The sequence below is a fragment of the Paraburkholderia silviterrae genome (assembly GCF_004353915.1).
Taxonomy (GTDB): domain Bacteria; phylum Pseudomonadota; class Gammaproteobacteria; order Burkholderiales; family Burkholderiaceae; genus Paraburkholderia; species Paraburkholderia silviterrae.
In genome coordinates, this window is record NZ_SMRP01000018.1 from 1 (window position 1) to 55909 (window position 55909).

Below are 55909 nucleotides of genomic sequence, written 5' to 3' on the forward strand. Positions count from 1 at the left end.
AACCGCCAGTGTGACGCAGTGGACCACTAACCTTATATCGGAGCGGCTCCGGGGCGTCTGCCATCACGCGTCGTCACACGGAGTGACTAAGGGCTCATCCATCCGGCGGCGCTGCGCGCGCCGTGGGGCATAACTAAAACCGGTGGGACGCATGTATTTTCGTAGGAGTCCAGCATATTTGTTTGGCAGCACTTCCGCGCATTCGCCGGGCAGCATGCCCGGTTTTCCTTGCAGACTCTTCCGCCCGCGCGTAGCGCGTGGCGGGAAGGATGAGTCCCTTGTCACTAACGCGGAGTGTGCGAGGTGACGGATGCCCCGGAGCCGCTCCGATTGAAAGGGCAGTGGTGGACGGCGTCACACTAGCGGTTTGAGCCGCTTTCTTTTGCCTACTTTTCTTTGCGGCTGCAAAGAAAAGTAGGTGCCGCCCCGCACAGGGGCAACGCTCGCGGACCGCCGCGAAAACAAGGAAAGGCCAACAAATCAACACCAAACAAATCAACACCCAACAACCCACAACAAATGAAGCTTGAAGCGCGACCCATTGCCATTAAAATTTTACAAGTGTATAGTTAAGCAGAAATCCACCGACCGTCGAGCGCCGATCGCGCCCCCATACGGGTTGCTTTCCTGGCGATCGGTCGAAACGCGGCTCGCGGCACGCGACATCTGCAAATGCATAGCCTAATAAAGAGGTTCAATATGGCAACCTTGAATACCGATTCGAGAAATCTCGCCAACGTGAAGGAGTATTTCGTTCGCCTGGACGCAGGACGGGCGGATATGCTCGATCTGTTCGCCGACGATTTCCAGTTTTATTTTCCGAAGTTCGGTGTGGGCAAAGGCAAGGCCGAGCTTGCGGAACTCGCGAACGGTCTAGGGGCCACAGTAAATTCGGTTTCACACGACCTCAACGCGATGAAGTTCTTTGAGGGGCCCAACTTTGTCGTGGCCGAGGGCCTCACCCAGGGCGTGCACAACGATGGCACGGCGTGGCAGGGCGGCAAGACGCCCGGCGGCCGCTTCTGCAATGTCTTTGAGTTCGGCGACAACGGACTCATCCAGCGTCTGCACATCTATCTCGACCCAGACTACGCAGGGCACGACGCTGACCGGTTCCTCTGGGGGAAAACCCGCTCGGGAGAGACCCGTTCCTGGTAATAACAGGGGCAGCTTGCTCGCGCTCGAGGGCGCGAACCCGCTTCGCTCAAAGCCGGCTGTGCGATCGACACGACATCAAATGCCGTGCCGGCGCCGGCCATTTCTGCAATGCGGATGAAATCTTCAGTCGCGTCTTGCGACTTCATTGTTCCGCTATCTAATTCCTTTATCCCTGTCTTTTTCCGGTGCGCCCAGGCTTGAGGCGCACCGGATCTTGCCTTTTCCCCGCCTGGCAAGGGGTTTCGGCGCTTCTGCCCGGCCGCTGACCCGCCAGGACAGGCCAGAATCGGCACTTTTTCTCGATCGAATCTCGCTAACCCCTACTTCCAGCGCAGGGGCCGCCCACATAACCTCCGTGCAACGATCCGCACACGGAGTACGACTGACATGGCGAAGATTATCGGAGGCATCGCGGCCTCGCATACGCCCACCATTGGATTTGCGCTGGACAAAAACAAGCAGGACGACCCGGTCTGGGCGCCGATCTTCGAAAACTTTGCACCCGTAGCGTCCTGGCTGGCCGAAAAGCGGCCGGATGTCTTGCTGCTCATTTACAACGATCACGTCACCTCGTTTTTCTTCGACCACTATTCGGCATTCACGCTGGGCGTTGGCGAGCAATGGCAGGTGGCCGACGAGGGCGGCGGCGCGCGCGATCTGCCGCCCATCAAGGGACATCCGGGGCTGGCCGCGCACATCGGCAACTCGCTGATGACCGATGAATTCGACATGGCCTTCTTTCAGAACCGGCCGCTCGATCACGGCTGCTTTTCTCCGCTCTCGATGCTCTGTCCGCACGAGCCTGAATGGCCAGTCAAGCTGATTCCGCTTCAGATGGGTGTGCTGCAGATGCCCATCCCCAGCGCGCGGCGGTTTTATAAGCTGGGGCAGGCGCTGCGGCGAGCGATTGAAAGCTATCCGGAAGATCTGCGTGTGGCGATCGTCGCGACGGGTGGCTTGTCCCATCAGGTCCACGGCGAACGCGCGGGCTTCAACAATCCCGAATGGGACCAGCGGTTTCTCGATCTGTTCGAGCGCGACCCCGAACAACTGGCCGATATCACCCTTGCCGAATACGCCGAGCGTGGCGGCTTCGAGGGCGCCGAGGTCGTCATGTGGCTCGCCATGCGCGGCGCGCTGCCGGCCGGTGTCGTTTGCAAGCATCGCAGCTATTACTTGCCATCCATGACCGGGATAGCGACGGCCATCTACGAGGGTCTGGATGACGAAGCAGCGCCCGCCAACCTCGAGCGGCACCGCAATCGCATGGCGAGTCAATTGGCCGGCATCGAAAAGTTGCAGGGCACCCGGCCTTTCACGCTGGAGGTCGCGGTGAGGGCGTTCCGGATCAACGACTACTTGCATCGCATGATCGAGCCGGCCCATCGCGAGCAATTCCTCAGCAACCCGGAGGCGAGCTTCGACGCCGCGCGCCTCACCGAAGAAGAGCGCGACTTGATCCGCCGGCGCGACTGGCGCGGTCTGCTCCATTACGGGGCCATCTTTTTCATGCTCGAGAAGCTCGGTGCGGTCACGGGCGTTTCGAACCTCCACATTTACGCCGCGATGCGCGGGGAAACGCTGGAAGCGTTCCAGCGCACCCGCAACGCCCCTGGCGCTTTGTATTCCGTGGCGGGCAACGCCGCTGGGAATCTGAGCTGGGATCAGGCGGCCACGCCGGACCAGCACTGAAAAGCGCGGAAGGGCGCTGAAAAACGCAAGGGCGCCTGGGTCAGGACCCCTGGGCGGCCGCGCCGCGTGCTCGCAAGTGGCCGGATCGCAAAGACAGCCCGGGCGGTCAGCCGGTGCGTCGCTATAGACCAAGGAGACAGGTGATGACAAGCGGGAAAACAATCGATATCAAATCCTTCATTGATGAGAGGCCGATCTCGGCCTACCAGTGGTTGCTGGTGGCGCTGTGTTGCCTCGTGGTCGTCGCCGATGGCATGGACGTGGCCATCATGGGCTTCGTCGCCCCCTCGATCATTCATGATTGGGCCATTTCGCGGCCCGCGTTCGGCCTCGTGATGAGCGCCGCACCCATTGGTCTCGTGATCGGCGCATTGGCGGCGGGCCCGAGTGCCGACCGGTTCGGGCGCAAGCCGGTTCTGATCATGTCCGTATTCCTGTTCGGCCTCCTCACCATCGCGACCGCCCACGCCGCCTCGCCAGCGCAAATGGCCGTGCTGCGGCTATTGACGGGTATCGGTCTTGGCGCGGCCATGCCCAATACCACGACGCTGTTGTCGGAGTACGCACCCCAGCGCAAGCGCGCCCTGATGATCACCCTCATGTTTACGGGCTTCAACCTTGGCTCGGCGCTGATCGGCTTCGTGGCCGGCTGGCTCGTTCCGGTCCATGGCTGGCGAGCGGTGCTGGTGTTCGGCGGCGCCTTGCCGCTCGTCTTGATCCCGCTGCAGGTGTGGCTGCTGCCCGAATCCGCACGCTTGCTGGCGGTGCGCGGAGCGCAACCGGCGCGCATTGGCAAGGTGCTCGGCCGCGTGTGTGGCGTGCGATTTTCGGGCGATGAAGTGTTCGTCTCGAACGAACCTCCGTTGCCGACGCGCAAGCCGATCGGCGTGCTCTTTTCGCAGGGTTATGGCTTCATGACCGTCATGCTCTGGGTGACCTATTTTATGGGCCTGCTCGTCATTTATCTCCTGACCGGCTGGCTCCCGACGCTGATCAAGGACGCAGGCCTCTCCGTCACCACGGCCGCGAACGTGACGGCGATGTTCCAGATCGGCGGAACGATCGGCGCCATTGCGGTGGGCTGGCTCATGGACAAAGTGCGGCCGGCGCCCGTCATCGGCGCGGCTTACCTGGGGGGCGCCGTGTGCGTGCTCGGCCTCGCGTGGATCGGGGCATTGTCCTCGTCGCTCGCGTTGCTGGTCTTCGCCACGGGCTTTTGCATGAGCGGCGCGCAGACGGGGCTGAATGCCTACGCACCGGGGCGCTATCCAACGGTTGCGCGCGCAACTGGTGTCAGCTGGATGCTGGGGATGGGGCGCTTCGGCAGCATCTTTGGATCTGCGGTCGGTGGCGCGCTGCTCGGGCTCGGCTGGGAGTTCGGCGCCATCCTCGCGATGCTCGCAGTGCCCGCGGCCCTCGCGGCGATCGCCATCGTGTTGACACAGCGCGCGCGTGCCGTCGAGCCGAGTGTGCAGGCGAACACAGCACATTGAAAGTGAGTGCAAATGAATCCGGTTTTTGGGAGCAAAGATGATCATTGATGTTCATGGCCATTACACCACGGCGCCGAAGGCGCTGGAAACGTGGCGCAATCGCCAGATTGAGGGCATAGCGAATCCGTCCGGGATGCCCGCGGCGTCCGAGCTGCGAATCAGCGACGACGAGCTGCGCGAATCGATCGAATCCAATCAGCTCAGGCTGATGCGCGAGCGCGGCATCGATCTCACGGTGTTCAGCCCGCGCGCGAGCTTCATGGCGCATCACATCGGCGACTTCGAGGTGTCGAGCAGCTGGGCGGCAATCTGCAACGAGTTGTGCTTCCGCGTGAGCCAACTGTTTCCCGATCATTTCGTCCCAGCCGCGATGTTGCCGCAGAGTCCTGGCGTCGATATCGCCACGTGCATCCCCGAGCTCGTCAAGTGCGTGGAGCAGTACGGCAACGTGGCGATCAATCTCAACCCCGATCCATCGGGCGGCCACTGGAGCGGGCCACCGCTGTCGGACCGCAGCTGGTACCCGATCTACGAGAAGATGGTCGAGTACGACATCCCGGCAATGATCCATGTGAGCACGAGCTGCAATGGCTGCTTCCATACGACGGGCGCGCACTACCTGAACGCGGATACGACCGCATTCATGCAGTGCCTCACGTCCGATCTGTTCCGCGATTTCCCGACCCTGCGCTTCGTCATTCCGCATGGCGGCGGCGCGGTGCCGTATCACTGGGGCCGGTTTCGCGGACTCGCGCAGGAGCTCAAGCGGCCACCGCTCAAAGAACATCTGCTCAACAATATCTTCTTCGACACGTGTGTCTACCATCAGCCGGGCATCGACCTGCTCACGTGTGTGATTCCCGTGGACAACATCCTGTTCGCCAGCGAAATGATAGGCGCGGTGCGCGGCGTCGATCCCGAGACGGGCCACTATTTCGACGACACGAAGCGCTATATCGAAGACGCACCGCTCGACGCGGGCGAACGGCACAAGATTTACGAGGGCAATGCGCGACGTGTGTTTCCGCGTCTCGATGCCATGCTAAAAAGCAAGGAGCACTGATCATGTATGAGCTGGGAGTCGTCTACCGCAACATCCGGCGCGCGGATAAGGATGTGGCCGGGAAGCTCGGCGCGTTCGGCGCGGCGACGGTGCACGAAGCCATGGGGCGCACGGGCTTGCTCAAACCCTGGATGCGCCCGATCTATCGTCACGCACAGGCCTGCGGAACGGCCGTCACCGTGCTGCTGCAGCCGGGTGACAACTGGATGATGCATGTCGCCGCGGAACAGATTCGGCCGGGCGATATCGTGGTCGCGGCGGTCACGGCCGATTGCACCGACGGCTACTTCGGCGACCTGCTCGCGACGAGCTTCCAGGCGCGCGGCGCGCGGGCCCTCATCATCGACGCGGGCGTGCGCGACGTCCGCGTGCTGGAAGACATGAGGTTTCCGGTCTGGAGCAAGGCGATATCGGCCAAAGGCACGATCAAGGCGACACTCGGCTCCGTCAATATCCCGGTAGTCTGTGCGGGCGCACTCGTCAATCCCGGCGACGTGGTCGTCGCGGATGACGACGGCGTGGTCGTCGTTCCCGCGGCGCGCGCCGCCGAGGTTCTGGAGAAGGCGCAAGCGCGCGAAGCCAATGAGACGGCCAAGCGCGCGAAACTGGCCTCCGGCGTGCTGGGCCTCGACATGTACGACATGCGCGAGCCCTTGAAGCAGGCGGGACTGCGGTACATCGATTGAAGCAGGGCTGGCAATGGACGTCCAACACATTGACGGTGACGCGATCACCGGTATCTCGTCGATGGCGACTCGCCACGTACTGACCGCGCTTGCCGGCGCGTACGAGCGGCAGTCGGGGCGGCGGGTGCGCATCGAGTCCACCGGCGGCGTCGACGCGGCGCGGCGTGTCCTCGCGGGCGAGTCGTTCGATTTCGTCGTGCTGGCGTCGCAAGCGATAGAGGATCTTGCTGCCGCCGGCCGCATCGATCCCGGCAGCCGCGTCGACATCGCCCGTTCGCGGATGGCGATCGCGGTGAGGGCCGGCGAGCCGCTTCCCGAAGCCGGGACCGAGACGGCGCTGCGCGATGCCTTGCTGGCCGCTCGCAGCATCGGCTATTCGACGGGGCCGAGCGGTTCACATCTGCTAAGCCTGTTCGAGCGGTGGGGCGTTGCCGAACGCGTCGCGCCACGTATCGTGCAGGCGCCGCCCGGTGTTCCGGTTGGGACGCTCGTGGCGCGGGGGGAGGTCGAGCTGGGCGTTCAGCAGATGAGCGAATTGATTGACTTACCGGGTATCGATGTCACCGATGCGCTGCCGCCCGAAATCGAGGCCACAACGCTTTTTTCGGCTGCGGTGTGCATGCCGTGCCGGCGGCATGAGGCCACCAGGGCGCTGCTCGCGTTTCTCGTCTCGCCGGAAGCCGGCCCCGCAAAGCTTCGCCACGGCATGGAACCGGCTTGAGGCGCATGAGGTGTATGAGGCGCTTGCCTCGCGCGACCGAAGCCGCACGCGCACACACGAACTTCTGCAGCCCTAACGACGAATGATGCGTGTCGTCCGGGCGACCTCGCCCACCACGACCCGAATGGCGTCGATCAACGCACGTGCCGCGGGCGATGGCGTCCCGCCGGCGCGCAGCGTCAAGCCGATGTCGCGGCTGGTGTCGCGTGTCGGCGCATCGAGCACCACGAGCTGGCCGGACTGGCATTCGTAGTGCAACTGCTGGGCCGACAGTACCGCGAGCATGTCCGTGCGCAACAGCAAGCCGCGTATCACCGCGAGATCGGCGGTTTCGACGGACGGCATCGGCGGCTTGACTTTCACACGCTTGAACATCGCTTCGAACAGGCCACGCGTGGGCGACTGACGACGCGAGAGTATCCATTGCGCCTCTGCGAGCTGCCGGATCGACACGTTGCGCTCGCGGGCCAGCGGGTGGTCGTGACGGGCCAGCACGACGAGATCCTCCGTCATCAATTTTTCGTTCTCGAGGCCACTCGCCGCATCGTTTGCGCGCAGCGCACCGAGGATGAAGTCGACATCCCCCGCCCGCAGGCCGCCCACCAGCATTTCGTACGCGCTTTCGTCCGTCACCACCCGTACCCCCGGATACTGTCCGACCACGCGTGCGATGGCCTCGGGCAAGATCAGCGTGCGTCCAAGCGGCAGCGCACCCACCGTCACGATGCCCTGAATGCTGCCTTTCAGGGCCGCGACGTCGTCCGATACGTGGCGCAACTCGTTCAGCGCCCGGCGCACGTGTAGCAGAAACGTTTCGCCGTCGCTCGTCAGCAGGAGTCCGCGCGGGTTTCGCGTAAACAGCGGCATGCCAGCGCCGCTTTCGAGAATGCGAATGGCACTGCTGACGGCAGGCTGCGTGATCCCGAATGCTCGCGCCGCGCCGGGCATGTGCTTGTGCCGCGCCAGCGCGACAAGCAATTGAAGACGGCGCGTGTTGAGCAGGTAGGGCGGCAAGTTGCCTGGCACGAGCGCTTGCCGCGGCGACTGCCGGGCCCGGCTCCATCGCGCCAGTTCCTCGAGCTCTCCAAAAACACGCTCTGCGCGTGTGAGTACCGTGCGACAGACGGGCGTCGGCAACATGCCTGAGGGCTTGCGGTCGAAAAGCCGCTCACCAAGTGCCGACTCGGTTTCCTGAACCGCTCGCGTGACGGCGGACTGAGCGCGATAGAGCGCAACGGCGGCCCGGCTCACGCTGCCCATTTCAGCAATGAGGCGCACCGCGTAGAGATGGGCAAGGTTCAGCAGGTCGCTATCGTTCATAAATCCGGGTTGCCACGGTCATGACGCCGGTCTCGGCTGGCAGGAAGTATAGCCGCAAGCGCCGTGGACAGACACGCTCACGCACCGGCTTGCGAGTTCGTTCTCGCGCCATCTCTTCTCTTTATCGGAGGTCTTGCGAAAGGGGGCGCCGCGCAAACGCGCGAGGGGAGCTCAGGAAGCTTCCGGACCCTTGCTGCACGGGGCTTTCAGCGCGCCGTGCCAGGGCTGGCAGCGACTCGGCGGCGCATTCCAAAGACGCGATCGCTTGCCCGTTCACGTTTACCCTCGCTGTCGATGGACACCGCCCCCTTCGTATCGTTGCATTCCATGCGGGGCGCGTTCTGCCGGCGGAAAAACAGCACCTACTGCGGCAGCGCACAAGCCACGTCACCCGGAAACGGGGCCATCGAGCCAACATGATAAGGAGAGCGAAAGTGAACGGACATTACAGCATGAGCAACAGCGACGTGGGTGGTGAGCGCAATAGCGTCGTGCCGGACCAGCCGGGCGTGAGGCGCACCCTTCGCGCAGGCCTGGCGGGCGGACTGACCGGGGCCGCGCTGATCTGGGTTTACGAGGCGCTTGTCTGGGTGGGGGTGCAGCACATGATGCCGCTTGCCGGGATTCCCCGCAACGCGACGGGCCTCGTATTCGGCAAGGCCGTGCAGGACGAGCTCGGCATCTGGGCGTACTTGCTCGGCACGGCGATTCATTTCGTTTTCGCGCTTTCGTGGGGTGTCCTGTTCGCCGCGATCTGGCCATACTTTCGCCGCCGCGGGTACGAAGCAACCTTTATCGCGCTGTTCTACGCAATGTTCGCGTGGATCGTGATGCACACCCTCATCATGATCGCTTCCGCCAATCACCCGAACTACTTCGACCCGAATGTGGTCATTGGCGGTTTCATGTCGCATTTTGTCTTTACGGTTCCGCTCGCGCTGGTCGTCAAGCGAATGCTCGCACCGCATCAGGGCGCTCAAATCTGACAACACGAATTTCGGTGCGGTTCCTCGCGAGACCTGGAGACAAAATGCATAACAAGACCACGGCGGTAGTATTCGGCGCCTTGATTGCGAGCTTTTGCGCAACGCAGGCTCATGCACAATCATCGATCACGTTGTATGGCATTCTCGACGAGTTCGTCGGTTACCAGTCGGCGAAAAGCGGCGGCAAGAGCACGTCTTTGACCACCCTGGGCAACAACGGCGAACTCACCAGCCGCTGGGGGATACGCGGCTCGGAGGATCTCGGCGGCGGCTACCGCACGACCTTCGATCTGGAGAACGGTTTCGATCCCGGAACCGGCAAGCAGCAGAACGCGTATCGATTCTTTGACCGGCAAGCATGGGTTGGCGTCGCTGCGCCTTATGGCGAATTCAGGTTCGGCCGCCAGAATACGCCGATGTTCGCGTGGAGCGGCAACATGGACGCGTTCGGCGCGGCGACGTACGGCTCCGGCTTCAATGATTTCGCCAACTGGCTCGCGCGTGTCGATAACGACATCAGCTACCTTTCGCCGAAACTGGGCGCGACCCAGGTCGAGCTCCACTATTCGGTCGGAGGGCAGCCGGGAACGCTCGCGGGCAATGCGGTTTATCAGGCCGGTGTGCAGACCACCCTCGGGCCGGTCTATGTCGCGGTGGCCTACCTGAATGCGGCGAACAGCACGGCCAGCAATCGCGTTCAGGAAATCATGGCGGGCGGCAACTACGACTATGGCTGGGGCAAGATTTACTTCGGCTATTTCAGGGCGAACGACGTGATCTCCGCGACAAGCGGCAATGCGTTGAGCAATCCCGCCGGTAAATACGATCCGGCCGTGGGGCCGGTAGGCAACACGCCCGGCAACTGGCACAGCACGTATTCCGTTTCAGCGGACTACCGGTTCAGTCCGTTCCTTTCCGTGGGCGCTGGCTATGCCTACATCAAGGACAGTTCGCCGTTGGGCAACGACGCCAGCCAGATGAGCGCAATCGTCAACTACGACCTGTCGAAACGCACGCGCTTGTATGGCGTGGTCTCGCGCCTGAACAACTACAAGGGCGCCCAGTTCAAGATGGCGGGTGCCAGCATCACGACGGGTTCATTCCTCACGCCGGATGCGGGGCAGAACGAAACGGGTGTGCAAATAGGCATTCGGCACCTGTTCTGAGCGGTGTTCCAAACCGGCACGACAATGGCGAACGGCACTACTCAGCGGGTTTTGCGCGACGACCGCGTGGAGCGCGGCCATGCAGCATTCGCGAATGACGCCCCCGATTCGACCGGCGCTGTTTCTGCACGTGAACCAACGCATCTGCGCATGTAGCGGCGAGCGCCGGGTCAACGTTGCGCCAGGTGCGCACAGGACACGCGCGCCTGACCCCGGCGAAAGCGGTAACGCTAGCGATTCAACAGGGAAACGAGGGTTTCCATCGCGAGGCGCGCCGCTTCCACCGGCAGTGCGGTGTGGGGCCGCTTGACGGGCGTGATCATCGAAAGCGTCACCTCGATCTCGGGCGCGATGATCCGTTGCCAGTGCAAGGTGGGATGACCGCTTGCTCGTATCGAGTTGATCGGCATGACGGTGTAGCCTATGCCGCGCTCGACCAGTTCGATGATGGAGCGTACCGCGTCGATCTCGAGTTCCATGTTCAACATGATGCCAAGACGCGCTGCCTCGAACTGGAGCAGCGGCTTGATCGCATGCGAAGCGTGGGGCATGATCAACGGGATTCGCGCGAGCTCGCTCAACGCGACTTCTTCGGCCGAAGGGCCGATCGGATGCAAGCCGATCAGATAGAGTCCCTGCGTTGCAATGGGTTCGATGACGAGGCTCGGCGACGTGGCGGGGTTTAGAACGATTGCAAAATCCAGCTGCCCGAGCAGCATCTGTTCGTGTAGCGGAAGCGAATAGCCTTCGACCAGACTGAGCGAGGCTTTCGGAAAACGCTCGACGAAGCGTTCGACGAAGGTCGGGATCAAGGTTCGCCCGACACTCGGCGTAAGGCCCGCCACCACGCGTCCTTCATAGACCGCTGTGCCGTCCTTCAATGCAATCAGCGCCGAGTCGGCGGCGTGAAGCACACCGCGTGCATGTTCGAGAAACCGGCGGCCCGCCGGCGTCAAGATTACGCCGCGGCCATTGCGCGAGAAAAGCGACGTCTTGAGCTCGACCTCGAGGGCGCGAACCTGCCTGCTCAAAGTGGGCTGGGCGATCGACAAGACATCGGATGCCTTGCCGACGCTGCCCAATTCAGCGATGCGGACGAAATAGCGAAGCTGCTTGATGTCCATGGTTGGAAAAGACCGCTCCAGTACGGCTCCATGCCTGTCGTCGTGATCATTCTAGCGTGATCCACGCAGGCCCTACGCGGATTTCTCGCTTTCGGCGCCGGGCCGGGAGGCAGGCATTGCCGGGGCAGATTCATCGGCAGATTCGCGGGGAACTTGCGGGGTAGTCCTCACTACAAAGAGGATCACGCATGCGCCGAGTGCGAGCAGGAGCGCCATGAAGTACAGGCCGAAATCGAAGCTCCCGGTATACGTTTTGACCCAGCCCACGACAAACGGGCTCAGGAAGCCACCGGTCTGGCCGATCGAATTGATCAACGCGATGCCGCCGGGAGCCGAAGAGCGTGGCAGCAGGGTCATGGGCACCGAGAACAGAATCGGCATGGCGCCGAAGACCGAGATCGTGGCCACGCTCAACGAAGCGAGCGCGAGAGGAAAACTGGACCAGACGAAAGGCAGCGATCCGAGCGCGGCGGCGCCCGCCAATGCGCAGCCCGCGGCATGCCACCGGCGCTCCAGCGTGCGATCCGAATGAAGGGACAGCATTAGCATTCCGATTGCGCCGAGACCATAGGGAATGGTGGACCACAGGCCGATTTGCGATGCCGTGCGCAGCCCCGCATGACGCAGCATCAACGGAAGCCAGAACGAGATCACATAGGTGCCGCAAATGACGGTGAACCACGCAAGCGCGATCGCATAGACGTTGAAATCGCGCAGCGCACCGGAAAAACCAGAGCGCTGCCCGTGACTTTCCCGCGACGCCCCCTCCAGGACGGACTGCCGTTCATCGTCCGAAAGCCAGCGGGCCTCGTGCGGGCCATTCGGCAACCACAGCAGGCATGCGAGGCCAAGCAGCACGGACGGCACGCCTTCGAGCAGGAAAAGCCATTGCCAGCCGCGCATGCCGTGAAATCCCGCCATCGAATCGACGATCAAGCCGGAGAGCGGCGAGCCCATCAGACCGGCAAGCACGCCGCCGCTCAGGAACAGCGCCGTGACCCTCGCGAGCCTGGCCTTGGGATACCAGAGCGTCAGGTAGAACACCACGCCTGGCGTAAATCCGGCCTCGAACATTCCCAGCAGAACGCGCAGCGTGTAGAACATCGCGGGCGTGCGCACGAACATCATGCAGCTCGAGGTGATGCCCCAGCAAATCATGATGCGGGCCAGCGTCAGGCGGGCGCCAATTCGCTGCAAGAGCAGATTGCTCGGCACTTCAAAGGCCAGATAGCTCGCAAAGAAAATCCCCGCGCCCAGTCCGTAGACGGCGTCGGTGAATCCCAGATCTGCCTTCATGTGCAGCGCGGCGAAACCGATGTTGATGCGATCGAGGTAGGCGAATATATAGCCCAGCAGCACCAATGGAAAAATTCGCCAGCCAATGCGCGAATAGAGCTGCGTTTCATCGCGTGATGGCGCCTGCGCGACGGCTGGCACAGCACTGTTTGCCATAGGTGTCTCCAGAGGGATGGCAATGGGAAGCGGATCGGACCATATCTTTGCCTTCAACGGCCGTATCCTGTTGCGGGTTTGCGTCGCCAGGCGGCCTCAAACGCTCAACGTGTCGTGCGTTCGGCAGTAGCTTCGGCCTGCAATCCGGCCCAACGGGCGCAGCGCGTCGTGATTCACCCGGTGCCCTTCGCGCACCCCTTCCGCACAGTGAACCAGCACGACTTCGCCGACGAGCATCGTCGTTGGAGAGCCTTCTGTTCCAAATTCGTGGTGCTCATGAAGGCGGCATTCGAATTGAAGCGGCGATTCCTTGATTCGTTTCGGCAGCACGGTAACGGAAGGCAGCGTGCTGAATCCGACCTCTTCGACCTCGCTGACCGTCGACGGATATTCGAGCGCACATTGCTGCACCTGGTCCGCCATGTGTTCCGACACCACGTTGATGACGAACTGGCCCGAACGCAAGATGTTGCGCACGGTGTCCTTGTACCCGTTCGGGCGAGTCTGGGCGACGATGCCGAGCAACGGCGGGGTCACGCACAGGATCACGAACTGACTGAATGGCGCGGCGTTGAGGACGCCTTCGTCGTTCTGGGATGTCACCAGCGCAATGGGGCGCGGAACGACGGATCCGGTGAGGAATTTATAACGATTTTCTTCGGTGAAGCCGAGAAGGTCCACCGTTTCGTATGAAGTATGGTCCATATGCCGAAGTGAGCTGTGTTGGTTGATCCGCTTCCACCTTGAGCGGGTGAGTCCATGCTAGGGAAGGCGGCCCGCACCAACAAGAACGGAATGTTTCTTTCTGATATGCCGTTTCTTGCTGCTTTCTGTTCTCGCGCGAGCGACGGGCGAGACCGGCCGGGGGCCAGCCCCCGGCGTGCGCCTTTCTATGCCGTGCATGCATAACAGAAAGAAGGTTTCCGTTCTTGTTCCGTTGCCTGCGTGAGCATAACTTTCACTCCGAAAGCGCTGGCGTGCGCCAGCATGGTGGACAGAGAGAAGGCATCTACATGAACAACACAGTGACTAGTGGCGTGGCCAGCGATCACGAAGCGTCGAAGAGACCTTCGGCGCTCGAAGGACTCAAGGTCGTGGACATGTCTGGCCTTGCCGGACAGTATTGCGGCAAGCAATTTTCGGATCTCGGCGCGGAGGTGATCCTCGTGGAGCCGCTGAACGGGTCGAACGTGCGTCGGGAAGGGCCATTCCTCGACAACCACGTCGATCCGGAATACAGCCTCCCTTTCACGTACTTCAATGCCGGCAAGAAGAGCGTCTGCCTCGATCTCGACCGGCCCGAAGGGCAGCGTGCTTTTGTCGAGCTCGTCAAGCGCGCGGATTTGCTGATCGAATCCGAGAAGCCGGGCGTGATGGCGAAGCGGGGCCTGGATTACGCTTCGCTCGCCTCGGTCGCGCCGGATCTCGTCATGACCAGCATCACACCGTTCGGTCAAGACGGTCCGTATTCGAATTACGAGTCCGAGGATATCGTCGCGCTCGCACTGGGCGGCATGCTTTACCTTGGCGGCTACCCGGACAGCCCGCCAATCGCGGCACACGGCAATCTGGCCTATCTGGCCGCTGCGCAATTCGCCTCTGTCGCTTCCATGATCGCGCTGCTGGGTCAAACCGGCGAGCCCGGGTGTCAAGGCGGTTCGCATATCGATGTGTCGATCCAGGAGTGCGTGGTCATGGGGATGGAGAATGCCATCCAGTTCTATGACCTCGAACGCGTCGTTCGCAAGCGGGAGTCCGGCCAGCTAAAGATGGCCGGGACCGGGGTCTTCGACTGCGCGGACGGACAAATCTATCTGATGGCCGGGGGGATCGCGTCGGCGCGATTCTGGGAGTCGACAGTGCAGTGGATGATCGACGACGGCGTGGCCGAAGCGGCCCAGCTACTCGAAGACCCGTGGAAGGATCACGACTATCTCGTGACCGAGGAAGCCAAGCATCGCTTCTCCGAGCTGTTCGTGCCGTTCGCCAAGAAACACAGCAAGGTCTGGCTGTATCAAACCGGCCAGGAGCGCCGCATTCCGGTTTGTCCAATTAGCATGCCGAAGGACATCATCGAGAACCGGCAGCTCGCTTACCGGGAGTTTTTCGGCTCGATCAGGCATCTGCCTTCGGGGCAGGACATTGTCTCTCCAGGTGCGCCTTATCGATTCTCGGAGACGCCATGGCGAGCACCGTCGCCTGCACCGCTAATGGGTCAACACACGGACGAGATTCTGGCCGGGCTCGGCTACGGCAAGGCAGAGCGCTCGGCGCTACAACAGGCAGGAGTTTCGAATTGAATAAGCTTCCTCTTGAAGGCATTCGGATTGCCGATTTCACGTGGATCGGAGCGGGTTCGTTCACCACGAAGCTCTTTGCCGATCACGGTGCGGACGTCATCAAAATCGAGAGTGCGGATCGCCTCGATGCGCTACGAGGCAGCCGTCCCTACGCGCAGGGCGTGCCTGGCATCAATCGCAGCGGCTATTTTGCCGACCGCAACAGCAACAAGAAGAGCGTCACGCTCAACCTCAAGACCGCGCAGGGACAGGAACTGGCCCGGCAACTGATCGAAACGAGCGACATCGTGGCCAATAATTTCACCCCGGGCACGATGGAGAAGTTCGGCCTCGGCTATGAAGCGGTGAAGAAGATTCGTCCCGATGTGATCTATCTGGCGATGTCGATGCAAGGTTCGTCCGGCCCGGAGCACAAGTACCTTGGGTTCGGCCTGACGATCGGCGCGCTGACCGGGCTTCAGTTTCTCTCCGGGCTGCCGGACAAGGAACCGGCTGGCACGGGGACCAACTTCCCCGACCATATTCCCAATCCGTGCCATGCAGCCTTTGCCGTGTTGGCGGCCTTGCGCCACCGCCGGCGCACCGGGCAGGGGCAATACATCGACGTGGCGCAGACCGAGCCAACCGTTGCGCTGCTCGGCCCCACGATGATGGATTGCGCGGCAAACGGCAACGTGGGCGGCCGTACGGGCAATCGGCATCCCGCGGCTGCGCCGCATGGCGTCTATCCGTGCCAGGGCGTGGACCGCTGGATCGCCATCTCGGCCGGGACCGAAGCGGCATGGAGCGGCCTTGTTGCGGCGCTTCCCGAAGTAGAGGGGCTGCGTGCGGCGCAGTTCTCGACAGCGCGCGATCGCGTGGCAAACCGGGATGAACTCGACGCGGCGCTGGCGCAGGCGACCAGCCGCTACGATGCAGATGCGCTGATGACGAGACTGCAGCGTCATGGCGTGCCGGCTGGCGTCGTGCGCAGCGCGGAGGATATCGTGGAACGCGACCTGCAGTTGCAGCATCGGAATCACTGGGTTCGGCTGCAACACCCCGAGATGGGCGAAGCGATCTATAACGCACCGCCATTTCGTATCAGTGGTCACACCGAGACCGTCCGCTGGCCGGCGCCACTGTTGGGACAGCATACCGATGAGGTTTGCCGGGATGTATTCGGCATGGATAAAGCCGAGATCGCCAGCTTGCGCCTGAAGGGGGTGTTGACATGACAACGGCGCGGCTCTCGGCGAGTGAAATACTCGCGAAATTCGCTTGCTCGTTTGACCCCTCAACCGTTAGCGATGAACACCTCCGCGTGTGCGCCCGGGCGATCGCAGATACCTTTGCAGTCAGCGTTGCAGGCAGCAAAGAGCCAGCGGCGATCCGCGTGAGACGCTACATCCAAGGCCTTGCTGGCGGCTTCGGCGGCGAGCAGAGTGCCGGACAGGGCGCGGCGCGCCTGTGGGGATTGGGCGTCGCGACGACGGTAGAGGGGGCCGCGCTATACAACGGCGTCGCCGCTCACGTGCTGGACTTCGACGACGCTTCATCGTCGATGGGCGGGCACCCGAGCGTGGCGTTGCTGCCGGCGCTGATTGCGTTGGCCGAGTCGCGCGATATCGGTGGAGTGCGGCTGGCCAGCAGCTATGTGGTGGGCTATGAAATCGCGAGCAAACTGGGCAGCGCACTCAGCAAGGCCCATTCCGATCGCGGATGGCATATGACCTCGTCGGTCGGGACGATTGCGGCCGCTGCCGCCTGCGCACATCTGCTGGCCCTGGATTTCGACCAGACGGTCTCGGCCATTGGCCTTGCGGTCTCCCAGACCGCCGGGACGCGCCAAAGCTTCGGATTCGACGCCAAGTCGTTTCAGGCCGGCCAGTGCGGTGCCGCGGCCCTGCGCGCCACGCTCCTTGCCGAGCAGGGCTTTACCGCGTCTGCGCTCGCAATGGATGGTCAGGCCGGTTATACGAGGCTGTATTCGGAGTCCGAAGATATCTCGAGGGCGCTTGTTTCACTGAATACATCGCCGCTCGAAATCGACCGCGTGGGTGTGGAGATCAAGAAATACCCGGCTTGCTACGCGGTTCATCGGCCGCTGGACGGGCTATTCGATCTGAAGCGTGAGTTCGGTTTCGGCCTGGACGACGTCGAGACCATCGACATCGAGGTGAGCTACGGAACGTTATCCCCGCTATTGCAACGCTTTCCCGAAAACGGCGTCGAGGGGAAGTTCAGCATGGAATATGCAATTGCGGCGGCTCTGGAAGACGGCGAGATTCGCCTCTCGACATTTACCGATGAGGCGGTGCGCCGACCGGAACTCCGCAAGGCGATGGCCTGTGTAAAAGCCCACGAAGAGCCTGGCGAGATCACGCCGCGCTGGGCGGAGATTTCCGTGGCATTGAGGGACGGCCGCCGCGTTTCGCGACGAGTCGACACGCTGCGCGGCGACGCCTCCAACCCGCTTGCCGATGACGACTTGCTCGCCAAGCTAGCGGACTGCCTGGCATGGGCGGACAGCCCGATCGACGCGAAAACGCTCTATCGCGGCGCGGAAACGATCGGGACGGCCAGCGTGCGCGATGTCCTGAACGCGATCGAGCGCACCAATATAACTGCATGAGGTAAGGGATGAGCATTCTGTATGAGGTGACGGATTCCGTCGCAACCATCGTTCTTAACCGGCCCGAAGCGCTGAATTCGCTCGATCCGGAGACGCTCGCGGAGCTGAACCGCACGTTTGAAATCGCCAACCGGGACGAACGCGTTCGCGTGGTCGTACTCACGGGTAGTGGTGAGAAGGCGTTCTGCACCGGCTCCGATCTGAAGAAGACCATGCCGCCCAAAGAGAGCTTCGCAGAACTGACGTTTGGACGCGAGAAGTGGCTCTACCCATTCGCGGGGCTGGAGATCGACAAGCCGATGATCTGCGCCGTGAATGGCTTTGCGCTCGCGGGAGGGATGGAGCTCGCGCTGGCGTGCGATATCCGGATCGCGTCCAGCAATGCCCAGTTCGGGCAGTCGGAAGTGTGTGTCGGGAGCATTCCGGCTGCTGGCGGAACGCAGCGGCTGCCGCGCATGGTCGGCATGTCGGATGCCATGCTGATGATGTTGACGGGCGATCGGATCGACGCGGAAACCGCGTTGCGGATCGGCCTCGTGAGTCGCGTCGTGCCGCTGGAAAACCTGAGGGACGAGGCCATGAAGATTGCCTGGCGGATTGCCGACAATGCGCCGCTGGCGGTGCGGGCCGTGAAGCGGCTCGTGCGCGATGGACTCGACTTGCCTCTGCTGACTGCCATTCAGTCGGAGCAGTTCGCGCTCGGCTTGCTTCGCGATACCGAGGATCGGCTGGAAGGGCGCCGCGCGTTTCAGGAGAAGCGCAAACCGGTGTTCACGGGCAAATAACAGGTACACGCAGGTACACGCAGGTACACGCAGGCATGCGCAGGTACACGCATTTTGGGAGTCGAGATGAGACGGGTCGTTGTAGCAGGCATTGGGCAAACCGTATTCGGTAAATTTCTGCACCGCACGGTGCGATCGCTGGCTGAGGAGGCGCTGTCTTCCGCCCTGGCCGATTCAGGTATCGAAGCTGAGCAGATCGGTGTGACGTACTTCGCGAATGCGCTCTCCGGCCTGGTCACGGGCCAGGAAACGATTCGAGGACAGGTCGCCCTGCGCAATACCGGCGTGATGGGGCGTCCCATCATCAACGTCGATAACGCGTGTGCATCGGGATCGACGGCATTTCACCTCGCATGGCTGGCGGTCGCGTCGGGTCAGGCGGACGTGGCGCTGGCCATCGGGGCGGAGAAGCTGACGCACGAAGATAAATCCGTGACCTTCGGCGCGTTCGCCTCCGGAGTGGACGTGGAGGAGCGCGCGCGGCTCCAGATGGACGCGCCTCAGGGACACTCGGTGTTCATGGACATCTACGCGGAGCGGGCGCGCCGTTACATGGCGTCCAGTGGCGCGACGCCTGAGGACTTCGCGCTGGTCTGCATCAAGAGCCGGCAGGCCGCATCGACCAACGAGTGGGCGCAGTTCCGCGCGCCGGTGACGGCCGAGGAGGTGCTCGGCAGCCGCATGATCAGCACGCCGCTGACGCTGAACATGTGCTCGCCGATCGCGGACGGTGCAGCAGCGGCCATTCTGGTGAGCGAAGCATTCGCGCAACGCCTCGCGAAGCCGCGCGTCTACGTCAAGGCATCGGCCATTGTTTCGGCCAACCAGGACGGCCTTGGCACGACCGCTGCCGAAAGGGCCGCGAATGCCGCATATGAGGCGGCGGGATTGGGTCCCGAAGATATACACGTGGCGGAAGTTCATGACGCTTCTGCGCCGGCGGAGATCATGCTCTACGAGCGTCTGGGATTCGCCGCGCCCGGCGAGGGCGTCGCGCTGCTTCGCGACGGCGTCACGTCGGTTGGCGGGCGGCTTCCGGTGAATCCGGGCGGGGGCCTGTTGAGCCGCGGCCACCCCGTTGGGGCCACCGGCATTGCGCAGCTGATCGAGCTCACGACTCATCTGCGTGGCACGGCTGGCGCGCGTCAGCGGGAAGGGGCGAGGGCGGCACTCGCCGAGTGCTCCGGCGGGCAACTCGGTGCCGATTCGGCGCTCGCGGCCGCGACGATACTCACCAATTTCTAATCACGAGCCTGCGCGCACGCCTGACCAGCGTGCGCGCTTTGCTGCCGAAACGCCATCAAAGCCAGCGCGATTACGCTTCGCTGGGGCCGTTCAAAATAATTGATACGGTCTATCTCGCCACCTGGATCGACCTGCCGCGAAGCAGCGATTACCCTTCATATAAAGCCGCATCCGGGGCCGTCGTCGGCCCGGTTCGCCACCCAGGCGAGCCCGGTGAACCCCTGTTTGTCGGTGCCGTTATCGCTGCGCGAGTGCAGCCGGCCCAATCGCATCAAAGCAAGGAGCATAGTGTTATGAAGATTTGCCGCTTTGGCAGCGGTCGCCTCGGTGTTGTCGAAGGCGAACGCGTGTATGACGTCACGTCGGCTCTCGACGTGCTTCCTTCCTCCCGGTATCCGTTTCCGGCATTCGATGTGCTGGTCGCGAACCTGCCGCAAGTTCGCGAGCGAATTGAAGCCTTGCTGGCGGATGCCGTGGCGACGCCATTGGCCGAAGTCTCGCTGCTCAGCCCGGTTGCGAATCCGGGCAAGATCGTGGCCGCGCCCGTCAATTACACCAAGCATCTGCTCGAAGTGATGGCCGACCGGGGGCTGAACCACGGCAATCTCGTCGAGCAGATCGAGAAGGTCGGTCTGTTCCTGAAAGCGAGCAGCTCGGTCGTGGGTGCCGCCGAAGGCGTTCAGCTCAGGAAGCTCGAGCGCCGCAACGACCACGAAGTGGAGCTTGCCGTCGTGATCGGCAAGCCAGCCAGCAATGTGAGCCGGGAAGACGCGCTCGATTATGTCGCCGGCTATTGCATCGGCCTCGACATGACCGTTCGCGGCGGCGAAGAACGCAGCCTGCGCAAATCGCTGGATACGTACACGGTGCTCGGCCCCTGGCTCGTGACCGCCGATGAGTTGCCGGAACCGGGGGCGCTGGACCTCGCTATCCGCGTCAACGGGCAAGCCCGGCAGAGCGCGAATACGCGCGACCTGATCATGGACGTGCCGGCGCTGATCGAATTCGCTTCGTCGTTCTATACGCTGATGCCGGGCGATGTGATCTTGACCGGAACACCGGATGGCGTTGGACCGGTGCGGCCCGGCGACGTGATGGAGGCGTCGATCGAGGGAATTGGCCGCATGGTGGTCAACGTGAGCACGGCATCCGCCTGAGAACCCGAATCGTTGCGAGACGCGGGACGAGGGGCCTGTGTCGACGTCGAGAACTGGAGCGTTTCATGAATTCGAGCACATTCCATGAGCAACCGACCCAAACGCCGGAACGACTGGCGTTTTACGCCGAACTTGATCGACATGACCTCGGCGCATTATGGGAGGTGCTCGGGAAGTTGGGTTCGCTGGAGCCACGGCCCGCATCCGTGCCGGCGCACTGGAATTATGACGATCTGCGTCCTCTCCTGATGAAATCCGGCTCGCTGATTTCGGCGGAGGAGGCCGAGCGCCGGGTGCTCGTTCTGGAGAATCCGGGCTTGCGCGGCCGTTCCCAGATCACCGGCAGCCTGTACGCGGGTCTGCAACTCATTTTGCCCGGCGAAATTGCGACCAGCCATCGACACGTGGCGTCCGCGTTGCGATTCATCGTTGAAGGGCGGGGCGCCTATACGGCGGTCGATGGGGAGCGAGCTTCCATGCGTCCTGGCGACTTCATCATTACGCCGTCGTGGACATTTCATGACCACGGCAACATTGGCGAGGAGCCCGTCGTGTGGATGGACGGACTGGACATCCCGATCGTCAATCTGTTCGATACGGGGTTCGCGCAGAAGTATGCGGGCAGCACGCAGCCCGTCACACGGGCTGAAGGCGATGCGCTCGCCCGCTACGGAACCAACATGCTTCCGGTCGAGTACACGCGTTATGGCTCGACCAGCCCGGTATTCTCTTACCCCTACGAGCGTAGCCGTGAAGCGCTTGCGCGCCTCGCGCGTAGCGGCCCGCTTCATCCTTCGCACGGCGTGAAGCTCCAGTACGTGAACCCGGCAACGGGCGGCGCCGCGATGCCGACCATTGGGACCTGGTTGCAGCTTCTGCCAGCCGGATTCGACACGGCCGCTTATCGCTCGACGGACGGTACGGTATTTAGCGTGGTCGAAGGAAGCGGATACAGCGTGATAGGAGGAAAGAAGTTCGTCTGGAAGCCGAAGGATATTTTCGTGGTGCCTTCGTGGGTGAATGTCGAGCATCACGCCGATGATGACGCGGTGCTCTTCAGCTTTTCAGACCGGTCCTCGCAGCAGGCGCTCGGTCTTTGGCGTGAAGAGGCCATTTCGTCCTGAACGGATGGCGCACTGCCGCGACGCGTCCCGCAGGGGATGGCTAGGGCAGTGCGTCGAACAGATTGGCGAATGAGGTTCTCAGCCATTTGAGGCCGGGGTCGCGCATATAGCGCTCGTGCCAGTGCTGCATGACCAGATACTCGGGCACGGGGAAGGGCAGTGGATGCATTTTTACCCTGCCTCCCAGCGCCCATTGCACGGCCAGGCGCTGCGGGACCGTTGCAAGATGGTCGCTTTCCGCCACAATCGATTCGACACCGAAAAAATTCGGCATGCTAATGGCTGACGTGCGCTGAATTTTCTGTTCGCGCAACGCCCGCTCGAGCAGCGAATGGCCTGTCGCGGAAGAATGAACGGTAACGTGCGACTCCGCAACGAACGACGCCAGGCTCAGAGACGCGCCCACACGCGGGTGATCCGCTCGGGCAATGCAAACGAACTGCTCGGAAAACAGCCGCTGGCCAAAAAATCCCGCGTCGAGCGTCGGCAGGAAGCCCGCCGCGAGATCGATCTCGCCTCGTTCGAGCATGACGGGCGTGTCCTCCGAGAGCGCACTGATCTCCAGTCCAACGTGGGGCGCGGCTTCCTTTAGCCAACGCAGCAGGACGGGCAAAAACAACATCTGCCCCGCATCCGAAAGGGCCAGCCTGAATGTCCTGTCCGAGCTGGCGGGATCAAACGCCATGTTGTGATTGAGCGCGGTCTGCAGCAGCACCATTGCGTCGCTGGTCAGACGCAGCAGCTCTTGCGCCAAGGGCGTCGGCGCCATCCCGGTGGTCGTGCGCACGAATAGTGGGTCGGAGAAATGCCGGCGCAACTTCGCAAGACCCATGCTGATGGAGGATTGCGTCAATTGCAGATTCTTCGCCGTCTGCGAGACGCTGTGGGTCTTGTTCAGCTCATCCAGCATCTGAAGCGTTTTCAGATCGATGTTGTCAATGCTAAGTTGAGAGTCGCTCATCGCCGTATCTGACCCGATCGTTCAGTGTCCGAATGCAGGTGCTCTCGACATCGATCGGGCTATGCCCGGTCATCAAGCCCCTGCGCCCGAAGCCGGTCTCAAGACTACACCGTTTTTTGTGGAGCGTGGGCGATGCAATCTCGACACTCGCTGCGCGCCGGTCTCTTTCGCTCGCGGGGGCAGTCCTGCATGACGTGGGATTCGCGCTTGCCGCTTTGAGGAAACGCGAACCGGCGTATGAGCGAGTATTCGATTACTAGAACCCGTGGCGAATGCCGATGATTGCACCCATGGTCGTTCCCGTTGGGCCGTACAGCGCGCCGTTTGCCGAAAGACCGACATCCATGAGGCCGTGATTGTTGACCATGGCGAGATCACCGTAAACGTATGTGCGCTTCGACAGCGCGTATTTCAGCCCGAGCGCCGCCAACAGCCCGTGGTTGGTGGAGTTGTTTGCGTCTCTGACAACCCAGACGCCCGCGTCCGTAGAGAAGGCCGGTGTGAATTGCCAGGCGCCGCCCGCCGTATAGACGCGTTCGTTAAAGGAACCCGCAACTTTGTAGTTGATGTAGGCAGCCTTGAGTGTGACGGCACCCCATGCGTAAGCGGCGCCAAGCATACGCCCTGTGAAAGGCACCGTCGTGGGCAACGGAGTCGGGCTGGGGCCCGCGTTGCCGCTATACAGCGCAGACTCGATCCGCAAGCCGCCGTGTGTGTAGGTGAGGCGCGCGGCGTACTGGCGTCCGGCCTGAAAGTCCCCGGCTTGCCCGCCCAGAGCGATCATCGCGCCAGCCTGCAATCCCGCGATAGTCGGACTCGTGTAGGTAATGGCGTTGGGATTGAAGAGCCCGGTTGAAAAGAGCCGGCCGATATAGATCGCGGCGCCGCTGCCGAAGTACGATCCAGTCCGCGGGTCGGTCATGATGATGGCGAGTACGAAGGGCGAATACTGCGTGCCCGCCTTCACCTCGCCAAAGTCGCCGGACAGGCCGACGTAGGACTGGCGGCCGAAGAAACTTCCGTTGGAGTTGTTGAGTCCTCCATTCACGGTGCTGATGCCGCTTTCGAGTACGAATTCGGCCTTCAGGCCGGCGCCTAGGTCTTCCGTGCCTGTAAATCCAAACCGTGACCCCTCAGTGCCTCCGTCCGTCAAGGCGAATTGGTGGGCTCCGTCTTTCCCTGTAGAACCGGATCCGGTGCGGCTCGTGTAGAGCAGTCCGGTGTCGAGAACGCCATAGAGCGTGACGGAGCTTTGTGCGTGGGCGGAACTGGCGGCTCCCATCGTCATGGCGCAGGCGACGAGGGAAATAACGCTTCGGCGAATAACTCGACCACGCGTCGTCGTTGATGAAATTTCGCGTTGCATTGGTGCGGCACCCATTCGTTCTCTCTTGAAGTCGATATTGTTGAGGGAATTCCGTAATAACGCGGGAAGAATATAGTGATTCGTTATGCGAATGAGTTTATTGACACGAAAAAAACGAACAAGTTATGGAAAACCCTTTTTCGTCTCAATCAACGCATCGACCGACGGCAAAAGTCGCGCTGAGCGGCTCTGGGCGGCGTGTACGCTCCGATGCCGATGTGCTTCAATGAAATTGATAGAGCGTATCGCGAACTCAAATGCGCGAGGCTTTATGCCTCTGGCGCGTGCTTGCATGCCAATTGTCGTGTTTGCTACAACGGAGAATCACGGCGTTAGGGGTTTCTCCTGGATTATTTTTTCATTATCCTTTTTATAAGAACTGCAAACCAATTGATGTTTGCGCCATTCATCGAACCAGCAGAGAGGTGTGAATCATGATTTCACTCATCAGGAAGGCAGCGTTGGCACTCGCATGTATCTTCCCGGTGGTTTCGTTTGCACAAACCAGCCAGCCCGCGACCCGGGCACAGGTTCGGTCCGAACTGTCCGCCATCGAGCGCGCCGGTTACAGTCCGACTACGGCTAGCGACTACGATTACCCATCAAAACTGCAGGCCGCCGAGGCGCGCGTAGAGGCTCAAACCAGCATCGCTAAAACCGACAATTCCGGCTACGGCACCAGCGCCGCCGGGACGTCGCAAACTGGCCGGCCGGGGGAAACGAGCCCGAGTCCATTGCGATCGTGGTAATAGCCGGGCGGCGGCAAGGCTGCAAGAAGCCCCCTTGCGCGTGCACGCCCGCCGCGCATCCGCCAAAGGCGTATCCCCCGCGGGGGCGGGCGTGAGGGGTCCACGGCCTTTTACCGCACCCGCAATAGATACTTCGGCGCGGCGCTGAGGGCCGACGAATGCCCGCGCGCCGCGACTGCGTTCTCAGGCTGAAACCAGATGAGGATTGGGCCTCAGAATCGGCTTCAGAACGCGCCCGCTTTCCGAGTCGGCACAGGCCTCATTGATCTCATCCAGCGCGTAGAATTTGACGAGTTTGTCGAATGGGAAGCGGCCTTGCTTCCAGAGCTCGATCAGGCGTGGAATAAAGACATCGGGAACGCTGTCCCCCTGTATGACCCCTCGCAGGGTGCGGCCGAACAGGATGGTATTCATGTCGAATGTGGCTTCCGTGCCGAACGGTGCGCCGCCCACGAGTGCGCAAACTCCGGTGGGCCGCAGGCACTCCAATGCCTGGCGCAGCACCTTGGGATTCGCGGTGGATTCGATTGAGTATTCGGCGCCGAGTCCGTTGGTGAGCGCGGCCACTGCCTTGACGACATCGACGCCATCGGGATGACGCGCATTGATCGCTGCTGTGGCGCCCAATTCTCTCGCCAGCTGCAGACGGCTTTCCACGATGTCGACCACGATAATCGTGGCGCAGCCCGCCAGTTTCGCGGCCATGACGGCGGAAAGGCCAACGGAGCCCGCGCCGAACACGACGATGCTCGACCCCGCGGCCGGGCGCAGCGCGTTCAGTACGGTGCCGGCGCCCGTGGAAATACCGCAGCCCAACGGGCCCATCAAGTCGAGCGGCACGGACGGGTCGATCTTGACGACATTGCGCTCGGTGGCAAGCGAATAGGTCCCAAACGACGATTGCGAGAAGAAATAGCCTCCAACGGACTCGCCTTCTTCAGAGCGGTAGGTGCTGCTGCCATCGCCACGACGCGCGCCGAAATTGCGCGGAAAGCCCTCAATGCAATACCCGGCCTTGCCGCTTTGGCAGTTTTCGCATTTTCCGCAGGAGCCGTAGGCGAGTACGACGTGGTCGCCCACCGCCACTTTCGTGACCGATGCGCCGACCTTCACGACAATGCCGGCGCCCTCATGACCCAGCACCGCGGGCAGCGGCACGGGATAGTGTTGGTCCCGCACGGTCAAATCAGTGTGACAGACCCCCACGCCAGCAATCTCGACAATGATTTCGCCTTCCTGCGGCTCATCGAGCAGCAGATGTCTGATCTGGAAGGGCTTTGCCTTCTCAGTGGCCACCGCGCACGTACAATTCCATACCATGTTGCTCTCCTGTCTCATCTTCTAATGGGTGAACCGGTCCTGCCAGTCGATTGCTAGAACGGATAGTCGGGGACCGTTTCGGCGACGGTCAGCCATCGCCAGTACGTGTATTCATCGAGCGATGTCACGTTGCCCGAGCGCGCGCCGTTGCCGGATGCCCCTGTTCCGCCGATCGGTCCGAAGATCTCGTGAACCACCGTCTGGTCGTTCACGTGTGCAATGCCCGTCTTCAGGCGCTTCGCGATACGAACCGCGCGCGCCTCATTGGCGCTGAAGACCGAAGCCGCGAGTCCATATTCCGTGTCGTTGGCGAGTGCAATGGCCTGCTCGTCGGTGCTGAATGACGTGATGGGCGCCACCGGCGCGAAAATCTCCTCGCTGAATACCGGCATCTGCGCAGTGACGCCGCTCAGCACGGTGGGCTCGAAGTAGAGGCCGTTCACATTGCCGCCGGCTTCAATCTTCGCGCCAAGCGCGACACTCTCGGCCACGATCTGGCGCGCGCGTTCGGCTTGCCTCGCGTTGATCATCGGGCCGATATGCACGTGTTGACGGTGCGGATCGCCCACTTGCAATGTGGACGCCCGACGCGCCAGCAGTTCCGTATAGCGGTGAAGCACCGACTCGTGAACGAGATGCCGCCCGGCCGAAAAGCAAATTTGCCCCTGGTGAAAGAACGACGAGAACGCGCCCGCGGAGCTGGCCCGCTCGAGGTCGGCGTCGTCCAGAATGATCAGCGCATTATTGCCGCCGAGCTCCAGTGCGGTTCGCTTCAGCAAGCGCCCAGCCACCTCGCCGATGCGCCGGCCGACGTTCGTGGAGCCGGTGAACGAGATCATGCTCACATGCGGGTCGGCCACCAGCGCTTCACCCGCTTCCGGGCCACCGGGGACCACGTGCAACACACCGGGCGGCAACCCGGCCTCTTCAAAGAGTCGTGCGATCAGCAACCCACCGGAGACGGGGGTTTGAATGTCAGGCTTGAGGACGACCGCATTGCCCAGCACGAGTGCGGGAAATAGCGCGCGCGCCGCGAGGATGAGGGGGGAATTCCACGGCGTGATCAGGCCAACCACGCCCACTGGAACGCGTTCGGCGTAGCTGGGCCGACCACCCGTAGTCGCCAGCATCTCCCCGACCGGCCTGCTGGCAAGGGCCGCCGCCTCCAGTGCCTCGCGCGCGGTTGCCGCGATCTCGAAGCGTGCCTTCGGCTGAATCGATCCGGTCTCCTGAACGATCCATGTCGTCACTTCATCGGCGTTGGCTTCAAGGAGTGCGCTGAATTTCCGAAGGACGTCTGCCCGGAGTGGACCGGGGACGGCCGCCCACTCCACCTGGGCATCCCGGGCGGCCACCGCAGCCGCAGCGATGTCCTGCGCGTTTGCAACCCCAGCCTGGAACAGCCAGTCGCCGGTCGCTTTCTCAACCACTGTGATCGTGCCGCCGTGGGCCGACCGCCAGTCCGTGCTGAAGATTTTTCCGGATTGAGAGGACCCAATGAGATGTTCAGTGGATGTGTTCATGCCTTGCTCGGAGTGATTTTCAATTTGCCGTATCGCCATGCATTGGAGCGTGGCGAAGCCGAACTACCGCAGGGAGGCGAACCTTGTGTCTTGACGGGCCCAACGTCTCCTGGGATGCATCCGTTATAGGCCCTGCGTTCTGGCCGGTCGATAGGCAGGCGAATGATATGGGCTATCAATATTTTTGATTCCTCTCTCATGCCGGCTCTAGCCCCGCATTGGCGGCCGAATCCCATCGTTCTACCGGGAGCAATGTTGCGTTGCTCACTGGCGAGTAGGCACACGCCGCACGCGGAGATAGCATGCCTCTCAATCGAACCGTTAACCGTGACTTCGGCGCGCTGCCGATTTCGCCCATACCCGTTATTCGGGTGCAAGTAGAGGGATGCACACATGCTTACTCACCGGCGTTGGGACTCACTGGACGCAGCGGATGCAGGCTGGCTCCGCGCGAAATATCACTTCGTGGTCAGCGCGGACGGCAACCACGATCATTCGGCATTGGGGCCGTTGATCGTCTGGAACGACGATGAGATCGACGTTGGCGCTGGCTTCCCGACGCACGGGCACCGCGACGTGGAAATCATCACCTATGTACGCCAGGGCGTGATCGAGCATCGCGACACCTTGGGTTCCGAGGGCCGGATTCAGGCGGGCGACGTCCAGGTGATGAGCGCCGGCACGGGCATTCGTCATTCCGAATTCAATGGTGGCGACGTGCCGCTCAAGGTTTATCAGATCTGGCTGCGTCCGCGTGCGGGCGGCGGCGCGCCGCGGTGGGATACGAAGCCGTTTCCCAAAGGAGACCGGTCTGGACGATTCGTTATCCTTGCGAGTGGCTTTGAGGAGGATGCCGATGCGTTGCCCATACGAGCGGCCGCGCGCGTGCTCGGCGCAACGCTGAAGACGGGCGAGCGCATTCAACAGGCGCTGAGTGCGTCGCGATGCGCCTATCTCGTCGTGGCCTCGGGATCGATCGAAGTGAATGGCGAACACGTGGGGCCGCTGGATGGCGTGGCCATCACGCAAGTGGCGGCGGCCGAGATCTCCGCCCTCGAAGATTCCGAGCTGGTGATGGTGGACATCGGCTGAGCACCTTATTTCACAATCCACTCAATAACGACATTTCGGAGGTTTTCATGGATCGCTACAAGTTTCTTCCGCTGCTGGGTCGCGTTCTGATCGGCGCACCGTTTTTGATGAGCGGGCTCGGCAAGCTGGCTGCGTATGGCGCGACCGTCGGCTATATCGCCGCTGTCGGTCTGCCGGTGCCGCCGCTCGCGTTTATCGTCTCGGTGCTCATCGAGGCGGGCGGCGGGTTGCTGCTGATCTCGGGCTACCGGGCCCGCGCGGTGGCAGCGGCCATGGCCGTGTTCTGCGTGGTCACTGCGATGTTCTTCCATCACAACTTCGCGGATCAGAACCAGATGATTCACTTCCTGAAGAACGTGATGATGGCCGGCGGCCTGCTGCAGATCGCTTACTTCGGCGCCGGCGCGTTCAGCCTGGACGCGCGCGCCGGGCGGGCATCCGCGCGTGGGGCGGCGGCCAGCGCGAGCTGATCGTCGGTCATCCGCTGCGGTCTTCGCGGGGCCGCGCCATGTCGATCGCTACATGGACTACATGGCCGATGAGGGATGGGAGACGCGTTCGCTTCTGAATATCGTTGTGCACATGGCAGGCCGGAACCGGCGTTCCGTGCCGCCGTGACCCACTCACACGATTCAGGAGACGCGAATGACTCAACCCCAGGTGGTGACGCTGACCCGCGCCGGGGCGCCCGCCATGCCCCGCAACTGTACTTTCGATTCCCACGACTGGGAGATTCTCAGCCGCTACTGGCATCCCGTCGCGTTCGCGCACGAGGTGGGCGACAAGCCGCTCGGCGTCACGCTGCTCGACGAATCGCTCGTGCTGTTTCGCTCGGCGGGGCGGGTCGTTGCGGCGCGCGATGTGTGCCCGCATCGCGGCGCGCCACTCAGCCGCGGATGGGTCAACGGCGACAATCTCGTTTGTCCCTACCACGGCCTCGAATATGGGGCGAGCGGCAAATGCAACCACATTCCCTCGCAACCGGCGGGCGCGATTCCCGAACGCCTGTGCCTGACGACGTACGCGGCGCAGGAAGCGTATGGGCTCGTGTGGGTGTCGCTCGGCGGCGGTGAGCTGCCGTTGCCCGATTTCCCGGCCTGGAACACGGACGGGTATCAGCAAATCCTTCCGCCGTCGATCGACATCCGCGCTTCAGCCGGGCGGCAAACCGAAGGTTTCATCGATGTCGCGCATTTCGCGTGGATTCATCACGACAGCTTCGCGGATCGCCACAATCCCGTGGTTCCGCAGTACTCCGTCGAGCGGCGTCCGAACGGCCTGCGCGCGGAATATGTGAGCACCGTGAGCAACTTCCCGAAGTCGATGCAGCATCGTGCGCCAGAGGGCTTTCCGTGGCGCCGCGTGTTCGAGGTCGACGTGCCGTTCTTCGCCCGGCTCACGGTGCACTTTCCCGAGAACGGACGCCTGGCTATCCTCAATGCTGCGAGCCCGGTGTCGGCGCGGCTCACGCGCCTCTTCGTCCCTATCGCGCGCAATTTCGACCAGGATTTACCGCTCGACGATGTCTACGCGTTCAACCGTCAGGTATTCGAAGAGGACCGCGCGATTGTGGAGCTGCAGTGCCCGGAAGATCTGCCGATCGACCGTTCCCTCGAAGCGCCGATTTTCGCCGACCGCTCCTCCGGTGCATACCGGCGCGCGCTCGCGGAGATCGGGCTCGGACAAGCCTATGTCCGTTGATGCAGGCAGCAGAGGAGAATTCATGAAGATCTGGGAATGCGTGATCTGCGGGTTTCGCTACGACGAGGCCGAAGGATTGCCCGAGGCGGGCATTGCGCCGGGTACGCGCTGGGAGGACGTGCCTGAGGACTGGATGTGTCCGGACTGCGCGACCGGCAAGCACGACTTCGAGATGCAGGTGGTGGCATGAGGCCTTCCGAACACGCTGAGGCGCTGAGCGATCCCGTCGTGATCGTCGGCACGGGGCTCGCCGGCTATACGGTGGCGCGCGAGTTGCGCAAGCTCGAGGCCAAAACGCCCGTGGTTATCGTGAGCCGCGATGACGGCAGCTTCTATTCGAAGCCCACGCTCTCGAATGCGCTGGCGATGAAGAAGGCGCCTCACGAACTCGCGAGCTTCACGGCGCAGGCGATGGCAGCGCAACTGGATGCGCGCGTCTGGACCCATCGCCACGTCGAGCGCATCTTGCCGGGCGAGCATGCGATCGTCGTCGACGGACAGCGGCTGCGTTATCGCGCGCTGGTGCTGGCAACCGGGGCCGACCCGCGACGCGTGCCGGTCGAAGGCGATGGCGCCGGCGACGTGCTGTCGATCAACGACCTTGGCGACTACGCTCGCTTTAGAGAGGCACTAACGTCGAGCGAGGCGGTGGCCATACTCGGCGCGGGTCTGATTGGCTGCGAGTTCGCCAACGATCTGGTGGCCGCGGGCCACCGGGTGTGCCTGATCGACCCGGCCGGCGCACCGCTCTCGCGGCTGTTGCCCGCCGAGGCCGGGGCGGTGTATTCGCGCGCGTTGTCGGGCGCGGGTGTCGATGTGCGGCTGGGCTGCGGGGTCGCGTCGGTGGCGCGCCACGGTTCGGGTTATCGCCTGACGCTGACCGACGGCAATGCAGTCGATGTCGATATCGTCGTCTCGGCCATCGGCCTCGTGCCGCGAACGGCGCTCGCGAGCGCGGCCGGGTTGCGGACCGAAGGTGGCATCAGCACGGATGCCTGGTGCCGCGCGGACGCGCCAGACGTGTACGCGCTCGGCGACTGCGCGGCCATCGAAGGCCGCGTGCAGCCCTACGTGCTGCCCATCATGCATGCGGCGCGCGCGCTTGCCCGTACCTTGTCCGGCACGCTCACGCGCGTCGATTTCCCGGTGATGCCGGTCGTGGTCAAAACACCGGCCGTACCGGCTGTCGTGGTGACGCCAGCGGCGCCAGGCGGACGCTGGACGCTCGAGACGGCCGCACAGGATGCGCCGCACGCGGTGCGCGCGGTCTGCGAAGACGCCGCAACGAAATGCATGACGGGCTTTGCCCTGGTGGGTGCCGCCACCGCGGACAAAGCCGCCTTGTTGAAGCAGATGGCCTCGGCCATGGCCGGGTAGCCGAAGCGCAGCGTCATCGACAACCGGGCGCGGCCACACCGCGTCCGGCGACAGGTAGCTTTCGCTGACCGACCCCTGTTGCGCATGGGCGCTCATGTCCGGAACCCTGTCTCCCGGATTGAGTTGCCTGGCGTTTTCACGCCGCGAGCCATGCTCGCGGTTTTTTTCGTTCCGCATCCTGATAGAGGGCCCGCGCGAACGCGCACGCGCTCGACGGAGTGATGTTCGAGCCACGCCGGTTTTTCGTGGGCGCTTCGCGTCCCCCTTTAGCGCGCAAGGCCCTTCGCGACGCCGGACACGAGATGGCGCAGCCAGATAGCCGCCGCGCTGCGATGGGTGCGGTCGTGCCAGAGCTGGTAGTAAGTGAGCGCCTGGGGATCGCCGGGCAGGGGCTCCATGCGCAGCGGAAGCAATTTGCTGTAATGCGCGGCAAGCGCGCGCGTGGTCGTGAAGAGCAGATTCGAGCGCATCAGCACATATGGCGCCATGCCGAAGTAGGGCAAGGTTGTCGTCACGTTGCGCGACAGACCGCTGCGCGCGAGCTCGACATCGATCGTGCCTAGCCCCGTGGCGTTGTGGGTCGTGACGGCAAGATGCTCCGCTTCCTGATAGATGACCCGGCTCAGCTTGCCGGGCTTGATCGGGTGCTGTGCGCGCAGCAGGCACACGAGATCGTCCTTGCACAGCGGCTGCAGATGCAGATGCTCGGGCGGCGTGCGCCAGTTGCCGATCACGAGGTCGAGCGTGCCGCTCTCGAGACCATGTTCGTAGCCGCCGTCCACCATCATCAGGTGCTGGAACTCGATACGTGCGCGCGGCGCCTCGGTACGGAACGCATCGACCACGGCGGGCAGGAAGAACGCATCCAGATAATCAGGAGAGCCAATGAGAAAGGTGCGCCGCGTGGTGGCCGGATCGAAAGCCCGGGTTGGATGGAGCACGGCGGCGATGCCCGCGAGCGCCTGCGCCGCCGGCTCGATCAGCGTGAGCGCGTGGCTCGTGGGCACCATGCGGCTGCCGCTGCGCACGAGCAGCGGATCGCCCGTCATGGCGCGCAGCTTGCGCAGCGCGACGCTGATGGTCGGCTGCGACTGGCCGAGCAGCACGGCTGTGCGCGAGACGCTGGCTTCGGTGATGAGCGTATGGAGAACCTTCAGCAAATAGGAGTCGATGACTTCTCTCGACATGCGAACCGCCGTAATTTGACATCGTTCATTGCTGTATACGGTGCGATATAACGGGGTGTCAATTCAGGGAAATTGCTGCCCATGCTCGGGCGGCCTTGCTGCACGGGGCTCATAACGGGGCGAACATCCGCACTATGTGCGCGCCAGAATGCCGGATTCGCCCAGAACACGCCTGACCACGACCGGCCCCGCTCGGGTGCCTGCCTTGCGATGCATGGCGTGCCGATCCGGGGCCACGCGAAGCACCCGATATAATTGGCGAGCCATCCAACGAGGACATAGTATGAAATCACTGATTGCGTTACTCGCCACTGCCACCATTGCGTCGACTGCGTTCGCCGGCAATACCATCGAGAAGTTGCCATCGGGTGTCGTGGTCGAGCACATCAAGCAAGGCACCGGTCCGCAACCGACCGCTAACGACGTCGTGCGCGTCAACTATCGCGGCACGCTCGCGAACGGCACCGAATTCGACAGCTCCGACAAGCATGGCGGCCCCGCCGCCTTCCCGCTTGGCCGGGTGATTCCGTGCTGGACGCAAGGCCTGCAGAAAATGAAGGTGGGCGGCAAGGCGAAGCTGACCTGCCCGGCGGCAACCGCGTATGGCGATCGCGCAGTCGGCCCGATCCCGCCGAACAGCGACCTCACGTTCGAAGTCGAGCTGATCGGCATCGGCCAGTAATCAAATTCCGGATGGCGCCTGACCACAGTCACGCGCCACCTGGAAGACGTCGCGTTCGCGGGGGCGCCGCTTACTGCACGGGCATTCCGTTCAGGTGGTGGCGCAAGTCGCCCGCCATATCCAGCAGCGAGTAGTCGCGAAACGAAAAGCGCCACACGCCGTCGACACGCTCGAACGCGTCGTGATAGCGCCCGGCAGCAATGGGCTGCAGAGGAAATCCTTCCGTCGCCTGCAAGACCGTGTAATACGAGCGTGCCGTTGCACGATGGGCCGGCTCGTCTATTTCGATAATCGGATTGGTGACGACATGCCGGGTGCGTGGCGTACCGCACGGATAGCGCTTCACGTGGCTATACAACAGTTGCAGGAATTCCGGCGCGCTGAGTCCGTCATGGCTATCGCGCGTCTTCAAGCGTGCGTGTTTAAACAACGCTCCCACGCCCTCCCAGTCGCCGCTGTCCATACATTCCGCATATCGGTACAGCAGGTTGGCAATTTGCACCGCGCTATCACTCACGTCCGCGTCCTCCAGCTTCAGGCAATAGCGTGAACATAAACCGGGCGGTTGCGCCCTGACTTCCTCCGAGTGGACTAGGCGCTGCTTACGGCGCCGTTGCCTTGCTGGATTTCGAAGGTTCGGCGAGCAACTGCCGGTGGCGTGCTTCGGTTTCGTCATCGGCGGGGAACATGCATTCGAGGCGCAGTTCCTGTGCCACAACGTTCTGCGGCGCGCCTACGGTCGTCACCATCGAGAAGTATCGAAGCACGACGCCTTCGTTGACGAAGCCAATCGGAATGACGGGCATCGTGGACGCGGAGGAGAGCCCATGATGCGCTTTCCAGTCGCGCGGCACGTCTGGCCAGGCCAGCAGTTCGTCGAGCAGATGCCGCGTGCCGGCGTCGACCATATGACCGACCGATTCTCGATACACGCGTTGCAGCAGGCTGCGCGAGACCGTGTCCCAGTCGGCCACGAACGGGCGCATCCCCTGCGGATCGAAGATCAGATGCAGCATGTTGCGCGGGCCTTTGCGCGCGGCCATGTCGATGAAACAGCCGAAGAAGCGCGGCGCCGCGTCGTTGGTCATCAAGACGTTCCAGTGGCGATCCATCACGATGGCCGGGAACGGCTCATGCTGGCGCACGACGCGCTCGAGCGCGCGGATCACGCTGTGCATCTCCTGGGCGTCCCATGGCGCTTCCGAATACATGGGCGCATAGCCGGCGGCGAGCAGCAGGGCATTGCGCTCGCGCAGCGGCACATCGAGCGTCTGTGCAAGCGTCAGCAGCGTGTCGCGTCCAGGCACGCTGCGCCCGCTTTCGATGAAACTGATCTGTCGCTGCGAGACACCGGCCTCGAGCGACAGATCGAGCTGACTCACGCCACGCACGTCGCGCCAATAGCGCAGCAAGTCGCCCAGTTCGCCAGGCGCTTTGGGATCGGGACGGGTGGCGTTCATCGGATTCCCCCAACTTGGGTAGACGAATGGAGAGGACTCAGGGCGCACTCGCATGCCAGGCGAACTCCTCGAACTGCGCTTCGAGTGCCGGCCGGGTCACGCTGCTGGTGAAGTTCGTGATGGTCGATGCGGCCACGACCGCGATGACCTCGAGTATCTGCTCGGCGTTGAACCCGGCTTCCAGAAAGCGTCTCTGGTCCGATTCGTCCAGGCGGCCGCGCTTTTCTATCAGCGTGCGGGCCGATGCCGACAGCGCGGCCAGTTCGGCGTCGTCGGGCAAGACGCCGTGCCGGATCGCATCGACATCGGCGCGACGCACGCCTGCCTGCAGCGCGAGCGCCGTGTGAAACGCGACCGGCCACTCGCTGGCGTTCGTCACCGCGTTGGTCAGCAACAGCGTCTGAATCTGCGGCTCGGTCAGGCTGCTCGCGTGGACGCGCTCGAACAGGCCGATGAAACCGTTGATCAGCACCGGCGAACCGGCCATCTTCGCCGCGATATTCGGGATCAGACCGAACGCCTGTTGCAGTTGCTGAAGCACGGGGCGCGATTGCGCGGGAGCGGACTCGATCGTGTAAGCAGGATAGGTGGACATGGTAACTCCTTGGTGGTGAGCGCTGCCGGAATGCAAGCGCGACAGCCGAAGAGTAGAGGCACGCGTTGCGTGCGCCAATTACATCGCGTGTAATCATCGCGCGTCTCGTACCAGAGCCGCTTGAACGGCAAGCCTTCGAGAATCTTGCGGCTATTTGCAAATAAATGCTTTGGATACCGAAATAAAAACTGGACGAGAAGCCATACGGCAAGTTGACAGCCATTCGTCAGCTTCAAGTGCGGGAATACGGGTTTCTACTGACTTTTCGGACATGCTTGCTCCGGCGGCGTGCCGCAGCGCAAGCAAGCCACACGACAATGAAAGTTTTTTGGCACATATTGTGTGAATGACAGAAATATTCTAATCTCGTTTCCCATGGAGACCATCATGAAACAGACCGTCAAGCAGCGATTGCAGGAGAGCCTCGCGTCCTCGACGGCCTCTTCGCGAACCATCGCGGCGTACATGCTCGCGAACCTGCAGAATCTGCCGTTCGAGACTTCGGCGGTGATCGCGGAGAAGCTCGAGTTGAGCGAGTCCACGATTGGCCGTTTTTGCCGCTCCATCGGCTATGCGCATTTCAAGGCGCTCAAGAACGACTTGCAGGACGATCTCGGCGACGGCCCGTGGCTCATGGGCGACCGCCTCAAAGACTTCCTCGGCCGAGCGCCCGACGACGGCCAGGGGCCGTCACGCGGCCTGCAAAAGGAGATCGCCGCGCTCGTGCAGGTGCATGAGCATGCGCTGCGGCCCGCGTGGCGGCGCCTCGCCGAGCGCCTCGCAAAGGCGCCGCGCGTTTATGCGGCGGGCTTTCAGACCGAGCGCGGCATCGCGATGACGTTCGTGCACCTGCTGCAATATCTGCGCGATGGCGTCCATCTGGTCGACGGCAGCGCCGGCAATTTCAGCGACGTTCTGCTGAGCCCGCCCAAAGACACCGCGCTGATCGTCTTCGAGGCGCGCCGCTATTCGCGGCACGCGCGCATGCTCTGCGAGCGCGCGAAGGAGGCGGGCATCGCGGTGAGCCTCGTCACCGACAACTTCTGCGACTGGGCCGACCAGCACGCCGACGAAGTGTTTCGCGTGCAGACCGAGGTCGACCTGTTCTGGGAGTCGACGGCCTCGATGCTCTCGCTGGTTCATCTGCTGATCAACGACGTGTTCAAGCAGCTGGGCGCCGATGTCGAGCGCAGGCTCCAGGCCATCGGCGCGCTGCATAACGAATTCGTTGGATATACGTCTTCCACGCCACTTTCCAGCTAGCCACAACCACAAGGAGACATCGCATGAAACGCTTCATTCGCTCTACGTTGGCAGTCCTTACATTCTTCGGAGCCTGTGCGGGAGCCCATGCCGACCCGGTCCGGATTGCGGTGGAAGGGGCTTACCCTCCGTTCAACTACGTCGACTCCAGCAATCAGTTGCATGGTTTCGACGTGGACATCGCGAACGCGCTGTGCAGCAAGATGAAGTCCGACTGCAAGCTCGTGGCGCAGGACTGGGACGGGATGATCCCGGGCCTGATGGCGAAGAAGTACGACGCAATCGTGTCTTCGATGGTGGTGACGAAGGAGCGCGAGGAGAAAATTTCGTTCACGAACCGCTACTACCGCACGCGCCTCGCCATCAGCGTCCCGCAAAACTCGAAGCTTGCCAACACGAATCCGCAGTCGTTCAAGGGGCTGGTCGTGGGCGCGCAGTCCTCCACGACGCAGGGTAACTATGCACAGGACGTGCTTGCAGCGGCGGGTGCAACGGTGAAGCTGTATCCGGCCCAGGACGACGCCAATCTCGATCTCGCGGCGGGACGCCTCGACGCGGTGGTCAACGACAAGTTCCCGAACCTCGACTGGCTCGCCAAGGACGGCAAGGGTTGCTGCAAGCTGCTCGGTGAGGTGACCGGCAAGGACGACGACGTGGCCATCGCGGTACGCAAGAACGACAACGGCTTGCGCGAGCGCCTGAACAAGGCGATCGCCGAAATCATTGCCGACGGCACGTACCAGCGCATCACGAGCCAATACTTCAAGTCGAGCATCTACTGAAATCCAGTTGACCCAGCCGCGAGTGGCGCCTGCCATTCGCGCACTGGAAAGGAGTGCCAAAGATGTTTGAATCGATTGCGCTGCTTGGGTTTGGACATGGCAGCTGGGGGCTGGCGCTCTTGCAGGGCGCGTTCGTGACCATTGCGCTCGCGCTGTGCTGTCTGCCTTTCGGGCTTGCGCTCGGTTTGCTCGTGGCGGTGGGCAGCCGCTCGCGCAGCACGCTCGCGCGCGGCACGGCCTACGGGTTTTCGACGGTATTTCGCGGCCTGCCTGAGTTGCTGACGCTGTTCCTCGTCTACTACGGTTTCGAGATCACCATCGAGCAAATCTTTGCCGCGGCGCACATCGACGCCGACGTGTCGATCAATCCGTTTTTTGCGGCCTTCGTCGCGCTCAGCGTCGTGCTGGCGGCGTTTTCGAGCGAGGTATGGCTCGGTGCGTTCAAGTCGATCCACAAAGGACAATACGAAGCGGCTCATGCGCTGGGTCTTTCGAAGTCGAAGACCTTCTTTTCGATCGTGCTGCCGCAATTGCTGCGCATCGCCTTGCCCGGTCTCTCGAACAACTGGCTCACGCTGCTCAAGGACACGGCGCTCGTCTCGACGATCTCGCTCGTCGACGTCATGCGCCAGACCAACCTCGCGGTCAGCGAGACCAAGGAGCCGATCCTGTTCTACGGGGCAGCCTGCGCGATCTATCTGTTCTTCTCCGCGCTGTCGGGAAGGCTGTTTGCGTTCGCTGAACACCACTTTGGCCGCGGCCACCATCGAGCACGCGTATGAGCCTCATTCCGTTTCTGCAGAATCTGATCGACTCCGATCTGCTGGACCGCTACGGTTCGCAGATGCTCTCGGGCGTTTGGGTGACTGCCAGGCTGGTCGCCATCTCGTTCTCGCTCGGCGCGGTGCTCGGGCTGCTGCTCGCGTTTGCGCGCACTTCGCGCTTGCGTGTGCTGCGCAACGCGAGCGCGGCGTTCATCTATGTCTTTCGCGGCTCGCCGTTGCTTGCGCAGCTTTTCCTGCTCTATTACGGGTTTGGGTCGCTGCGCGACTTCTGGGAGCCGCTGGGACTGTGGTGGCTCTTTCGCGATTCGTGGTATTGCGCCTTGCTCGCTTTCACGCTGAACACGGCCGCCTATCAGGCCGAAATCTTTCGCGGCAGCTTCGCGGCGGTATCGGCGGGTCAGCACGAAGCGGCGAAGGCACTGGGCTTGAGCCAGCGCACGTGCTTCTGGCGCGTGGTCTGGCCGCAATCGCTGCTGATCGCGCTCGGGCCGCTCGGCAATGAGCTGATTCTGCTCGTGAAGGCGAGCGCGATCGCGTCGCTCGTGACGGTCTACGACCTGATGGCGGTGGCGAAGCTGGGCTTTTCGCGCACCTTCAGTTTCCAGTTTTATCTGTGGGCAGCGGTGCTGTATCTCGTGCTCGTCGAAGTCCTGCGCCGCGTGCTCAAGCGCATCGACCGGCGGCTCGGCAGGCATCTGAATCCGCTGTAGAACCTGCTGTAGAACCCACTGTAAGCCGCATCGCCGGCAGGAGGAACCGCTTTTGGAATTCGACACTCTTGTGCTGGGCGCAGGCATCGTCGGCGTGTCCGCCGCGCTGCAGCTCCAGGCGCGCGACCTGGGCGTCTGCATCGTCGACCGCGACGAGCCGGGCAGCGGAACGAGCTTCGGCAACGCGGGCCTGATCGAGCGCTCCAGCGTCATCCCGTATGCCTTCCCGCGCGGGTTTGGCCGTCTGCTGCGTTACGCCATGAACGGCGAGCCGGACGTGCGCTATGAGCCGGCGTTTTTGCCGCGCATTGCCGGGTGGCTGTTTCGCTACTGGCGCAACTCGAACGCGCAGAACCTGCGCAAGGCCACGGCGGCGATGCTGCCGCTCGTGGAGCGCTGCGTCGAGGAGCACGATGCGCTGGTGGCGCGCGCGCAGCTCGAAGCGCTGGTTTCCTCGCGTGGCTGGATCGAGCTCTATCGCGACCGGGACGCACTGGCCGCGGGGCAACGCGAGGCGCGCGCGCTCGATGGCTATGGCCTCGATTTCGACCTGCTCGATGCCAAGGCGCTACGCGCGCTGGAACCGGGATTGAAGGACACCGTTGCGGGCGGCGTGCACTGGAACGATCCGAAGACCGTGCGCGACCCCGGCGCGCTGGTGAGGGGCTATGCGGCGCTGTTCGAGCGCGGCGGCGGGCGCATCGTGCGTGGGGATGCGCGCACGCTCACGCGCGACGGCAGCACATGGTTCGTGCAAACGCGCGAGGGCACCGTGCGCGCGAAGGACGTGGTGCTCGCGCTCGGCGCCGACTCGGCCGAAGTCTACGAGCCGCTTGGCTATCGGGTGCCGCTCGCCGTCAAGCGCGGCTATCACCTGCATTACCGCGCGCCGGAAGGCGTGATGCCGCAGCGACCGCTCTGCGACGTGGCGGGCGGCTACGTGCTGGCGCCGATGAACGCGGGCATACGCCTGACGACCGGCATCGAATTCGCGGCGTCGGCTGCGCCCGCGAACCGCGTGCAATTGCGGCGCGCGGAGGCCATTGCGCGAACGCTCTTCAATCTCGGCGAGCCGGTCGAAGCCGAGCCGTGGCTGGGCCGCCGGCCTTGCTTGCCGGACATGTGTCCGGTGATTGGGCCGGCGCCGCATCATCCCGGGCTGTGGTTCGACTTCGGCCACGCGCATCACGGCTTGACGCTTGGCCCGGTGACCGGACGCCTGATCGCCGATCTCGTGACCGGCGCGAAGCCCTTTACCGATCCCGCGCCCTACAGCGTGGCACGCTTTAGTTAAACCACGGCTAATCCGCGGATAAACCGCGGCCAAACCGCGAAACGACGCGCGGCGCACGGCGCCGCTCGATCGACGACTGAATCCGAAGAGGGCACTTTCATGCTATCCACCGAAGCAGAAGCAGTCCGCGCGACGAATAACGCTGCGCCCCGCGAACTGGCCGTGCAGATCCATGGCCTCGAAAAATACTACGGCACGCACAAGGTGCTCGATGGCATCAGCCTCGATGTGCGCGCGGGTGAGCGCGTGGTGATTTGCGGGCCGTCCGGCTCGGGCAAGTCGACGCTGATCCGCTGCATCAACCAGCTCGAGCACGGCAGCGGCGGGACGATCAGCTTGCGCGGCTGCGCGTTGCAGAAGGATGGCGCGCGCACGCGCGAAGCGTTGCGCGACGTCGGCATGGTGTTCCAGCACTTCAACCTGTTTCCGCACATGACGGTGCTGGAAAATTGCGTGCTCGCGCCGATGTCGGTGCGCGGCCTCTCTCGCGCGCAGGCCACCGAGCGGGCCCACGTGCTGCTGCAGAGAGTGGGTATAGCCGCTCATGCGCACAAGTACCCCTCGCAGCTTTCGGGTGGCCAGCAGCAGCGCGTGGCGATTGCGCGCGCGCTCTGCATGGAGCCGAAGATCATGCTGTTCGACGAGCCGACTTCGGCGCTCGACCCGGAGATGGTGGGCGAAGTCCTTGACGCGATGGTCGAGCTGGCGAAAACCGGCATGACGATGCTGTGCGTGACGCACGAGATGGGTTTTGCGCGCAAGGTTGCCGAGCGTGTGCTCTTTCTCGAAGGCGGCAAGATCGTCGAAGACAGCCCATCGGCGCAGTTCTTCGATGCGCCCCGCAGTGCGCGGGCCAAGGCGTTTCTCTCGCAGATTCGCCACTGACGCGCCTCGCTGGACGTGGTGGCTCGCGGCGGGTGCCGGAAGACTCGCCCTCCGACACCCGTGGCCCTTAGCCTCGCACGAACTCGAGCAGATCGGCGTTGATCGTCTCGGCGTTGCTGGTGGGCATGCCGTGCGGGAATCCCGGATAGATCTTCAGGGTACTGTTCTTCGCCAGCTTCGCGGACAGTACACCTGAGTCCTCATAGGGGACGATCTGGTCGTCGTCCCCATGCATCACCAGGACGGGGATCGTGGTGCTTTTCAGATCTTCGGTGAAGTCGGTCTGCGAGAAGGCGACGATGCCGTCATAGTGCGCCTTGGCACTACCCATCATCCCCTGGCGCCACCAATTCCAGATCACGCCTTGCGAAGGATTCGCGCCGGGGCGGTTGTAGCCGTAGAAGGGGCCGGCCGGAACGTCGTAATAAAACTGCGCGCGGTTTGCCGCGAGCTGTGCCTGGAGGTCGTCGAAGACCTGCTTGGGCAGACCGCCCGGATTGCTCTCGGTCTTCACCATCAGCGGCGGCACGGCGCTGATGAGCACCGCCTTGGAGACGCGGTCTTCGCTGTGACGGGCGACATAGTGGATGACCTCGCCGCCGCCCGTGGAATGGCCGACATGGACCGCTTTTTGCACGCCCAGGTGGTTCACGACGGCCGCCACATCGTCGGCGTAATGGTCCATGTCGTGGCCGTCCCATACCTGGCTGGATCGGCCATGGCCGCGACGGTCATGCGCGATTACCCGGTAGCCCTGCGCCAGAAAAAACAGCATCTGCGCATCCCAGTCGTCGGCGCTGAGCGGCCAGCCGTGATGGAAGAAAATCACCTGCGCGTCGCGCGGACCCCAGTCCTTGTAGAAGATGTCAACGCCATCCTTCGTCGTCACGTAACCCATGTCGTCTCTCCTGGTTAATGCGTAGGCATTCAGTCAGTGATGTGCTTCCAGACAGTTACAGCTACGGCACGGCCCTGACGACGCGGCACGGAATTTGCAAACGTCCTCGCGGACATTCATTCGTCTAACCGGTTGAGCGGACGGCGTCGTCGAGCCAGCAAACACTCTAAGATTAAAGCGAACCTTAATGTCAATAACTTTTCGGGCGCGGGATCTATCCGCATCCGAACGCTTGACCCTCAAGTTGAGTTGAACCTTAAAGTGCTGGCTGAGCGCTGTATGTCGGCGTGTCCTGGTCACTGCGTGCCGGGTCAAACATGGAGAAGGGTCAGCGAATATGGACAGGCGGTATACACGCGTCGAATTTGGACCGCACACGGTCGAAGTGCCCGCAGGTGGCTACTACGACCGCTACCGGATGAACCCGAACCTGGATGAGGTGGCGCGAGACCCGGCCGCGGGTAACATCGACTATTTCAGAAGGATTCCGAAGCAACTGGTTGACTCGCGAGTCGGCCCCACTTGGGCGCCCAACTTCTACTACCGCACCCGCAATATCCAGTTGCTGTTTCTCGCGCCCTTGTCGCGGCTGCGGGCGATGCTGCCGACGCCGCTCGAGCCGCTACGGGCGTTCCCGGGCTTCGGGCTGGTGGCGCTGACTTTCTTTTCGTATGCGGTTTGCGATAACGATCCATACGACGAAGTCTCCATCGCGGTCGTGATCCGCCGGCCCGGCGCGCGTGGGTCCCATGCGCTGGAGCTGCGCGATTCCATGCGGCGTCGCAGCTTCCACGCTCATGTGCTGGCGCTGCCCGTCAGCACGGAAATCGCGCGGGTGCGTGGCGTGTACGGCTATCAGTTGCCCAAGTGGCGCGCCGAGATCGAGGTGAGCATCGGCGCCGACGTGAGGGCCCGCGAAGTGAGGGCCCGCGAAGTTAGAGCCCGCGAAGTTAGAGCCCGTATTGCCGGCCCGGGTGGAGCACCGGACCTGAGCTTGAGCGCGCCGCTTCCGGCCCTGCGCGATGTCGTGCCTCAATCGCATATGGGCACGACGACGATGGTCAATAAAGTCGATGGGCAATGGCATCAGGCCACGGTGCAGACCAATACACTATCGTTCGCTCAACGCCTGTTCCCGCGCAACGTGACCCTGTTGCGCAGTGGCGGCCCACTGAGCGAGTTGCTCGACGGGCTGGGCGCCTCGACCATGGTTCGTCTGGATGTGGTCAAGGACGCACAGATCGTGCTGAATTTGCCAACGCCATTGAGGGCTTTCGATCGTGCCGGAGCGTGAGCGGGGCGGTGTGAATGCCCACTCTTTCTACAAGCAGCCCACGTAAGGAAACGTTCATGACCGCCCCGAGCTATGACATCGTCGTGTTTGGTGCCACCAGCTTTGTTGGCCAGATCCTGACGCGATACCTGGCCGAGCACCTTTCGGGTCAGGCCGAAACCTTGCGCTGGGCCATTGCAGGCCGCTCCGAAGCGAAGCTCAACGACCTCAAGCGCTCGCTGGGCACGGCGGGGCAATCCCTGCCCATCATCGTTGCGGACGCGGGCAACGAAACCCAGTTGCGCGCGCTGTGTGCGCAGACGCGCGTGGTCGTGTCCACGGTCGGCCCCTATGCGCTCTATGGCGAGCCGCTCGTCAAGGTTTGCGTAGAGAGCGGCACCGATTACTGCGATCTCACCGGCGAGACTCAGTGGATCAAAAGAATGATCGACGCCTACGAGTCAGCGGCCCGGAAGACGGGGGCGCGCATCGTGCATTGCTGCGGCTTCGACTCGGTCCCCTCGGACATGGGCGTGTGGTTTTTGCAGCAACACGCGATGCGGCAATGGGGTGTGCCGGCGACCCACGTCAAGATGCGCCTGCAGACGCTCAAGGGCGGCGCATCGGGCGGCACGGTCGCCAGCGTGATCAACGTGGTAAAGGAGGCGGCCGCCGATCCGTCCTTGCGCAAGGAACTCGTCAACCCCTATGCGCTCTGCCCCGAAGGTCACGGCTTCAAGGCACGCCAGCACTACGTCAAGTCCGCGGAGTTCGATACCGCTTTCGACGCATGGATCGCCCCGTTCATGATGGCGGCCATCAACGAGCGGGTGGTTCATCGGTCCAATGCCCTTTCCGGCAAGGCCTATGGCAGCGAGTTCACCTATGACGAAGCGATATTGACCGGCACAGGCCTGAAGGGACGACTGAAAGCCCTGGCCACGGTGGCGGGGCTGGGGGCGTTCATGGCGGGCATCTTGATCGGCCCGGTTCGCGGCGTGATGCAACGCTTCCTGTTGCCCAAGCCTGGCGAAGGCCCAAGCCCCGAGGCGCAATTGGCGGGCCGCTACGATTTGCGGTTTTTCGGCCGAACCGACAACGGCCAGGCGTTGCGCGTGAAAGTGACCGGGGATCGCGATCCGGGCTACGGCTCGACCGGCAAGATGCTGGGCCAGGCGGCGATCAGTCTCGCGCGGGATCTCGTCGAGGACGGCGTCAAGGTGGGGCGCGCGGGCGGCTTCTGGACACCGGCTACGGTGTTCGACGAGCGCTTCATCGAGCGTCTGACGCGCCATGCCGGTTTGCGCTTCGAGCGGATATGACGCGTCACTCGCCGTCTGCATCCTGTGGGGGGCGGGCGGATTTGGCCGCTCTCCGACCGTCAAAGGAGGGCGTTGACCTGCTCGGCCGTCGCCGTGGCGGACTGCGGGTTCTGTGAAGTCAAGCTGAAGGTCAAGGCCTTTCGGGGCTTCGACCGCTTGCTGCGGATTCGCCGGACAGCAGGCCGTCCAGCAGCGTCGTGAGGGCATCTTCAATGGCGTGATCGCCCACTTTCTCAGGCACCAGCCGGCCGTCGATCGCGAGCATCGTCAGGCCATGCAGGTGTGCCCAGCATGCCGTTGCCTGGCCGAGCGCGGAGCGCGAGCGAATCGTGCCCTCGCGCTGGCCGCGCTCGAGGACCTCGATGACCAGCCGGAACGGCGCCTGCGTACGCGCATCGAGATGGATATCAGAAGGTTCTCCGGCATCCGCATTGAACATCAGACGATAAAGATCCGGGTTCGCGGCCCCGAAGCCCAGGTGCGCATAGGCCAGCGCCTGCAAGCACGCGGGCGCATCCGCAGCCGGATCGAGCGCGGCAACGAGCGCCTCGCGCAGACGATCGAAGCCGATCAGGGCCAGCTCATGGAGCAACGCCGTCTTGTCCGGGAAATGCCGATAGGGCGCGGAGTGGCTCACCTCGGCGCGCCGGGCGATCTCGCGCAGCGTGAACTGCCAGCCCTTTTGCTCCTGGAGCATATCGAGAGCCGTTTCGATGATCGCGCGCCGCAAATCGCCGTGGTGATAGGGCTTCTGCTCCGTGGATGCATCTGATGTCATAGGGATTCTGCGAATGTTGACAAGAGACACATTCTGCTCCTACCATCCCGAATCATCAAGTTGACGCTGTCTACATTCCGGCAATCTCGTGAGGTGCACGATGACCATTCCCGCAGAACCCATTCACGGCCTCGACGCGGCAGAGTTGCTGGGCCGCCAGCGCAGCGCGTTCCTCAGGGAGGCGCCGCCAACCCTCGCCGAGCGCAAGGCGCGGCTCGCCCGGCTGCGTGCCACGGTGCTCGCCTGGCGCAGCGAAGTGAAAGAGGCGATCAGCGCCGATTTCGGGCATCGCTCGCGCCGCGAGACGGACATCATGGAAATGGCCGGCGTGGTGCAGTCGATCGACTACCTGACGCGCAACCTGCGCCGCTTCATGAAGGCCGAGCGTCGGCACGTCGGGCTCGTTTACCGCTCTGGCCATGCCCGGGTGGAATACCAGCCGAAGGGTGTCGTCGGGGTGATGGCGCCGTGGAACTACCCGTTCTCGCTGACGTTCATTCCGCTCGCGACCGCGCTGGCGGCCGGCAACCGTGTGATGCTCAAGCCCTCGGAATTGACGCCGCGCACGAGCGAAGTCATCCAGCGCATGCTCGCCGAGACTTTCCCGGCCGACGAAGTGGCCGTCGTGCTCGGCGGGCCGGAAGTCGGCGCGGCCTTCAGCAACTTGCCGTTCGATCATCTGCTGTTCACGGGCAGCACGCAGGTTGGCCGCAAGGTCATGAAGGCGGCAAGCGAGAACCTGGTGCCGGTGACGCTCGAGCTCGGCGGCAAGAGCCCCGCCATCGTCGCGCGCGGCCACGTCGACGAGCGGACCATGGGCAGCATCGTTTTCGGCAAGCTGGCCAATGCCGGCCAGACTTGCGTGGCGCCTGACTATGCGCTCGTCCACGAGGACGACCTCGAAGCCTTTGTCACGCAATTCGATGCAATGGTGGCCCGCACTTATCCCGAGGGGCCGACCAGCAAGGACTACACCTCGATCGTCAGCGACAGGCATTACGAGCGCCTCGTGGGCCTCGTCGAAGAAGCCCGGCGCAGCGGCGCGCGCGTGATCGAGGCAGGCGTGAGACCGGGGAGCGCCGCGACCCGGGTGCGCACGCTCGCGCCCACGCTGGTCGTCGGGGCCAGCGATGAATGCGCCGTCATGCAGGAAGAGATCTTCGGCCCAATCCTGCCGGTACGCACGTATAGCACCATGGACGAGGTCATCGACTATGTGAACGCGCGAGCGCGCCCACTCGCGCTCTACTATTTCGGCAACGAGGACCACGCGTGCGAGACGCTGCTCAAGCGCACGACCTCTGGCAATACCGGCATCAACAACACGCTCTTGCACGTGGCCCAGGACGACCTGCCTTTCGGCGGCGTCGGGCCGAGCGGGATGGGGGCCTACCACGGCATCGAGGGCTTTCGCGCGATGAGCCACGCAAAAGGGGTCTTCGTTCAGGGGCGCTGGAATCTTCCCAGCCTGCTGCGGGCGCCGTTCGGCAAGGTTGCGGATCTGGCGCTGACGTTCACACTTGGAGCGAATCGTCCTCGCCGTCGCTAGAGCATGAGCGAGGCTTTGCTGATGGCGCTGCCCGCTCGCTCGGCACGCGCTCTGGGATCAAATCAACATCTTCAATGTCTCGAACAACGCGAGATCATCTTTCTTCGCTGAGCGCGCGTGCCGCCGGATCACCTTCACCAGGCACTCGACGAAACAGACGGCGGCATTGCTCAGCGTGCTGTTGCGTCGGGTGACGACGCTCAGTTGTCGGGGTTCGAATTGTTCGCGCAGTGCAAGCGGAAGGAGCCTGCCGCGCAACGGCGGGACCCGGCACAGGACCGTTGGGCTCCACGTGCACATGTCGGCCTGCTCGACCATCGTTTGCAGCATCGCGACCGATTGTGCGCGTACGATCCGGCGCTCGTCGATCCGTGCGCCGTTTCGCGTGAAGAGATAGTCGATCAAGCCGGCCTGACCGTCGGGCGCGAAGTTGAGCACCCAGTCGTGATCGAGGAGCTCGTGTAGCGAGCGCGCCTGTGCGAGCGGGTGGCCGGCGCGCACCATCACCGACGACTCATAGGTCAGCACCGGCTCGCAGGCGAACTCCTGCACGCCGGCCGCCGCCTGCCATTGTCCGATCGCGAAATCCATGCTGCCGTCGCGCAGATGCGGCTGCGCCACCGACATCAGACCCTCGAGTAGTTCGAGCCGGATCCCCGGCATCAGCTTGCGAAAGAGCAGCACGGTCTCGGCAAGGAACGTGAGCGTCACCCACGGCGTCACGCCAACCATCAGCCTTCCTTCCACACGCCCGCGCAACCGCTCGAGGTCGGTGTGCGCGTGCTCGAGCTGGTTGAGGACGAGCCGTGCATGCGTGAGCAAGACCTTGCCGTGCTCCGTAAAACCGATGCCCTCGGGGGCCCGCACGAGGAGCGGCAGCCGTTCGGTTTCTTCCAGTTCGCGCAGTGCCCGCGTGACGGCCGCCTGCGAGAGGCCGAGTGCGCGCGCCGCGCCGCGGATGCTGCCTGCGTCCGCGCTCGCCACAAGCGCTTCGAGTTGATGGAGCTTCATAGCCGGACGCCATGGGGTGACAACGAATGGTTGTCATCATAACAAACGCGCGGCTGTTCCCCGGCTTTTTCGCTGCATACGATCCGCTTCACGGTGGGTTGTGGCCGTGACCCGTACAAAACGGGCACGGCGCCGATATGTCTGAACGCCTGGAGGGACAGTGAAGCAAATAGGGGTACTACCGGAAATCGCGGCGATCGAGGAAGAAGTGATCGAGATTCGCCGTCGGCTGCATGCGCATCCCGAGCTGGGCTTTCAAGAGCATGCGACCAGTGAGCTGGTTGCAAGCCTGCTCGCCGGATGGGGCTACGACGTGACGCGCGGCGTTGGGGGGACGGGGGTGGTCGGGGTGCTCGAGCGCGGTCGCGGCCGACGCCTGGGCTTGCGTGCCGACATGGACGCGCTGCCCATCCAGGAACGCACACCATTGCCTTACGCCAGTCGAACTGAAGGGGTCATGCACGCGTGCGGGCATGACGGCCACACGGCGATGCTGCTCGCGGCGGCGCGCTGCCTCGCGCAACGCACGGACTGGAAGGGAACGTTGAACCTGATTTTTCAGCCCGCCGAAGAGGGCTTGGGCGGCGCGCGCAAAATGATCGAGGACGGCCTTTTCGAGCGCTTCCCGTGCGATGCCGTGTTTGCCATGCACAACGTGCCCGGGTTTCCGGCCGGGCGCCTGGGCTTCCGGAGCGGGCCTTTCATGGCGTCGGCCGACGAGGTGACGATCCGCGTGGTTGGACGGGGCGGCCATGGGGCGTCGCCGCAGCAGACGATCGACCCGGTCGTCGTCTGTGCGTCGATCGTCATGGTGTTGCAGAGCATCGTCGCGCGCAACGTCGATCCCCGGGAGCAGGCGGTCGTCACCGTTGGCGCCATTCACGCAGGCACCGTGTCCAACGTGATTGCGCCCCACGCGGACCTGCTGTTGAGCGTGCGAGCGCTCTCACCGGAAGTCCGCGCGTTGCTGGAAAAGCGCATTGGCGAGATCGCGCGAGGGCAGGCGGCAAGCTACGGTGCGCAAGTGGAGATCGACTACCAGCACACTTACCCCGTGCTCGTGAATCACGCCGGCGAGACCGAATTCGCGCGGCAGGTGGCGTTGGACTACGGCGGCGCGCAAGCGCTGATCGAGAACCTGCACCCGCTCATGGCAAGCGAGGATTTCGCCTGCATGCTGGAACGTTGCCCGGGTAGCTATCTGTCGATCGGCAACGGCGACACCCATGGCGGCTGTGGGCTGCATCACCCCGAATACGATTTCAACGACGACATTCTTGCGATCGGCGCGAGCTTTTGGGTCAGGCTCGCGCAGCGCGCCCTGCAATGAACTAGAAGGTTTGACCACGGCATTACATCGACAACAGGAGAGACATCAATGAAGAAGTGGACAATGGCATGGTCGCTGGCTTGCGTGGCCATGGCGGCCTCGGCACAGGCGGCGGACTTTGGCGGCAAGGAAATCAGACTCGCGGTCGACCCGACCTATCCGCCGCTCGAATACAAGACGCCGGACGGCAAGCTGACGGGATTTGGCGTCGACATCGCGAACGCGCTGTGTGCGCAGATGCATGCGAAGTGCGTATGGGTGGAGACCAGTTTCGACGGCATGATTCCGGGCCTGCTCGCACGCAAGTTCGATGTGATCTCGTCGTCCATGACGATCACGCCCAAGCGCATGGAGCAGATTGCGTTCTCGAACAAGATTTCGAATGCACCCGCGCGCCTCGTGGTGCGCCGCGGCTCCTCGCTGCTGCCGGACCCCGCAACGCTAAAGGGCAAGCGCGTGGGCGTCGAGCAGGGCACGAGTCAGGAAGACTACGCACGCGCCAGGTGGCAGCCAGCCGGCGTGGAGATTGTCGCCTACCAGAACCAGGACCAGGTCTACGCCGATCTGGTTTCCGGACGGATCGATGCTGCGTTCCAGGCCTCCATTGAAGCCAATGACGGCTTTCTGAAGAAGCCCGAAGGCAAGGACTTCGAGTTCGCAGGGCCGGCCATGGACGACCCGAAGTATTTCGGCCAGGGCGACGGCCTTGGTCTGCGCAAGCAGGACGTGGAGCTGCGCGACGCATTCAATCAGGCACTCGCCGAGATTCTCGCCAACGGCACTTACGCGCGCATCAACAAGAAGTATTTCGACTTCGACATTTACGGCACGAAGTAACGGAGCGAAGCGCGCTCGCGCGAGAGACCGGCCCGCAGGCGGTGAGTACAGTTCGACGCATTGCCTGCGGTGTAATTAGTAAACCTGAATAATGGACATCAAATGAGGAAGATTGTATCGGCTGCCTTGCTGTGCGGCGTGGCCATCCCCGCGTTCGCGCAGAACTCGGTGACGCTCTATGGCGTGATCGATGAGGGGATCGATTTCACCAACAACGTGGGCGGCCACCAGGTCTATGAAATGACGAGCGGCTACGCGCAAGGGAGCCGTTGGGGCTTGAAGGGCTCGGAGGACCTGGGGGGCGGGCTGAGCACCGTCTTTCAGCTCGAAAACGGTTTCAACGCCAGCAACGGTGCGCTTGCGCAGGGTGGGCGCATGTTCGGCCGCCAGGCGTTCGTGGGTCTCGCCAGCGAGCGCTACGGCACGCTCACGTTCGGCCGCCAGTACGATTCCGTGGTCGACTATCTCGCACAGACCACGGCGAACGGGAACTGGGGCGGCTACCTGTTCTCGCACCCCTATGACAACGACAATACGGACAACACGTTCCGTTTGAACAACACGGTCAAATACGCGAGCCCGACGCTCGGTGGCTTCTCGTTTGGCGGCACGTATAGCTTCAGCAACGACACGGGGTTCGCAAATAACCGGGCGATGAGCGCTGGCGCGCAATACTCGGCTGGCGGCTGGCTCCTTGCCGCCGCCTACCTGAGAGCCGACAATCCGACCATGAACCCGGGCGGCGCCATCGCAGGCGCAGGCGGGTCGCTCGGCCCCGACGGCAATTTTGTTTCGTCCACGCTGCAGATCTTCGGAGCGGGCGTCAACTACACAGTCGGCTCGGGGACTGTTGGCTTCGCGTACACGAACACGCAGATCGATCACCCCACGGCGAACGTCGGCTATCTGAGCGGCACGGAAACGATCCAGCCTGTCTCCGGTGCGCTGGCCGGCGGTACGCTCAACGCACTGAAGTATCAGAATTTCGAGCTCAACGGCAAATACCAGTTCACGCCCGCCTTCTTCGTGGGTGCGGAGTACGCCTATACGCTCGAACGTTACGAGGCGACAACGGGCACGGTGAAGCCGGGCATCCACATGTTCGGTCTGATGGCCGACTACAACCTGTCGAAGCGCACGGACGTCTACTTGCAAGGGGTCTATCAGCTCGTGACCGGCGACGCGACGGGCTCGTCACTCGATCGCGCCTACGTGCCCGGCGCGCAGGACCTTTCGTCGACGTCGCGGCAACTGGTCGTGCGCGCTGCGCTTCGCCACACCTTCTGATGTGTGGGCGCGCCAATCTGCTGCGCGCGCCTCAATAGCTCGGCACCCTGCTGGGCTGTGGGCGCAGCAGCAGATAGAAGGCCGTAACGTGCGTAATCATCAGCAGCGGCACGTAGATGACCGGAATCGCGTACGTGGCGCCCAGCTCTCCCGCATGAGCGGGAAGGCCGACCTGGATCGCGTGGTAGTAGTCGAGCAGGAGATCGGTTGTGCCCACAACATTGAAGGCTACGACGAACAACCAGAAGACCGGCCGTACGCGTGCCGTGAGCAACGCCAGTATCGCCAGCACGCCCGTTGCGAAGTCGGCCCAGGCGGCGAACACGGCGAAGCTGGCGGGCAGCTCGGGACTGACGACGCCGGGCAGGATGAAGACCAGCCCGAAGAACCGGAAGCTGTGCAAGGTGGCGATTGCGCGTTGCGCGTCGAATGGGTCCATCGCCTTGAGCTTCGGCCAGACATAAACGCCAAAGCACAGCAGCCAGGCAACGTAGCCCAGAACGAGATGCAACTGGAAAAGAAGCTGCGTAGTCATGTCACCTCCTGTCTGGCGTCGCCAGGCGTGTGAACGAAGAGAGGAAGGGGATCAGCGCTCGCGCCGGCGGATCAACTGGCGCAGTGAAAGCGCGTGCAGCAGGATCGAGCCTGGCACCACGAACGCCGGGGTCAGCACATATGGATACGCGCCGGCGTTAATGCCCGGCACCGCCGGAACGATCAGCTGGAACAGGCCCGGCGCGGTGATCAGCCCCAACGTAATCGCGACGGCAAAATCGGCAAGACCGAGGATGTTCCATGCGATCGCCGCCTTGCGGCCCTGTGCCGTGCCGCTTGCGAGCGCGATGGCCAGGGGCGCGGCGAACAGGCCGGTCAGCAGGTCGCCCGTTCCAGCCGGCAAGGCGAACACCCCGGGCAGCTCGCCATGCAGCCAGGCCGCGAGCGCCCAGCTGCCGAACACCCGGTAAAACTGCAGCCCGACGAGCCAGGCCGCCGGCATCGCGTCGAGCACCTTGCCCACCCGCTTCGAGAACAGCAGCAGCGGCGCGCCGATGATGACCGGCAGGAAGATCGCCATCGGCAGCAACGGCAGCAGGGGCGGGGCGGCGCTCAGGCGAAACGCGCCATGGATCGCCGCGCTCCAGACGATTGCGAACCAAAGCGTGTGCGGGACCAGAATCGCCAGCCAGGTCGTGAGGCGTTGGCGCGGCGTGAGGTCGGTGCTTTCGAGGCCGAGCCACAAGCCGAGTGCGATGAATACCTGGGCGATCAACTGGTGTGCCGTGGTTTGAAAGCCGCTGGCCGGGATGATGGGCTGCCAGTAGATCAATGCAATCCACAGCAGCGTCAACGGCGCGAGCCACAGCAGGATGCGCCAGGCGGGGCGCGGCGCGGCCATGCCGGCGAAAATGGGGGAGGCGTTCATCAGCGGTGCTCCTCAAGAATGCTGGTGCCAGGTGTAACATCGATCTGCGTGAGCGACTATTCATCACAATGTTGACGGGCTATGAAGCAGAACTTCACAGTCAGGCAGGGCGCACTCGATGGCGTGGAGGCATTCCTGAGCGTTGCCAGGCATCGCAGTTTTCGCAAGGCGGCGGCGGAGCTCGGGGTGACGCCGTCGGCCATCAGCCAGGCCGTGCGCGTGCTCGAAGAGCGCATTGGCGCGGCGCTCTTCACACGCACCACGCGCAGCGTCGGCCTGACCGAAGCCGGCGAGCGGTTTCTTTCGCGCGCAAAGCCCGCTTTCGAAGAGCTCGTCGCTGCCAGCGAGGTGGCGCGCGGACTCGGTCAGCGGCCCGCCGGGTTGTTGCGTCTCTCGGTGCCGCGCGCGATCGTGCCTATCTTGCTGGAGCCGCTGATCGCGTCGTTTTGCAAGGCGTATCCCGAGGTCGAGGTGGAGATTGCCGCAAGCAAGGAGCTGGTCGATCTTGCGGCGGAAGGATTCGATGCCGGCATCCGGTTGGGCCAGTTCGTGGAAGCCGACATGGTCGCGGTGCCGATGACACCGCCGTTTCATCTCGTCGTGGTTGGTAGTCCTGCCTATCTGGCGGAGCGCGGGAAGCCCACGCATCCGGACGATCTGCGCCAACACGCCTGCCTGCGCTGGCGGCGCTCCAGCGGCGCGCTCGCGCTATGGTCGTTCGACGATAAGGATAAGGACAACGACAGCGGCGGCGCGATCGAGATCGCTGTGTCCGGCCCGCTCATCGCCAGCGACTTTCCCACCATGCTTGGCGCGGCTATAGAAGGCCTGGGCCTGGCGCAGCTCCCTGAGCCGCTGGCCGCGGGCGCGCTGAAAGCGGGCAAGCTGGTGCCCGTGCTTCAGGCGTACGCGCCGCTCATGCCGGGCGTGTTTCTCTGCTATCCGGGGCGCCGGCAGATCATGCCGAAGCTGCGCGCGTTCATCGATCATGTGAAGAGCCGCACCGCAGGCGATGGCAAGGTCCAGCCGGGCGTTGGCGCGAAGCGCGCCGGGCCGCGCAAAGGTGGCTGAAAGCTCACGGCCCGGCCTTTCGCTGCGCCATGTACGCCAGATAATCGATGATCAACGTGATCTCGCGATCGCTGATCTGATCCGGTGGGAAGGCGGGCATGGTCCGGCCGGGCCAGTCTCGCACCGATGCCGGATTGCGGATGTAGCGGCGCAAGGCGGCGGGTTGGAAGTATTTGACTGGATTCATCGGCACGTTGAGGTCGGGGCCGGTATTCGCGCTGCCCGCGTGGTTGAGCCGATGGCAAGCGAGACACTGGGTGATGAACAGGCTTTGGCCCGCGCGGATGGGATCGGTTGCGGGCAGCGACGCATCGACGGCAAGCGCCGGCCAGCGCGCGGAAGGAGACGGCTGCGTGGCGAGCCGCGCGATCTGGTAAGGCCACTGCTCGCTGCGCACCGATGCCGCTTGCTTGCCGATCCAGACCAGGTAGAACGGTCCCGCGCTGACCTTCTTGCCCGGCAGCGCAGGCCATGGCCGCGCCGGATCCTCCACGGCGAGCCATGCGACGGCCGTTGCGGGATCGCGGTTGCGTACGAGGTCCATCGGCAGTTGCGCGGCGAAGCCGTCGGTCGCGCGCGCCTCGAGCGCGCTGTCCGCGGGTATCGCCGCGCCGTCGAGCAGGTCGGCCAGTGGCACGGCGCGGTAGGTCGTCGAGGTACCGTAGGCGACATCGCGCGGAACGTGAATCTCGGCAGCGTCGGCACGCCCCAGCAATGCACCTTGGCTAAACGACTGGGTCTTGCCGTCTATGGTGAGTTCCATCGTGGGCTGCGCGGCCGCACAACGTCCGGCCAGGCCGATCGTCAGCAGCAGAACCACCAGCAAGATGCGTTTCGGCATGTGTCCTCCATGGAAAGCGGCTTGGCGTCGTCCGGCAATAGCGTGGCCTGACCGGCCGATAAGACGGGACATTTGCTAATATTCTCGCGACGCTAACGGAATACGTGTGGCCCAAGGCAGCATCATAATAGCCGTGCCACACGTTTTCGTTGCGATTGTGTCACCGAACGCGCGACATCCCCCGAAGGCGAAAAATGGAACGCTCCGAGTATGCTCTTGAGGACACGGGCAACCTCGTGCTGCTCGAGCACGTCAACCTCACGATACCGGACCAGCGTCTTGCATTGCCATCACGGCGCGGCGTTCGCGTTGCGCAGCGCGGCGCCGAAGATGCGGATGGCTTCCTGCGTGGCGGGGTCCCGCACGCGCGTATAAACGGCGATCTCGATCGGTGCAAGCGGAGGCAGTCCGAAGCGGTTGCCCACATCCACGGCGCGCGGCGGACGTCCGCGCCGCGTCATGGGCGCGACC

54 protein-coding genes (1 of these 54 cut by a window edge) are annotated in these 55909 nt (G+C 63.2%); 35 read left to right on the plus strand and 19 right to left on the minus strand.

Features of this window, described 5'->3' with window-relative positions; all coding sequences use genetic code 11:
• Window positions 1-699: 699 nt before the first annotated feature.
• The 6 genes from EYW47_RS27645 to EYW47_RS27670 all read left to right on the plus strand — a co-directional run bounded on the left by EYW47_RS27645 (window position 700) and on the right by EYW47_RS27670 (window position 6813).
• The gene (locus EYW47_RS27645) at window positions 700-1158 is read left to right on the plus strand and encodes a nuclear transport factor 2 family protein (protein ID WP_165976693.1); all 459 of its coding nucleotides are present in this window, start codon (window positions 700-702) and stop codon (window positions 1156-1158) included.
• Between the two features lie 387 nt (window positions 1159-1545).
• Entirely contained in the window at window positions 1546-2850 is a 1305-nt protein-coding gene (locus tag EYW47_RS27650; RefSeq protein WP_133198033.1) for a gallate dioxygenase, read from the plus strand.
• Between the two features lie 143 nt (window positions 2851-2993).
• Window positions 2994-4343, plus strand: a complete 1350-nt coding sequence (locus tag EYW47_RS27655; protein ID WP_133198034.1) for an MFS transporter — start codon at window positions 2994-2996, stop codon at window positions 4341-4343.
• A 37-nt stretch (window positions 4344-4380) separates the two neighbouring features.
• Window positions 4381-5406, plus strand: coding sequence for an amidohydrolase family protein (locus tag EYW47_RS27660; RefSeq protein ID WP_133198035.1), 1026 nt, complete (start codon window positions 4381-4383; stop codon window positions 5404-5406).
• Between the two features lie 2 nt (window positions 5407-5408).
• On the plus strand, window positions 5409-6092 hold the full coding sequence (gene ligK, locus EYW47_RS27665) for a 4-carboxy-4-hydroxy-2-oxoadipate aldolase/oxaloacetate decarboxylase (RefSeq protein WP_133198036.1): 684 nt from the start codon (window positions 5409-5411) through the stop codon (window positions 6090-6092).
• Window positions 6093-6105: 13 nt separating this feature from the next.
• Window positions 6106-6813: a substrate-binding domain-containing protein gene (locus tag EYW47_RS27670; RefSeq protein WP_133198037.1), complete on the plus strand. Its 708-nt coding sequence runs from the start codon at window positions 6106-6108 to the stop codon at window positions 6811-6813.
• A 72-nt stretch (window positions 6814-6885) separates the two neighbouring features.
• Here EYW47_RS27670 and EYW47_RS27675 read toward each other — a convergent pair whose 3' ends face one another.
• A complete protein-coding gene (locus EYW47_RS27675) occupies window positions 6886-8133 on the minus strand; it encodes a LysR family transcriptional regulator (protein ID WP_133198038.1) in 1248 nt (415 codons plus the stop codon).
• A 434-nt stretch (window positions 8134-8567) separates the two neighbouring features.
• On the opposite strand from EYW47_RS27675, the gene EYW47_RS27680 reads away from it, so the two are divergent.
• Together EYW47_RS27680 and EYW47_RS27685 are read left to right on the plus strand one after the other, a co-directional pair.
• Window positions 8568-9119: a hypothetical protein gene (locus tag EYW47_RS27680; protein WP_205710165.1), complete on the plus strand. Its 552-nt coding sequence runs from the start codon at window positions 8568-8570 to the stop codon at window positions 9117-9119.
• Window positions 9120-9163: 44 nt separating this feature from the next.
• Window positions 9164-10285 (plus strand): porin, encoded by a 1122-nt coding sequence (locus EYW47_RS27685; protein WP_133198039.1) that lies wholly within the window; start codon window positions 9164-9166, stop codon window positions 10283-10285.
• Window positions 10286-10515: 230 nt separating this feature from the next.
• Here the strand turns inward: EYW47_RS27685 and EYW47_RS27690 are convergent, their stop codons facing one another.
• From EYW47_RS27690 to EYW47_RS27700, 3 genes are all read right to left on the minus strand, one after another.
• Entirely contained in the window at window positions 10516-11409 is an 894-nt protein-coding gene (locus tag EYW47_RS27690) for a LysR family transcriptional regulator (RefSeq protein WP_133198040.1), read from the minus strand.
• A gap of 72 nt (window positions 11410-11481) precedes the next feature.
• Complete coding sequence (locus EYW47_RS27695; protein WP_133198041.1) at window positions 11482-12861, minus strand: MFS transporter; 1380 nt, start codon at window positions 12859-12861, stop codon at window positions 11482-11484.
• Window positions 12862-12957: 96 nt separating this feature from the next.
• Window positions 12958-13566: a flavin reductase family protein gene (locus EYW47_RS27700; RefSeq protein WP_133198042.1), complete on the minus strand. Its 609-nt coding sequence runs from the start codon at window positions 13564-13566 to the stop codon at window positions 12958-12960.
• Window positions 13567-13874: 308 nt separating this feature from the next.
• Here EYW47_RS27700 and EYW47_RS27705 point away from each other — a divergent pair, with 308 nt between their 5' ends.
• The 7 genes from EYW47_RS27705 to gtdA all read left to right on the plus strand — a co-directional run bounded on the left by EYW47_RS27705 (window position 13875) and on the right by gtdA (window position 22086).
• Window positions 13875-15161, plus strand: coding sequence for a CaiB/BaiF CoA transferase family protein (locus tag EYW47_RS27705; RefSeq protein WP_133198043.1), 1287 nt, complete (start codon window positions 13875-13877; stop codon window positions 15159-15161).
• Window positions 15044-16378, plus strand: a complete 1335-nt coding sequence (locus EYW47_RS27710) for a CaiB/BaiF CoA transferase family protein (protein WP_240763949.1) — start codon at window positions 15044-15046, stop codon at window positions 16376-16378. Before EYW47_RS27705 ends, EYW47_RS27710 begins: the two co-directional genes overlap by 118 nt.
• A complete protein-coding gene (locus tag EYW47_RS27715) occupies window positions 16375-17775 on the plus strand; it encodes an MmgE/PrpD family protein (RefSeq protein WP_133198044.1) in 1401 nt (466 codons plus the stop codon). The genes EYW47_RS27710 and EYW47_RS27715 overlap by 4 nt, the downstream gene beginning before the upstream one ends.
• An 8-nt stretch (window positions 17776-17783) precedes the next feature.
• On the plus strand, window positions 17784-18560 hold the full coding sequence (locus EYW47_RS27720) for an enoyl-CoA hydratase/isomerase family protein (RefSeq protein ID WP_133198045.1): 777 nt from the start codon (window positions 17784-17786) through the stop codon (window positions 18558-18560).
• A gap of 66 nt (window positions 18561-18626) precedes the next feature.
• Window positions 18627-19805: a thiolase family protein gene (locus EYW47_RS27725; RefSeq protein WP_133198046.1), complete on the plus strand. Its 1179-nt coding sequence runs from the start codon at window positions 18627-18629 to the stop codon at window positions 19803-19805.
• The gene (locus tag EYW47_RS27730) at window positions 19739-20962 is read left to right on the plus strand and encodes a fumarylacetoacetate hydrolase family protein (RefSeq protein WP_338117845.1); all 1224 of its coding nucleotides are present in this window, start codon (window positions 19739-19741) and stop codon (window positions 20960-20962) included. Before EYW47_RS27725 ends, EYW47_RS27730 begins: the two co-directional genes overlap by 67 nt.
• A 65-nt stretch (window positions 20963-21027) precedes the next feature.
• Window positions 21028-22086: a gentisate 1,2-dioxygenase gene (gtdA, locus tag EYW47_RS27735; protein WP_133198047.1), complete on the plus strand. Its 1059-nt coding sequence runs from the start codon at window positions 21028-21030 to the stop codon at window positions 22084-22086.
• Between the two features lie 40 nt (window positions 22087-22126).
• On the opposite strand, the gene EYW47_RS27740 is transcribed toward gtdA, so the two are convergent.
• Both EYW47_RS27740 and EYW47_RS27745 read right to left on the minus strand, forming a co-directional pair.
• Window positions 22127-23047, minus strand: coding sequence for a LysR family transcriptional regulator (locus EYW47_RS27740; RefSeq protein WP_133198048.1), 921 nt, complete (start codon window positions 23045-23047; stop codon window positions 22127-22129).
• Between the two features lie 256 nt (window positions 23048-23303).
• Window positions 23304-24335 (minus strand): porin, encoded by a 1032-nt coding sequence (locus tag EYW47_RS27745; protein WP_133198164.1) that lies wholly within the window; start codon window positions 24333-24335, stop codon window positions 23304-23306.
• 512 nt (window positions 24336-24847) lie between these two features.
• Between EYW47_RS27745 and EYW47_RS27750 the strand changes: the two genes are divergently transcribed.
• Window positions 24848-25162, plus strand: coding sequence for a DUF4148 domain-containing protein (locus EYW47_RS27750; RefSeq protein ID WP_133198049.1), 315 nt, complete (start codon window positions 24848-24850; stop codon window positions 25160-25162).
• A 183-nt stretch (window positions 25163-25345) separates the two neighbouring features.
• Here EYW47_RS27750 and EYW47_RS27755 read toward each other — a convergent pair whose 3' ends face one another.
• On the minus strand, window positions 25346-26458 hold the full coding sequence (locus EYW47_RS27755; protein ID WP_205710166.1) for an NAD(P)-dependent alcohol dehydrogenase: 1113 nt from the start codon (window positions 26456-26458) through the stop codon (window positions 25346-25348).
• A 77-nt stretch (window positions 26459-26535) separates the two neighbouring features.
• On the minus strand, window positions 26536-28044 hold the full coding sequence (locus EYW47_RS27760; protein ID WP_338117846.1) for a benzaldehyde dehydrogenase: 1509 nt from the start codon (window positions 28042-28044) through the stop codon (window positions 26536-26538).
• A 354-nt stretch (window positions 28045-28398) separates the two neighbouring features.
• Here EYW47_RS27760 and EYW47_RS27765 point away from each other — a divergent pair, with 354 nt between their 5' ends.
• The 5 genes from EYW47_RS27765 (at window position 28399) to EYW47_RS27785 (ending at window position 32175) form a co-directional block, all read left to right on the plus strand.
• Window positions 28399-29097: a pirin family protein gene (locus EYW47_RS27765; protein WP_133198051.1), complete on the plus strand. Its 699-nt coding sequence runs from the start codon at window positions 28399-28401 to the stop codon at window positions 29095-29097.
• Window positions 29098-29144: 47 nt separating this feature from the next.
• A complete protein-coding gene (locus EYW47_RS27770; RefSeq protein ID WP_133198052.1) occupies window positions 29145-29567 on the plus strand; it encodes a DoxX family protein in 423 nt (140 codons plus the stop codon).
• A gap of 175 nt (window positions 29568-29742) precedes the next feature.
• Window positions 29743-30798, plus strand: coding sequence for an aromatic ring-hydroxylating oxygenase subunit alpha (locus EYW47_RS27775; protein ID WP_133198053.1), 1056 nt, complete (start codon window positions 29743-29745; stop codon window positions 30796-30798).
• A 22-nt stretch (window positions 30799-30820) separates the two neighbouring features.
• Window positions 30821-30988, plus strand: coding sequence for a rubredoxin (locus tag EYW47_RS27780; protein WP_028217371.1), 168 nt, complete (start codon window positions 30821-30823; stop codon window positions 30986-30988).
• On the plus strand, window positions 30985-32175 hold the full coding sequence (locus tag EYW47_RS27785; protein WP_133198054.1) for an NAD(P)/FAD-dependent oxidoreductase: 1191 nt from the start codon (window positions 30985-30987) through the stop codon (window positions 32173-32175). The genes EYW47_RS27780 and EYW47_RS27785 overlap by 4 nt, the downstream gene beginning before the upstream one ends.
• Before the next feature lie 266 nt (window positions 32176-32441).
• Here the strand turns inward: EYW47_RS27785 and EYW47_RS27790 are convergent, their stop codons facing one another.
• A complete protein-coding gene (locus EYW47_RS27790; protein ID WP_133198055.1) occupies window positions 32442-33362 on the minus strand; it encodes a LysR family transcriptional regulator in 921 nt (306 codons plus the stop codon).
• 283 nt (window positions 33363-33645) lie between these two features.
• Here EYW47_RS27790 and EYW47_RS27795 point away from each other — a divergent pair, with 283 nt between their 5' ends.
• Window positions 33646-34044 carry an FKBP-type peptidyl-prolyl cis-trans isomerase gene (locus EYW47_RS27795; protein ID WP_133198056.1) on the plus strand — a complete coding sequence of 133 codons (399 nt, stop codon included), beginning with the start codon at window positions 33646-33648 and terminating at the stop codon, window positions 34042-34044.
• 70 nt (window positions 34045-34114) lie between these two features.
• Here EYW47_RS27795 and EYW47_RS27800 read toward each other — a convergent pair whose 3' ends face one another.
• The 3 genes from EYW47_RS27800 to EYW47_RS27810 all read right to left on the minus strand — a co-directional run bounded on the left by EYW47_RS27800 (window position 34115) and on the right by EYW47_RS27810 (window position 36099).
• Window positions 34115-34561, minus strand: a complete 447-nt coding sequence (locus tag EYW47_RS27800) for a nuclear transport factor 2 family protein (RefSeq protein ID WP_133198057.1) — start codon at window positions 34559-34561, stop codon at window positions 34115-34117.
• An 85-nt stretch (window positions 34562-34646) separates the two neighbouring features.
• Complete coding sequence (locus EYW47_RS27805) at window positions 34647-35504, minus strand: helix-turn-helix domain-containing protein (RefSeq protein WP_133198058.1); 858 nt, start codon at window positions 35502-35504, stop codon at window positions 34647-34649.
• Window positions 35505-35541: 37 nt separating this feature from the next.
• Window positions 35542-36099 (minus strand): carboxymuconolactone decarboxylase family protein, encoded by a 558-nt coding sequence (locus EYW47_RS27810; RefSeq protein ID WP_133198059.1) that lies wholly within the window; start codon window positions 36097-36099, stop codon window positions 35542-35544.
• A gap of 387 nt (window positions 36100-36486) precedes the next feature.
• Here EYW47_RS27810 and EYW47_RS27815 point away from each other — a divergent pair, with 387 nt between their 5' ends.
• The 6 genes from EYW47_RS27815 (at window position 36487) to EYW47_RS27840 (ending at window position 41818) form a co-directional block, all read left to right on the plus strand.
• A complete protein-coding gene (locus EYW47_RS27815) occupies window positions 36487-37362 on the plus strand; it encodes a MurR/RpiR family transcriptional regulator (RefSeq protein ID WP_133198060.1) in 876 nt (291 codons plus the stop codon).
• Window positions 37363-37385: 23 nt separating this feature from the next.
• Entirely contained in the window at window positions 37386-38144 is a 759-nt protein-coding gene (locus EYW47_RS27820) for a transporter substrate-binding domain-containing protein (RefSeq protein ID WP_133198061.1), read from the plus strand.
• A gap of 62 nt (window positions 38145-38206) precedes the next feature.
• Entirely contained in the window at window positions 38207-38926 is a 720-nt protein-coding gene (locus EYW47_RS27825) for an ABC transporter permease (RefSeq protein ID WP_133198062.1), read from the plus strand.
• Window positions 38923-39639: an ABC transporter permease gene (locus EYW47_RS27830; protein ID WP_133198063.1), complete on the plus strand. Its 717-nt coding sequence runs from the start codon at window positions 38923-38925 to the stop codon at window positions 39637-39639. The genes EYW47_RS27825 and EYW47_RS27830 overlap by 4 nt, the downstream gene beginning before the upstream one ends.
• Before the next feature lie 52 nt (window positions 39640-39691).
• Window positions 39692-40933: an NAD(P)/FAD-dependent oxidoreductase gene (locus EYW47_RS27835; protein ID WP_133198064.1), complete on the plus strand. Its 1242-nt coding sequence runs from the start codon at window positions 39692-39694 to the stop codon at window positions 40931-40933.
• A gap of 99 nt (window positions 40934-41032) precedes the next feature.
• Window positions 41033-41818 (plus strand): amino acid ABC transporter ATP-binding protein, encoded by a 786-nt coding sequence (locus tag EYW47_RS27840; protein ID WP_133198065.1) that lies wholly within the window; start codon window positions 41033-41035, stop codon window positions 41816-41818.
• Window positions 41819-41885: 67 nt separating this feature from the next.
• On the opposite strand, the gene EYW47_RS27845 is transcribed toward EYW47_RS27840, so the two are convergent.
• Window positions 41886-42716, minus strand: a complete 831-nt coding sequence (locus EYW47_RS27845; RefSeq protein ID WP_133198066.1) for an alpha/beta fold hydrolase — start codon at window positions 42714-42716, stop codon at window positions 41886-41888.
• A 337-nt stretch (window positions 42717-43053) separates the two neighbouring features.
• On the opposite strand from EYW47_RS27845, the gene EYW47_RS27850 reads away from it, so the two are divergent.
• Together EYW47_RS27850 and EYW47_RS27855 are read left to right on the plus strand one after the other, a co-directional pair.
• Entirely contained in the window at window positions 43054-44010 is a 957-nt protein-coding gene (locus EYW47_RS27850) for an acetoacetate decarboxylase (RefSeq protein ID WP_133198067.1), read from the plus strand.
• 56 nt (window positions 44011-44066) lie between these two features.
• On the plus strand, window positions 44067-45311 hold the full coding sequence (locus EYW47_RS27855; protein ID WP_133198068.1) for a saccharopine dehydrogenase family protein: 1245 nt from the start codon (window positions 44067-44069) through the stop codon (window positions 45309-45311).
• A gap of 130 nt (window positions 45312-45441) precedes the next feature.
• Here the strand turns inward: EYW47_RS27855 and EYW47_RS27860 are convergent, their stop codons facing one another.
• Entirely contained in the window at window positions 45442-46041 is a 600-nt protein-coding gene (locus EYW47_RS27860) for a TetR/AcrR family transcriptional regulator (protein WP_240763950.1), read from the minus strand.
• A gap of 148 nt (window positions 46042-46189) precedes the next feature.
• Between EYW47_RS27860 and EYW47_RS27865 the strand changes: the two genes are divergently transcribed.
• Entirely contained in the window at window positions 46190-47638 is a 1449-nt protein-coding gene (locus EYW47_RS27865; RefSeq protein WP_133198070.1) for a coniferyl aldehyde dehydrogenase, read from the plus strand.
• Window positions 47639-47695: 57 nt separating this feature from the next.
• Here EYW47_RS27865 and EYW47_RS27870 read toward each other — a convergent pair whose 3' ends face one another.
• Window positions 47696-48649, minus strand: coding sequence for a LysR substrate-binding domain-containing protein (locus tag EYW47_RS27870; protein ID WP_133198071.1), 954 nt, complete (start codon window positions 48647-48649; stop codon window positions 47696-47698).
• 160 nt (window positions 48650-48809) lie between these two features.
• On the opposite strand from EYW47_RS27870, the gene EYW47_RS27875 reads away from it, so the two are divergent.
• The 3 genes from EYW47_RS27875 (at window position 48810) to EYW47_RS27885 (ending at window position 52103) form a co-directional block, all read left to right on the plus strand.
• On the plus strand, window positions 48810-49979 hold the full coding sequence (locus tag EYW47_RS27875; protein WP_133198072.1) for a M20 aminoacylase family protein: 1170 nt from the start codon (window positions 48810-48812) through the stop codon (window positions 49977-49979).
• Window positions 49980-50027: 48 nt separating this feature from the next.
• Entirely contained in the window at window positions 50028-50816 is a 789-nt protein-coding gene (locus EYW47_RS27880; protein WP_133198073.1) for an ABC transporter substrate-binding protein, read from the plus strand.
• Window positions 50817-50918: 102 nt separating this feature from the next.
• Window positions 50919-52103, plus strand: a complete 1185-nt coding sequence (locus tag EYW47_RS27885) for a porin (protein WP_133198074.1) — start codon at window positions 50919-50921, stop codon at window positions 52101-52103.
• A gap of 31 nt (window positions 52104-52134) precedes the next feature.
• Here the strand turns inward: EYW47_RS27885 and EYW47_RS27890 are convergent, their stop codons facing one another.
• Together EYW47_RS27890 and EYW47_RS27895 are read right to left on the minus strand one after the other, a co-directional pair.
• Window positions 52135-52638, minus strand: coding sequence for a hypothetical protein (locus tag EYW47_RS27890; protein WP_133198075.1), 504 nt, complete (start codon window positions 52636-52638; stop codon window positions 52135-52137).
• A 51-nt stretch (window positions 52639-52689) separates the two neighbouring features.
• Window positions 52690-53526 carry an MFS transporter gene (locus EYW47_RS27895; RefSeq protein ID WP_133198076.1) on the minus strand — a complete coding sequence of 279 codons (837 nt, stop codon included), beginning with the start codon at window positions 53524-53526 and terminating at the stop codon, window positions 52690-52692.
• Between the two features lie 81 nt (window positions 53527-53607).
• On the opposite strand from EYW47_RS27895, the gene EYW47_RS27900 reads away from it, so the two are divergent.
• On the plus strand, window positions 53608-54597 hold the full coding sequence (locus EYW47_RS27900) for a LysR family transcriptional regulator (protein WP_133198077.1): 990 nt from the start codon (window positions 53608-53610) through the stop codon (window positions 54595-54597).
• 4 nt (window positions 54598-54601) lie between these two features.
• Here EYW47_RS27900 and EYW47_RS27905 read toward each other — a convergent pair whose 3' ends face one another.
• Together EYW47_RS27905 and EYW47_RS27910 are read right to left on the minus strand one after the other, a co-directional pair.
• Window positions 54602-55438, minus strand: a complete 837-nt coding sequence (locus EYW47_RS27905; protein WP_133198078.1) for a c-type cytochrome — start codon at window positions 55436-55438, stop codon at window positions 54602-54604.
• A 290-nt stretch (window positions 55439-55728) separates the two neighbouring features.
• A protein-coding gene (locus EYW47_RS27910; RefSeq protein ID WP_133198079.1) for a LysR substrate-binding domain-containing protein crosses the window boundary here: on the minus strand, window positions 55729-55909 show its 3' portion. 698 nt of this gene lie beyond the right edge of the window; 181 of the gene's 879 nt are visible here — the last part of the coding sequence; the start codon falls outside the window, past its right edge; its stop codon occupies window positions 55729-55731.

What these genes read in the sequence shown, in the direction of transcription:
- EYW47_RS27840 (WP_133198065.1), top strand. Translation starts at nt 41,033, where the DNA reads ATGCTATCCACCGAAGCAGAAGCAGTCCGCGCGACGAATAACGCTGCG.
- gtdA (WP_133198047.1), top strand. Translation starts at nt 21,028, where the DNA reads ATGAATTCGAGCACATTCCATGAGCAACCGACCCAAACGCCGGAACGA.
- EYW47_RS27705 (WP_133198043.1), top strand. Translation starts at nt 13,875, where the DNA reads ATGAACAACACAGTGACTAGTGGCGTGGCCAGCGATCACGAAGCGTCG.
- EYW47_RS27845 (WP_133198066.1), bottom strand. Translation starts at nt 42,716, where the DNA reads ATGGGTTACGTGACGACGAAGGATGGCGTTGACATCTTCTACAAGGAC.
- EYW47_RS27740 (WP_133198048.1), bottom strand. Translation starts at nt 23,047, where the DNA reads ATGAGCGACTCTCAACTTAGCATTGACAACATCGATCTGAAAACGCTT.
- EYW47_RS27795 (WP_133198056.1), top strand. Translation starts at nt 33,646, where the DNA reads ATGAAATCACTGATTGCGTTACTCGCCACTGCCACCATTGCGTCGACT.
- EYW47_RS27745 (WP_133198164.1), bottom strand. Translation starts at nt 24,335, where the DNA reads ATGACGATGGGAGCCGCCAGTTCCGCCCACGCACAAAGCTCCGTCACG.
- EYW47_RS27900 (WP_133198077.1), top strand. Translation starts at nt 53,608, where the DNA reads ATGAAGCAGAACTTCACAGTCAGGCAGGGCGCACTCGATGGCGTGGAG.
- EYW47_RS27880 (WP_133198073.1), top strand. Translation starts at nt 50,028, where the DNA reads ATGAAGAAGTGGACAATGGCATGGTCGCTGGCTTGCGTGGCCATGGCG.
- EYW47_RS27695 (WP_133198041.1), bottom strand. Translation starts at nt 12,861, where the DNA reads ATGGCAAACAGTGCTGTGCCAGCCGTCGCGCAGGCGCCATCACGCGAT.
- EYW47_RS27825 (WP_133198062.1), top strand. Translation starts at nt 38,207, where the DNA reads ATGTTTGAATCGATTGCGCTGCTTGGGTTTGGACATGGCAGCTGGGGG.
- EYW47_RS27830 (WP_133198063.1), top strand. Translation starts at nt 38,923, where the DNA reads ATGAGCCTCATTCCGTTTCTGCAGAATCTGATCGACTCCGATCTGCTG.
- EYW47_RS27715 (WP_133198044.1), top strand. Translation starts at nt 16,375, where the DNA reads ATGACAACGGCGCGGCTCTCGGCGAGTGAAATACTCGCGAAATTCGCT.
- EYW47_RS27725 (WP_133198046.1), top strand. Translation starts at nt 18,627, where the DNA reads ATGAGACGGGTCGTTGTAGCAGGCATTGGGCAAACCGTATTCGGTAAA.
- EYW47_RS27660 (WP_133198035.1), top strand. Translation starts at nt 4,381, where the DNA reads ATGATCATTGATGTTCATGGCCATTACACCACGGCGCCGAAGGCGCTG.
- EYW47_RS27775 (WP_133198053.1), top strand. Translation starts at nt 29,743, where the DNA reads ATGACTCAACCCCAGGTGGTGACGCTGACCCGCGCCGGGGCGCCCGCC.
- EYW47_RS27820 (WP_133198061.1), top strand. Translation starts at nt 37,386, where the DNA reads ATGAAACGCTTCATTCGCTCTACGTTGGCAGTCCTTACATTCTTCGGA.
- EYW47_RS27865 (WP_133198070.1), top strand. Translation starts at nt 46,190, where the DNA reads ATGACCATTCCCGCAGAACCCATTCACGGCCTCGACGCGGCAGAGTTG.
- EYW47_RS27785 (WP_133198054.1), top strand. Translation starts at nt 30,985, where the DNA reads ATGAGGCCTTCCGAACACGCTGAGGCGCTGAGCGATCCCGTCGTGATC.
- EYW47_RS27815 (WP_133198060.1), top strand. Translation starts at nt 36,487, where the DNA reads ATGAAACAGACCGTCAAGCAGCGATTGCAGGAGAGCCTCGCGTCCTCG.
- EYW47_RS27765 (WP_133198051.1), top strand. Translation starts at nt 28,399, where the DNA reads ATGCTTACTCACCGGCGTTGGGACTCACTGGACGCAGCGGATGCAGGC.
- EYW47_RS27690 (WP_133198040.1), bottom strand. Translation starts at nt 11,409, where the DNA reads ATGGACATCAAGCAGCTTCGCTATTTCGTCCGCATCGCTGAATTGGGC.
- EYW47_RS27675 (WP_133198038.1), bottom strand. Translation starts at nt 8,133, where the DNA reads ATGAACGATAGCGACCTGCTGAACCTTGCCCATCTCTACGCGGTGCGC.
- EYW47_RS27885 (WP_133198074.1), top strand. Translation starts at nt 50,919, where the DNA reads ATGAGGAAGATTGTATCGGCTGCCTTGCTGTGCGGCGTGGCCATCCCC.
- EYW47_RS27895 (WP_133198076.1), bottom strand. Translation starts at nt 53,526, where the DNA reads ATGAACGCCTCCCCCATTTTCGCCGGCATGGCCGCGCCGCGCCCCGCC.
- EYW47_RS27720 (WP_133198045.1), top strand. Translation starts at nt 17,784, where the DNA reads ATGAGCATTCTGTATGAGGTGACGGATTCCGTCGCAACCATCGTTCTT.
- ligK (WP_133198036.1), top strand. Translation starts at nt 5,409, where the DNA reads ATGTATGAGCTGGGAGTCGTCTACCGCAACATCCGGCGCGCGGATAAG.
- EYW47_RS27685 (WP_133198039.1), top strand. Translation starts at nt 9,164, where the DNA reads ATGCATAACAAGACCACGGCGGTAGTATTCGGCGCCTTGATTGCGAGC.
- EYW47_RS27645 (WP_165976693.1), top strand. Translation starts at nt 700, where the DNA reads ATGGCAACCTTGAATACCGATTCGAGAAATCTCGCCAACGTGAAGGAG.
- EYW47_RS27905 (WP_133198078.1), bottom strand. Translation starts at nt 55,438, where the DNA reads ATGCCGAAACGCATCTTGCTGGTGGTTCTGCTGCTGACGATCGGCCTG.
- EYW47_RS27810 (WP_133198059.1), bottom strand. Translation starts at nt 36,099, where the DNA reads ATGTCCACCTATCCTGCTTACACGATCGAGTCCGCTCCCGCGCAATCG.
- EYW47_RS27790 (WP_133198055.1), bottom strand. Translation starts at nt 33,362, where the DNA reads ATGTCGAGAGAAGTCATCGACTCCTATTTGCTGAAGGTTCTCCATACG.
- EYW47_RS27805 (WP_133198058.1), bottom strand. Translation starts at nt 35,504, where the DNA reads ATGAACGCCACCCGTCCCGATCCCAAAGCGCCTGGCGAACTGGGCGAC.
- EYW47_RS27870 (WP_133198071.1), bottom strand. Translation starts at nt 48,649, where the DNA reads ATGAAGCTCCATCAACTCGAAGCGCTTGTGGCGAGCGCGGACGCAGGC.
- EYW47_RS27710 (WP_240763949.1), top strand. Translation starts at nt 15,044, where the DNA reads ATGGCGAGCACCGTCGCCTGCACCGCTAATGGGTCAACACACGGACGA.
- EYW47_RS27650 (WP_133198033.1), top strand. Translation starts at nt 1,546, where the DNA reads ATGGCGAAGATTATCGGAGGCATCGCGGCCTCGCATACGCCCACCATT.
- EYW47_RS27890 (WP_133198075.1), bottom strand. Translation starts at nt 52,638, where the DNA reads ATGACTACGCAGCTTCTTTTCCAGTTGCATCTCGTTCTGGGCTACGTT.
- EYW47_RS27855 (WP_133198068.1), top strand. Translation starts at nt 44,067, where the DNA reads ATGACCGCCCCGAGCTATGACATCGTCGTGTTTGGTGCCACCAGCTTT.
- EYW47_RS27850 (WP_133198067.1), top strand. Translation starts at nt 43,054, where the DNA reads ATGGACAGGCGGTATACACGCGTCGAATTTGGACCGCACACGGTCGAA.
- EYW47_RS27655 (WP_133198034.1), top strand. Translation starts at nt 2,994, where the DNA reads ATGACAAGCGGGAAAACAATCGATATCAAATCCTTCATTGATGAGAGG.
- EYW47_RS27760 (WP_338117846.1), bottom strand. Translation starts at nt 28,044, where the DNA reads ATGGCGATACGGCAAATTGAAAATCACTCCGAGCAAGGCATGAACACA.
- EYW47_RS27780 (WP_028217371.1), top strand. Translation starts at nt 30,821, where the DNA reads ATGAAGATCTGGGAATGCGTGATCTGCGGGTTTCGCTACGACGAGGCC.
- EYW47_RS27670 (WP_133198037.1), top strand. Translation starts at nt 6,106, where the DNA reads ATGGACGTCCAACACATTGACGGTGACGCGATCACCGGTATCTCGTCG.
- EYW47_RS27770 (WP_133198052.1), top strand. Translation starts at nt 29,145, where the DNA reads ATGGATCGCTACAAGTTTCTTCCGCTGCTGGGTCGCGTTCTGATCGGC.
- EYW47_RS27750 (WP_133198049.1), top strand. Translation starts at nt 24,848, where the DNA reads ATGATTTCACTCATCAGGAAGGCAGCGTTGGCACTCGCATGTATCTTC.
- EYW47_RS27700 (WP_133198042.1), bottom strand. Translation starts at nt 13,566, where the DNA reads ATGGACCATACTTCATACGAAACGGTGGACCTTCTCGGCTTCACCGAA.